54 protein-coding genes are annotated in these 56879 nt (G+C 64.8%); 28 read left to right on the top strand and 26 right to left on the bottom strand.

Features of this window, described 5'->3' with window-relative positions; genetic code table 11:
- The first annotated feature begins 51 nt into the window (after positions 1-51).
- Entirely contained in the window at positions 52-348 is a 297-nt protein-coding gene (locus PD653B2_RS01510) for a hypothetical protein (protein ID WP_207559286.1), read from the top strand.
- A gap of 327 nt (positions 349-675) precedes the next feature.
- On the opposite strand, the gene PD653B2_RS01505 is transcribed toward PD653B2_RS01510, so the two are convergent.
- Positions 676-1332: an NADPH-dependent F420 reductase gene (locus PD653B2_RS01505; protein WP_085870551.1), complete on the bottom strand. Its 657-nt coding sequence runs from the start codon at positions 1330-1332 to the stop codon at positions 676-678.
- A 110-nt stretch (positions 1333-1442) separates the two neighbouring features.
- On the opposite strand from PD653B2_RS01505, the gene PD653B2_RS01500 reads away from it, so the two are divergent.
- Together PD653B2_RS01500 and PD653B2_RS01495 are read left to right on the top strand one after the other, a co-directional pair.
- Entirely contained in the window at positions 1443-1811 is a 369-nt protein-coding gene (locus PD653B2_RS01500; RefSeq protein WP_089503855.1) for a winged helix-turn-helix transcriptional regulator, read from the top strand.
- A 349-nt stretch (positions 1812-2160) separates the two neighbouring features.
- Positions 2161-2544, top strand: coding sequence for a nitroreductase family deazaflavin-dependent oxidoreductase (locus tag PD653B2_RS01495; RefSeq protein WP_085870549.1), 384 nt, complete (start codon positions 2161-2163; stop codon positions 2542-2544).
- A gap of 200 nt (positions 2545-2744) precedes the next feature.
- Here PD653B2_RS01495 and PD653B2_RS01490 read toward each other — a convergent pair whose 3' ends face one another.
- Genes PD653B2_RS01490 through PD653B2_RS01480 form a run of 3 tightly spaced genes read right to left on the bottom strand, consistent with a single transcriptional unit; the run spans position 2745 to position 4491 of the window.
- Positions 2745-3134 carry a PPOX class F420-dependent oxidoreductase gene (locus tag PD653B2_RS01490; protein WP_085870548.1) on the bottom strand — a complete coding sequence of 130 codons (390 nt, stop codon included), beginning with the start codon at positions 3132-3134 and terminating at the stop codon, positions 2745-2747.
- A gap of 5 nt (positions 3135-3139) precedes the next feature.
- Positions 3140-3850, bottom strand: a complete 711-nt coding sequence (locus PD653B2_RS01485; RefSeq protein WP_085870547.1) for a DUF427 domain-containing protein — start codon at positions 3848-3850, stop codon at positions 3140-3142.
- The gene (locus tag PD653B2_RS01480) at positions 3847-4491 is read right to left on the bottom strand and encodes a TetR/AcrR family transcriptional regulator (RefSeq protein WP_085870546.1); all 645 of its coding nucleotides are present in this window, start codon (positions 4489-4491) and stop codon (positions 3847-3849) included. Before PD653B2_RS01480 ends, PD653B2_RS01485 begins: the two co-directional genes overlap by 4 nt.
- A gap of 620 nt (positions 4492-5111) precedes the next feature.
- Here PD653B2_RS01480 and wrbA point away from each other — a divergent pair.
- From wrbA to PD653B2_RS01465, 3 genes are all read left to right on the top strand, one after another.
- A complete protein-coding gene (wrbA, locus tag PD653B2_RS01475) occupies positions 5112-5717 on the top strand; it encodes an NAD(P)H:quinone oxidoreductase (protein ID WP_085870545.1) in 606 nt (201 codons plus the stop codon).
- 68 nt (positions 5718-5785) lie between these two features.
- Positions 5786-7249 carry an MFS transporter gene (locus PD653B2_RS01470; protein WP_085870544.1) on the top strand — a complete coding sequence of 488 codons (1464 nt, stop codon included), beginning with the start codon at positions 5786-5788 and terminating at the stop codon, positions 7247-7249.
- Entirely contained in the window at positions 7246-7872 is a 627-nt protein-coding gene (locus tag PD653B2_RS01465; protein WP_085870543.1) for a LysE family translocator, read from the top strand. The genes PD653B2_RS01470 and PD653B2_RS01465 overlap by 4 nt, the downstream gene beginning before the upstream one ends.
- Positions 7873-7964: 92 nt before the next feature.
- On the opposite strand, the gene PD653B2_RS24700 is transcribed toward PD653B2_RS01465, so the two are convergent.
- Entirely contained in the window at positions 7965-8138 is a 174-nt protein-coding gene (locus PD653B2_RS24700; protein WP_165763294.1) for a hypothetical protein, read from the bottom strand.
- Between the two features lie 459 nt (positions 8139-8597).
- Here PD653B2_RS24700 and PD653B2_RS01455 point away from each other — a divergent pair, with 459 nt between their 5' ends.
- Positions 8598-9761: an MFS transporter gene (locus PD653B2_RS01455; RefSeq protein WP_085870541.1), complete on the top strand. Its 1164-nt coding sequence runs from the start codon at positions 8598-8600 to the stop codon at positions 9759-9761.
- Positions 9762-10513: 752 nt separating this feature from the next.
- On the opposite strand, the gene PD653B2_RS01450 is transcribed toward PD653B2_RS01455, so the two are convergent.
- The 4 genes from PD653B2_RS01450 to PD653B2_RS01435 all read right to left on the bottom strand — a co-directional run bounded on the left by PD653B2_RS01450 (position 10514) and on the right by PD653B2_RS01435 (position 14674).
- Complete coding sequence (locus PD653B2_RS01450) at positions 10514-11074, bottom strand: hypothetical protein (protein WP_085870540.1); 561 nt, start codon at positions 11072-11074, stop codon at positions 10514-10516.
- Positions 11075-11174: 100 nt separating this feature from the next.
- Positions 11175-12299: an ABC transporter permease gene (locus PD653B2_RS01445; RefSeq protein ID WP_133058910.1), complete on the bottom strand. Its 1125-nt coding sequence runs from the start codon at positions 12297-12299 to the stop codon at positions 11175-11177.
- Positions 12300-12429: 130 nt separating this feature from the next.
- Positions 12430-13311, bottom strand: coding sequence for a phosphatase PAP2 family protein (locus PD653B2_RS25995; RefSeq protein WP_085870538.1), 882 nt, complete (start codon positions 13309-13311; stop codon positions 12430-12432).
- Positions 13312-13567: 256 nt separating this feature from the next.
- Entirely contained in the window at positions 13568-14674 is a 1107-nt protein-coding gene (locus PD653B2_RS01435) for an ABC transporter permease (RefSeq protein WP_165763293.1), read from the bottom strand.
- 94 nt (positions 14675-14768) lie between these two features.
- Here PD653B2_RS01435 and PD653B2_RS01430 point away from each other — a divergent pair, with 94 nt between their 5' ends.
- Positions 14769-15350: a TetR/AcrR family transcriptional regulator gene (locus PD653B2_RS01430; RefSeq protein ID WP_165763292.1), complete on the top strand. Its 582-nt coding sequence runs from the start codon at positions 14769-14771 to the stop codon at positions 15348-15350.
- 156 nt (positions 15351-15506) lie between these two features.
- Here the strand turns inward: PD653B2_RS01430 and PD653B2_RS01425 are convergent, their stop codons facing one another.
- From PD653B2_RS01425 to PD653B2_RS01415, 3 genes are all read right to left on the bottom strand, one after another.
- Positions 15507-16148: a GntR family transcriptional regulator gene (locus PD653B2_RS01425; protein WP_085870535.1), complete on the bottom strand. Its 642-nt coding sequence runs from the start codon at positions 16146-16148 to the stop codon at positions 15507-15509.
- Positions 16149-16408: 260 nt separating this feature from the next.
- Positions 16409-16951: a flavin reductase family protein gene (locus PD653B2_RS01420; RefSeq protein WP_085870534.1), complete on the bottom strand. Its 543-nt coding sequence runs from the start codon at positions 16949-16951 to the stop codon at positions 16409-16411.
- 124 nt (positions 16952-17075) lie between these two features.
- Positions 17076-20180 (bottom strand): BTAD domain-containing putative transcriptional regulator, encoded by a 3105-nt coding sequence (locus tag PD653B2_RS01415; protein ID WP_085870533.1) that lies wholly within the window; start codon positions 20178-20180, stop codon positions 17076-17078.
- 313 nt (positions 20181-20493) lie between these two features.
- On the opposite strand from PD653B2_RS01415, the gene PD653B2_RS01410 reads away from it, so the two are divergent.
- The 6 genes from PD653B2_RS01410 (at position 20494) to PD653B2_RS01385 (ending at position 26086) form a co-directional block, all read left to right on the top strand.
- A complete protein-coding gene (locus PD653B2_RS01410) occupies positions 20494-20925 on the top strand; it encodes a PPOX class F420-dependent oxidoreductase (RefSeq protein ID WP_085870532.1) in 432 nt (143 codons plus the stop codon).
- The gene (locus tag PD653B2_RS01405) at positions 20922-21875 is read left to right on the top strand and encodes a sugar phosphate isomerase/epimerase family protein (protein ID WP_085870531.1); all 954 of its coding nucleotides are present in this window, start codon (positions 20922-20924) and stop codon (positions 21873-21875) included. The genes PD653B2_RS01410 and PD653B2_RS01405 overlap by 4 nt, the downstream gene beginning before the upstream one ends.
- A 73-nt stretch (positions 21876-21948) precedes the next feature.
- Complete coding sequence (locus PD653B2_RS01400; RefSeq protein WP_085870530.1) at positions 21949-23469, top strand: 4-hydroxyphenylacetate 3-hydroxylase N-terminal domain-containing protein; 1521 nt, start codon at positions 21949-21951, stop codon at positions 23467-23469.
- Between the two features lie 115 nt (positions 23470-23584).
- Positions 23585-24451: a cupin domain-containing protein gene (locus PD653B2_RS01395; RefSeq protein WP_165763291.1), complete on the top strand. Its 867-nt coding sequence runs from the start codon at positions 23585-23587 to the stop codon at positions 24449-24451.
- A 171-nt stretch (positions 24452-24622) separates the two neighbouring features.
- Complete coding sequence (locus PD653B2_RS01390) at positions 24623-25027, top strand: nuclear transport factor 2 family protein (RefSeq protein ID WP_207559288.1); 405 nt, start codon at positions 24623-24625, stop codon at positions 25025-25027.
- A 225-nt stretch (positions 25028-25252) separates the two neighbouring features.
- Complete coding sequence (locus PD653B2_RS01385; protein WP_242665077.1) at positions 25253-26086, top strand: GTP-binding protein LepA; 834 nt, start codon at positions 25253-25255, stop codon at positions 26084-26086.
- Between the two features lie 375 nt (positions 26087-26461).
- Here the strand turns inward: PD653B2_RS01385 and PD653B2_RS01380 are convergent, their stop codons facing one another.
- The gene (locus PD653B2_RS01380; protein ID WP_278247433.1) at positions 26462-27061 is read right to left on the bottom strand and encodes a cupin domain-containing protein; all 600 of its coding nucleotides are present in this window, start codon (positions 27059-27061) and stop codon (positions 26462-26464) included.
- A 381-nt stretch (positions 27062-27442) separates the two neighbouring features.
- Positions 27443-28090 carry a TetR/AcrR family transcriptional regulator gene (locus PD653B2_RS01375; RefSeq protein ID WP_085870526.1) on the bottom strand — a complete coding sequence of 216 codons (648 nt, stop codon included), beginning with the start codon at positions 28088-28090 and terminating at the stop codon, positions 27443-27445.
- Positions 28091-28255: 165 nt separating this feature from the next.
- Here PD653B2_RS01375 and PD653B2_RS01370 point away from each other — a divergent pair, with 165 nt between their 5' ends.
- The 7 genes from PD653B2_RS01370 to PD653B2_RS01340 all read left to right on the top strand — a co-directional run bounded on the left by PD653B2_RS01370 (position 28256) and on the right by PD653B2_RS01340 (position 37229).
- Positions 28256-29806 carry a Re/Si-specific NAD(P)(+) transhydrogenase subunit alpha gene (locus tag PD653B2_RS01370; protein WP_085870525.1) on the top strand — a complete coding sequence of 517 codons (1551 nt, stop codon included), beginning with the start codon at positions 28256-28258 and terminating at the stop codon, positions 29804-29806.
- Between the two features lie 4 nt (positions 29807-29810).
- On the top strand, positions 29811-31268 hold the full coding sequence (gene pntB, locus PD653B2_RS01365; RefSeq protein WP_085870524.1) for a Re/Si-specific NAD(P)(+) transhydrogenase subunit beta: 1458 nt from the start codon (positions 29811-29813) through the stop codon (positions 31266-31268).
- Positions 31269-32121: 853 nt separating this feature from the next.
- Positions 32122-32925, top strand: coding sequence for an SDR family NAD(P)-dependent oxidoreductase (locus PD653B2_RS01360; RefSeq protein WP_085870523.1), 804 nt, complete (start codon positions 32122-32124; stop codon positions 32923-32925).
- Positions 32926-32935: 10 nt separating this feature from the next.
- Entirely contained in the window at positions 32936-33934 is a 999-nt protein-coding gene (locus PD653B2_RS01355; RefSeq protein ID WP_278247427.1) for a LysR family transcriptional regulator, read from the top strand.
- Positions 33935-34359: 425 nt separating this feature from the next.
- Positions 34360-35709, top strand: coding sequence for a glycine cleavage system protein T (locus PD653B2_RS01350; RefSeq protein WP_085870521.1), 1350 nt, complete (start codon positions 34360-34362; stop codon positions 35707-35709).
- A 19-nt stretch (positions 35710-35728) separates the two neighbouring features.
- Positions 35729-36718 (top strand): MBL fold metallo-hydrolase, encoded by a 990-nt coding sequence (locus PD653B2_RS01345; protein WP_165763290.1) that lies wholly within the window; start codon positions 35729-35731, stop codon positions 36716-36718.
- 10 nt (positions 36719-36728) lie between these two features.
- Positions 36729-37229, top strand: coding sequence for a VOC family protein (locus PD653B2_RS01340; protein ID WP_085870519.1), 501 nt, complete (start codon positions 36729-36731; stop codon positions 37227-37229).
- A 184-nt stretch (positions 37230-37413) separates the two neighbouring features.
- Here the strand turns inward: PD653B2_RS01340 and PD653B2_RS01335 are convergent, their stop codons facing one another.
- Together PD653B2_RS01335 and PD653B2_RS01330 are read right to left on the bottom strand one after the other, a co-directional pair.
- On the bottom strand, positions 37414-37758 hold the full coding sequence (locus PD653B2_RS01335; protein ID WP_133058911.1) for a hypothetical protein: 345 nt from the start codon (positions 37756-37758) through the stop codon (positions 37414-37416).
- A gap of 227 nt (positions 37759-37985) precedes the next feature.
- Positions 37986-39365: a M24 family metallopeptidase gene (locus PD653B2_RS01330; RefSeq protein ID WP_085870517.1), complete on the bottom strand. Its 1380-nt coding sequence runs from the start codon at positions 39363-39365 to the stop codon at positions 37986-37988.
- A 109-nt stretch (positions 39366-39474) separates the two neighbouring features.
- On the opposite strand from PD653B2_RS01330, the gene PD653B2_RS01325 reads away from it, so the two are divergent.
- Complete coding sequence (locus PD653B2_RS01325) at positions 39475-40017, top strand: VOC family protein (protein WP_085870516.1); 543 nt, start codon at positions 39475-39477, stop codon at positions 40015-40017.
- Positions 40018-40073: 56 nt separating this feature from the next.
- Here PD653B2_RS01325 and PD653B2_RS01320 read toward each other — a convergent pair whose 3' ends face one another.
- The 3 genes from PD653B2_RS01320 to PD653B2_RS01310 all read right to left on the bottom strand — a co-directional run bounded on the left by PD653B2_RS01320 (position 40074) and on the right by PD653B2_RS01310 (position 42988).
- Positions 40074-40775: an enoyl-CoA hydratase/isomerase family protein gene (locus PD653B2_RS01320; RefSeq protein WP_085870515.1), complete on the bottom strand. Its 702-nt coding sequence runs from the start codon at positions 40773-40775 to the stop codon at positions 40074-40076.
- Positions 40776-40838: 63 nt separating this feature from the next.
- A complete protein-coding gene (locus tag PD653B2_RS01315; RefSeq protein WP_133058925.1) occupies positions 40839-42206 on the bottom strand; it encodes an FAD-binding oxidoreductase in 1368 nt (455 codons plus the stop codon).
- A gap of 53 nt (positions 42207-42259) precedes the next feature.
- On the bottom strand, positions 42260-42988 hold the full coding sequence (locus PD653B2_RS01310) for an FAD synthetase family protein (RefSeq protein WP_165763289.1): 729 nt from the start codon (positions 42986-42988) through the stop codon (positions 42260-42262).
- A gap of 303 nt (positions 42989-43291) precedes the next feature.
- Between PD653B2_RS01310 and PD653B2_RS01305 the strand changes: the two genes are divergently transcribed.
- The 4 genes from PD653B2_RS01305 (at position 43292) to PD653B2_RS01290 (ending at position 48772) form a co-directional block, all read left to right on the top strand.
- A complete protein-coding gene (locus PD653B2_RS01305) occupies positions 43292-44098 on the top strand; it encodes an SDR family NAD(P)-dependent oxidoreductase (protein ID WP_085870512.1) in 807 nt (268 codons plus the stop codon).
- A gap of 3 nt (positions 44099-44101) precedes the next feature.
- Positions 44102-45010 carry an NAD(P)-dependent oxidoreductase gene (locus tag PD653B2_RS01300; protein ID WP_278247434.1) on the top strand — a complete coding sequence of 303 codons (909 nt, stop codon included), beginning with the start codon at positions 44102-44104 and terminating at the stop codon, positions 45008-45010.
- Between the two features lie 24 nt (positions 45011-45034).
- Complete coding sequence (locus tag PD653B2_RS01295) at positions 45035-45619, top strand: carboxymuconolactone decarboxylase family protein (RefSeq protein WP_165763288.1); 585 nt, start codon at positions 45035-45037, stop codon at positions 45617-45619.
- Positions 45620-45835: 216 nt separating this feature from the next.
- Complete coding sequence (locus PD653B2_RS01290; protein WP_165763287.1) at positions 45836-48772, top strand: BTAD domain-containing putative transcriptional regulator; 2937 nt, start codon at positions 45836-45838, stop codon at positions 48770-48772.
- A 162-nt stretch (positions 48773-48934) separates the two neighbouring features.
- Here PD653B2_RS01290 and PD653B2_RS01285 read toward each other — a convergent pair whose 3' ends face one another.
- Positions 48935-49447 (bottom strand): alpha/beta hydrolase, encoded by a 513-nt coding sequence (locus PD653B2_RS01285; RefSeq protein ID WP_085870508.1) that lies wholly within the window; start codon positions 49445-49447, stop codon positions 48935-48937.
- A 128-nt stretch (positions 49448-49575) separates the two neighbouring features.
- Here PD653B2_RS01285 and PD653B2_RS01280 point away from each other — a divergent pair, with 128 nt between their 5' ends.
- Complete coding sequence (locus tag PD653B2_RS01280) at positions 49576-50628, top strand: LysR family transcriptional regulator (RefSeq protein ID WP_085870507.1); 1053 nt, start codon at positions 49576-49578, stop codon at positions 50626-50628.
- Positions 50629-50850: 222 nt separating this feature from the next.
- Here PD653B2_RS01280 and PD653B2_RS01275 read toward each other — a convergent pair whose 3' ends face one another.
- Both PD653B2_RS01275 and PD653B2_RS01270 read right to left on the bottom strand, forming a co-directional pair.
- The gene (locus PD653B2_RS01275) at positions 50851-51303 is read right to left on the bottom strand and encodes a universal stress protein (protein WP_085870506.1); all 453 of its coding nucleotides are present in this window, start codon (positions 51301-51303) and stop codon (positions 50851-50853) included.
- 286 nt (positions 51304-51589) lie between these two features.
- Positions 51590-52543, bottom strand: coding sequence for a glutathione S-transferase C-terminal domain-containing protein (locus PD653B2_RS01270; protein ID WP_085870505.1), 954 nt, complete (start codon positions 52541-52543; stop codon positions 51590-51592).
- Between the two features lie 609 nt (positions 52544-53152).
- Here PD653B2_RS01270 and PD653B2_RS01265 point away from each other — a divergent pair.
- Positions 53153-54187, top strand: coding sequence for an LLM class flavin-dependent oxidoreductase (locus PD653B2_RS01265; RefSeq protein ID WP_085870504.1), 1035 nt, complete (start codon positions 53153-53155; stop codon positions 54185-54187).
- Positions 54188-54276: 89 nt separating this feature from the next.
- Here the strand turns inward: PD653B2_RS01265 and PD653B2_RS24565 are convergent, their stop codons facing one another.
- The 4 genes from PD653B2_RS24565 to PD653B2_RS25990 all read right to left on the bottom strand — a co-directional run bounded on the left by PD653B2_RS24565 (position 54277) and on the right by PD653B2_RS25990 (position 56859).
- A complete protein-coding gene (locus tag PD653B2_RS24565) occupies positions 54277-54504 on the bottom strand; it encodes a hypothetical protein (protein WP_133058912.1) in 228 nt (75 codons plus the stop codon).
- Positions 54505-54864: 360 nt separating this feature from the next.
- A complete protein-coding gene (locus PD653B2_RS01255; protein WP_085870502.1) occupies positions 54865-55911 on the bottom strand; it encodes an ABC transporter permease in 1047 nt (348 codons plus the stop codon).
- Complete coding sequence (locus PD653B2_RS25285; RefSeq protein ID WP_207559290.1) at positions 55904-56431, bottom strand: MBL fold metallo-hydrolase; 528 nt, start codon at positions 56429-56431, stop codon at positions 55904-55906. The genes PD653B2_RS01255 and PD653B2_RS25285 overlap by 8 nt, the downstream gene beginning before the upstream one ends.
- Complete coding sequence (locus tag PD653B2_RS25990) at positions 56410-56859, bottom strand: MBL fold metallo-hydrolase (protein ID WP_414689149.1); 450 nt, start codon at positions 56857-56859, stop codon at positions 56410-56412. Before PD653B2_RS25990 ends, PD653B2_RS25285 begins: the two co-directional genes overlap by 22 nt.
- Between the last annotated feature and the right edge of the window lie 20 nt (positions 56860-56879).

Here is a 56879-nt window from a genome sequence, read left to right as displayed (position 1 = left end):
GCTCGACTGAAGGCGGCACGGGAGCGTCGGCTGAAGCTGGACCCGGATCAGTTGGCCCGGGAGAAGCGCATCGACGAGGCGTCGGTCGACGTCGAGGTCGCCTGGGAGGAACGTGCCCGGGCCGAGCTGGCCGTCGTGAACGCCGAGGTGGCGGCCGCGGCCGCCACCGAGCGGCTTCTTGCGGAGAAGCTCGCGGTCAAGGACGTCGTGCAGCTGACCGGGTTGGACCAGGCGACGATCCGTCGGCTGCGTCAGCTCGACACCGGTGACGATGCGGGCGCGGGTGAGGAGGACGGCGCGGTCGGCCGCAACACCGCGGCTGCGGGTGCCGCCGCCGAGGTGTCGTGATTTCGCGACCCTGCCGGGTTCCTCACGGCTGCTTCGGAGGCTGCGCCCGGCTGGTCGGCCGGGTATGGAGGCCCGGAGGGCGGCGCGCAGCTCACTAGCGTTCTTCACGATCACCTGGCGCAGCTCACGCGGACGAATGCGGCACTGCGGACGGCGACCGTGGTCTACCTGCGAACCCGCACCACAGGAGCGTCCGGTCAGATGAGTACTCCGTAGTTGGACTCATGCCGAGCTCGCCCTTGGCTGGGGCAGCGGATCCGGCCGGGTTCGGTGCAGCCGATGAGAGAGCGTGATTTCCATGGGGGCGCCCGGTCGTGGGACGTCGACTCAGCGTGCCGCTGTCGCCGCGAGTGGGGGAAGCATTGCGCGTGCGTCGTGGCCGGCGAACCACAGTCCCATGATGAAGGCGGTTGTCGACTCCGCGTAGCGTGCCCGGGTCAGGTTGCCGGCGCGGATCGGGTGACCGCCGGCGTCGGTGACCAGCTGTGATGTTGTGAGAACCGCGGTGTCGTCGTCGCCGCAGACTGGGACGAGCAGGTGCTGCCCGTCGAATTCGCGGGCGGGGGAACTCCAGACCTCGGCGGCGAGCAGGTTGAATGCCTTCACGACGTTGGCCGAGGGGGCTGCCTGTGCAACGGTTTCGGCGACGGCCGGGATCTCCAGTACGAACGAGTCTGGCGGTGCCGCAAACGCCTGGTGGCCGAGCGCGTTTGAGCAGTCGATCAGCACTTTCCCATTGATGGAATCGCCGGCGGCCGCTGTCGCCGCGACCTCTGCTGCTGCAGTTCCTGGCACGGACAGAAGGACGACGTCCGCGTCCGCGAGGCCGTTTTCGATGGCGCCCCCTTCGCCGCCGATCTCGTTGCCAACCCGCTGTCCTTCCGCGGCACGACGCGCACCGACGTAGACCTCATGGCCTGCCGCGACCCATAGCGAGCCCAACGTGTGGGCCATCTTGCCGGCGCCGATGGTTGCGATGCGCATGGTGGATGCTCCCTTGCACGTTGACGATGTCACGATCAACGTACGAGAGTCGTTAGGCACCTTGGCGTGCCTATCGACGGTGATGAGGTAGGTCTGTGACAGCCCAGCCTGTGAACGACGTTGAGTTCGAGGCCTTCGGCAGTTTCACGTCCGATTGCCCCGCTCGTGCCGCGTTCGACCTGTTCGCGTCGCGGTGGCTCTCGGTAATCGTCTGGACCTTGCGGGACGGTCCGATGCGTCCAAAGGAGCTGGAGAAGACGATCGGTGGCATCCGCCACAAGGTGCTCACGGAGAACCTGCGCCGCATGGAGGCCGTTGGATTGGTGGAGCGGCACCGGTATGCCGAAGCGCCGCCCCGTGTGGAGTACGAACTCACCCCCACCGGTCGGGACTTGCTCGTGCCCATTCGGGCCTTGGGGGCATGGGCGTACCGAAACGCCGACGCCATCGGTGCGATGCAGTCCGAAGGCTCCGCTTGAGGGAGAGGACGGCCCCACGACTTCATAGCTTGGTGCCGCAAAGGGGACCTGCCCCGGCCGCGCAGTCGTCAGCGACGTCGGAGCGATACTGGCAACGACAGCTCAAGCGCAGTTTCCAGCCCCACGGTCTTCTAACCCGAGTACTCTCTGCGACCGCACTCGTCGCGCTGGTCAGCCGCGATCCTGGCCGGTCCATTCCGGCTGATTCGTTCTCTTGGCTGCTTGCATCAGCCACGTCGTCCGTCTCGCTGTGAAACGCAGGTAGGTTTGCAACGTCCACGACCCTCAATTGAGGTAGTGAAGTTCAGCCGCAAGAACTCTAGATCTACCTCGAGGGAGGACTCACTCGGTGGTACATCTCGACCTCCATCAGCGCTTCTTGTGGTTGCTGAAGAACACGTTGAACCGGATCACGATCCCGATGGCACGAGCTGGGTTGGGACCGTTTTCGCTGATCCGACATGTCGGGCGCAAGTCTGGGCGCGTCTACGAGACGCCAGTGATACTGGCAAGAGACGTTGACGGCTTCGTCGCCGAGCTCACTTATGGCGACAAGGTCAACTGGTACCGCAACGTCGTTGCCGCCGCTGGGTGCATCGTTGTCTACCGAGGCAAGGAGTATCGGATCAGCCAGATCGAGCCCTGCAGCGCGGAACGTGGGCGGGGAGCCTACCCGGCACCGTTCCGACAGGTGCTGCGACTTCTTGCGCGCGACGAGTTTCGCCTTCTTTGAGTCGATCGTCCAAGTAGCTGAATTGCGGTTTGAGGTTCTCGTCGCGAATCAGCCCACGTCACGATGAGTCGGCCACCGCGATCGGCCGGATGGGTGGGACGGGTGGGTTAGAAGTCGGTCTTGCCGGTGGTGGCTGCCCGCGGCCGAGACGGGGTGGGTGATCTCGTCGTCGCGCGCGCTTCAGGCAGTCCTGGGGGCGTTTAGACAGAGCGGGAGATCGGATGGAAGGAACTCGACTCGATTCCCCAGGTGATGATCTTGCTGGGTCGGATCCGGATCACCTCGTCACCGCCACCGCCGTCGGCGTTGTTGCCGGCGTCGCGGACCGTCTCGGCGTGGCCGCGGACCTCCACGCCGCGCGGGGCGAATTGGGGACCGCCGCCGGTGTCATCGACGACGAACGCCACACGGGAGTCGGACTCGACGTTGCGCCACTTCTGGGTCTTGGAGAGGTTCGAGCCGCCGATGTCGATGGTCTCGGAAGTAGCGCGAAACCCGACGGGGCGAATCTGCGGCCCGGACGAGCCGATGGTGGCCAACCGGCCGAGTTGCTGTGTCGAGAGAAAGCGCTCTTCGGCGTCAGTCCACACTTGGTCTACTCCTGCGCTGGTTGGTCGTCGACCACGAGGTCAACCTTGGTGGGATAGAAGCAGAGGTGTTCGCTGGCCTGTACCGCTTCTGGTAGCGGGTGAGGGAGGCTCCAGGCGGCATCAAGAATGAGGATGTCTTCTACGTGCAACGTCCAGTGCTGCCCGTCGCCCTTGTAGGGACAATGCGACACCGTCTCGCTGATCGAGAGGGCGCCGATGTCAACGTCGACGAAGGGGAGGTAGTACCGAGTCGGGTTGCCTGTTTCGTACAACACCTTCGGTCGGGCCGACGCGGCGACCACGCGACCGCCGGCGCGGACTACGACGCTTCGGGAGGAAGAGCGCACGTCGATGCGGTGGTAGGGGTCGCGGACGTGGCCGTAGACGGGATCGTCTTCTTCGAACCAACGATCCGCGGCCTCGAAGTCCACCGACACGTAGCCGTGAAGGTCGGGGACCGGGGCGGGGTGGACGAACCTGTCGTCGATGAGGTCCGGGCGGGTGACGTCGGGGCCGGGAAGGTACAGGTCGGGGAACCGGTCGGTCTGCCACAACATCACCGCACGCTCGGTGTCGAGGACAGTGACCCCGGCGATGTTGGCGCGCATCCGCCGCGGCCAAGGCTCCCAGTAGCTGATGCGGTCCGGAAGCGGAACGTTGGTCTGACGCCTCCCGGGCTGGAACGGGGCGCGGCCGAGCGGCGAGGTCAGGCTCATCGTGTGCCCTTCGCGGTCTGTAGGGTCTCTGGGAGCGTGAATGTTCTGCGTAGCAGGACGGCGAGATGCGCGGCCAAGCGCTTGCGTGACCAGCGCCGGTCGACGATCAGTGCCTCGATCACGTCGGAGGAGATGAGCGAGTAGAGCATGTCTGCCGCAGTGGCCGGGTTCCACTCGGGAGCCAGCACCTCGTCCCGGTCGAGCCAGTCGGCGAGCCGGCGGGCGTTTCGGAGCTTTTCGCCGGCCACCCGACGTCGGTGCGTGGCGGCGTCCTCGTCGCGTTGGGCGTCACGTTCGATGGCACGGTCAACCGCAAGCAGGCGTGGGTGATACTCGGAGAGATGCACGGCCCATGCGTCCAACGCCGACCTAGCCTCGGGTGCGGACCATACGCGCTCAAGCGACCGGTGGAGCCCTTCGGTCTCGGCCAAGTGGTCGAACAGCGCGGAGATCAGCGCGGTGCGGGAGCCGAAGTGCAGGTAGGCGGTCCGGCGGGTGACGCCAGCCCGGTCGGCTACCGCCGACATGGTCAGCGCCGGTGCTCCCTCGCGCTCGAGCACTTCCCGCGCAGCCGAGAGCAGTGCCCCACGGGTCCGGCGACTTCGGGCGTTCGTCGGGGTGCTGATCGCTGGCGAGGTCATGCAATAACTCTACGCCGCGACTACTTAACGGAAGTAGTCGGTACGGCTACTTTGTGAGGCGCTCCGGTTCAAGAGTGCATTCACGGCGGGTCGGAATGTGGACGCTTCGTAGTGGAAGTGGGAGTCGAGTACCTCGGCGAGCGCATCGAGTGCCGAGATGGGGTTATCTCGACCACCTCGAGGGACTCGGATACGTCGTCCGCACCCGCGACAAGGGCGATCGTCGTCGACAACCTGGTGACACTGAGCGAGCGCGGCCGCGATCTCGCTTCCGACTTGGGTGATGCGAGCCCACGAGGATCTCACCGCAGACTCGACGAGCTACTTCCCGGCGTGCTCTCCAGCATCTTGCCGCCGATCGGCCATATGCCTGCACGACGACCAGTGCCGCGGACTTGCCCTGCGCGAAGACTTCCGGATTGGCTCCGCGGGCCTACCGCCGCCCGGTGAGCGTGCCGCTCGATGGCGCCCGCAAACGTTTGTGGTCTGGTTCCACGGGAGGCGCCGCACCTCTTGCCTGTTTGTCACAGTGCGTATAGTTCTAAGTATCCACACTGGATACTTACGAGTTGAACTTCGCGGTCGGATCAGACCTTGCGGAGGAACGGAAGGAGACTCAGATGGTCAACATCGCAGTCATCTACTACTCCTCGACTGGCAACGTGCACGCGTTGGCCCAGGCGGTGGCCGAGGGCGCCGGTGCTGCCGGCGCCGACGTGAGGTTGCGTCGTGTGGCGGAACTGGCTCCGCCGGAGGCGATTGACTCCAACCCGGCATGGCGCGCTCACGCCGACGCCACCGCCGACGTTCCCGAGGCGACGCTCGAAGATCTGGCGTGGGCCGATGCCTACGCGTTCGGAACGCCGACGCGCTACGGGAACGTCAGTGGTCAGCTCAAGCAGTTCCTGGACACCACGGCTTCCTTGTGGGCGTCCGGTGAGCTCGCCGACAAGGCGGTCACCGGTTTCACTAGCGCGATCAACACCCACGGTGGCAACGAGTCGACGCTCTTGGCGCTGTACAACACGATGTATCACTGGGGTGCCGTGGTGGTTCCCACCGGTTACACCGATCCCGCATTCTCCGAGGCCGGTGGGAACCCCTACGGGACTGCTCACCCTTCGGGGGCGGGGGCGCCCGGCGAGACTGTGCTCACCGCCGCACGTCAGCAAGGGGACCGGTTGGCGCGCATCGCACGGCGGCTGCGTGGTGAGGTCGACCGTTGATTGCGCAATCTGCGGAACGAGGTGGCATCCGCGAAGGTCCTCGTGGTGGGCACGCGGGCGCCCTCCTCGTGCTGCTCTGCGTGGCGGAGTTCATGCTCACCGTGGACCTGTCGATCGTGAACGTCGCGCTACCTGCGATTGACGCAGACCTAGGGTTCTCTGCGAGTTCCTTGCAGTGGGTGGTGAACGGATACGCGGTGACCTTCGCCGGGTTCTTGCTGCTCGGCGGCCGAGCGGCCGACCTATTCGGCGGACGCCGGGTCTTCCTAGCCGCGCTTGCGCTGTTCACGACTGCCAGTTTGGCCTGTGGGCTCAGTGTCAGCGCGGGAGCCCTGGTCGCGGCGCGGGTGGTGCAGGGGCTCGCGGCCGGAGTCTTGGCTCCTGCCACGCTGAGCATCCTGACCACGACCTATCAGGAGACTGAGCAGCGCAACCGAGCGCTGTCGGTCTGGACCGGTGTCGCGATCGGCGGCGGAGCGGTGGGTGGCCTGCTCGGTGGCATCTTGACCGAGACGTTGTCGTGGCGGGCGATCTTCTTCGTCAACGTGCCCGCCGGTCTCGCACTGCTGGTCGCCGCGACTGGGGTCCTGCCCCGCGGACGCGCCGACAAGCATCACGCTCGCATAGACCTGGCCGGCGCCCTGACCGTGACCGGAGGTCTGAGTGCCTTGGTCTGGGCGCTGGTCCGCTCCGAGGAAGCCGGGTGGACATCCGCCGAGGTATGGGTCGGTTTGGTCGTCGCGGTGGTCTTGCTCTCGACGTTCATAGTCATCGAGACCCGGGCCGCGAAGGCCCCCTTGGTGCCCTTCTCGGTGTTCAGGAACGGGTCACTATCCGCCGGGAACCTGCTCAGCTTCTTGAGCTTCGTTCCCACCATGGCGACCTGGTTCTTCCTCTCTCTCTACCTTCAGGGTCTGCGTGGCTACACCCCCATTCAGGCTGGTCTGGTGTTCTTGCCAGTCTCCCTGGCTGTGATTGCCGGTTCGCAAGTGAGTTTCCGAGCGATCTCTCGCGTCGACGCACGTCTCTTGTTCTTCATCGGTGGGCTCGTAGCCTGCATCGGGCTGGGCGGGCTTGCGTTGCTTTCACCTGATACCAGCTTGACGTGGGTGGTCGTATCTGCCTCGATCGCCATGACTGGCGGCGGCCTCATGTTCGCCCCCATCACGGTGGCAGCGACCGTCGATCTCGGCGCCGAGTCGGGCGGGTTGGCCAGTGGCCTGCTCAATACCAGCCGGCAGATCGGCGGCGCACTCGGACTGGCTCTGCTCGGCACAATCGCCGGGCACAGCGCGAGCCGCGCAGCCAGCGGCGGCGCCGATCGAGCCGAGGCGCTGAGCACCGGTTACGCAACCGCATTCACCCTAGGCGCCTTCGTCTTCGCCCTTACTGCCCTTATCGGTGCGATAGCCCTGCCCGCACGCCTCGACGGCGACGGTGGACGAGCGGCCAACACGGCACGCCCGACCTCATCTGGAGGCGGCAACATCAAAGGTCCCGAAGGCGCACGCCGGTCGAGCGGGACCACATGATCCCCCCAGAGAACGTGCTTCCCCTGGTTGGCGTCATCCTGCTCGGCGCGCTGACGCCAGGACCCGACTTCGTCGTGCTGACCCGACGAGCCTTGGCCTCTGGCCGTCGAGCGGGCTTGATCTGCGCGACCGGGATGGGATCAGGCATCTTCGTCTGGGTGGTAGCAGTCGGGGGTGGGCTGGCGGCGCTCCTAGCGGCCTCGGCGATCGCCTTCACAGTCGTCAAGCTTGCGGGGGCGGCGTACCTGCTCTTCCTGGGAGTTCGAGCGTGGCTGTCATCCCTCGGCCGCGGCGCGGGGACCCTGACGGCGGATAGCGCCAGCGGCGTGCAGGCTGGTGCGCGTTCCTTCCGCGAGGGGGCGTTGTGCAACCTGTTGAATCCGAAGGTCGCTGTCTTCTATCTTGCTCTGCTGCCGCAGTTCGTCGCTGTTGGTGGTGGTCCGCTTCCGACGCTGGAGTTGGCGCTACTAGCCACGACCACGGTGACGTCCTGGTACTTGCTGGTCGCGCTGATCGTTGCATCGGTGCGACGCGTTCTCCAGTCCCCACGCGTGCGCAGAGTCCTCGACGCCACCGTCGGCACCGTCCTGATCGGGCTGGGACTGCGGATCGCCACAACTTAGACCGTACGACGGTATGGCTTGCTGGTTAGTCGGTGCAACTGTCTGCGAGGCTTTGAGTCGAAGGTTGGTCGACATCATCTACCTGTATCCGTTCACAGGTCGGCCGGGCCAAGATCTTCCGGAGGGCTGGGACTCGATACCCGGTGCAAGCTTCGGCCCAGTCCGAGGCCGGCCAGGTCGACCGTTTGCCCATCGCTCGTCGAAAGGCACAGTTCCGGCATCAGCATGCCCGGTAGGTGGTCCGCCGCCCCGTCGTCGATGGGCACGGGAAGCCCCTCCGGAAGAGCAGGATCGGTCACGATGATCTCCAACCTGACAAGGGGCTTGGCACTTCGTCGTTCGGTGCCGCGAGTGAGGCTCGGAATACCTACTCCTGGCACTCTCAGTTCGACTACACCTCGGCCCACCGCGTGTAAAACCCGAACGGGTCCAACCGGCCCGCCGGTCGCCTCCCTGGGCACATTGCCGACAGACCCTGACCGGCGATGAGGGCCGGCGCGGCGCGGGTGTATGGATTGTCGAGCCAGACCCCCGAGCGGCCTCGGAGTGCCACACCGCCTTGGTCTGCAGACGGACCGCGATCCGCGAGTGGCCTCAGAGAGAGCGGCTGGTGCCGCAGCACGCCGGGCCGAGTGACTTGGTCATCGCACTTGCCTCTGGTGGTACCGGGCTCCACCTGCATCTTGGCGACACCGAGCGCTGATATTGCCGATCGAAGGGAGTGAATGACCGCGGTCCGCTCGCCAGACGGGCTGATTGCCGTGCGCGCCGCGATCGGCGTCGCGGCGGCGATGACCGCGCCCGGTTCGATGGCAATGGCGTTCCGGTTGTTCGACGACGACGCGCTCCGGATCCGCACCACCGCCGTGATCTCAACCGTCGGACTCGTCGGGCTCGCGGTCGGTCCGACCGTCGGCGGGCTCATGCTGGCCATCTGGCCCTGGCAGGCACTCCTGGCGGTCAACGTGCCCGTGGCGGTGCTGGCCGGGATCTGCATCCGCTTGGGCATTCCGGCCGACGACACAACCGAGCTGCATAGGGAACCCCTCGATCTGCTCGGTGCACTTCTAGGCACGGCCACGATCACCCTTGTCCTTTGGACGGCCACCCTCGTCGTCGAGGACGGCTGGAGCTCCCCGACCCCCTACGGGACCGGCGTGACGGCAGTCGCCTGCGCGGCCGCATTCGTCCTGCGCGAACGACGAGCGCCCCACCCGATGCTCGACCTCGAGCTGCTGAAACGCCCCCTCGTAACCGCTGGGGTCACCTACCAGGCCGCCATCGGCCTCGCCGTCGCCGGCCTCGCCTACAGCGTCACTCTCCAACTCCAACTCGTATGGGGCTGGCCACCGGCGCTCGCCGCGATCGGGAACCTCCCGCAGGTGGTCACCATGATCGTGGCTGGACCGTTCGTCGAGAAGATCGTCAAGAAGGTCGGCATGAACAAGGCTGGGCCACTCGGTGCAGCAGCCGTCATCACCGGACTGCTCGTCTACGCGCTCCTCGGGCGATACGGCTACCCCTGGATCGCCGCCACCCTGGTTCTTAGCGCCGCAGGCATGCGTCTGGTCATGATTACCGCCGCCGTCAATGTCATGCGTGGCCTCCCACCCGACCAAACTTCCCTGGGCGCATCACTCAACGACACCAGCCAGGAGGTCGCCAGCAGCATTGGACTGGCCGTCGTCGGGACCATCGTCGCCGCCGCTCTTACCGGCACTCTCGCCGACATTGGCCACAGCTCGGCTGATGCCCAGGCGTTCGAGAACGCGGTCACGACCGCAACCCTAGTCCTCACTGCTACCTGCGCCCTTCTGGTTGCCTGGGCCGGGCGCCGCACCCGCCACGCAGCACCGGCAGCACCCCACCGAGACACCCAGAGTCCGTAGCCGGACCAGATGGGGCCACCTCTCAACGGGACGTGTGCGACGGGTCAATCGCCAATGGCTGCTGTGAGAACACCCGCGCCGCGGCAGTGTTCGGTCACCGAGGTACTTGGCTCTTTGCGTGACCGTCGGGTGGACCCCGTAGTGGATGGGGCCGTCGGGTGCCGGACTGTCTGGGTGAGCATTTTCTGCGACACCCGTCGAGCAGTCGTCGTTCGTTGAAGCGGACTGCGCGAGGGGCGCGGTGAAGTGCTCCGAGGATGTAGAGGATCTACTTGTTCGCCATCGGTTCGACGACCGAGCGAGCCGGGCGACCGCGGCCGTAGTCGCGACCCGTTCGGCCTCGGAGTGCCACACCGCCTTGGTCTGCAGACGGACCGCGATCCGCGAGTGGCCTCAGAGAGAGCGGCTGGTGCCGCAGCACGCCGGGCCGAGTGACTTGGTCATCGCACTTGCCTCTGGTGGTACCGGGCTCCACCTGCATCTTGGCGACACCGAGCGCTGATATTGCCGATCGAAGGGAGTGAATGACCGTCCTCGGTGCCGCTCGACCCGGCGATGAGATTGCGAACGCTGGCATAAGGGAGCTCGCGCTACTTGGTGCAAGGAGTTCGACGGCTGCCGTGCGGCTGAACCCGTTGCGACGACGGGGCTCTCGTTCCGGGTGTCTCAGCCGCAGCGTCGTGGGCGCCTGAGGTCGGCATCGAAGGAGTGGCTCAGCAGATGACACGCCCGGCCATCCTCACGCCCGTCTGTCAGGACCGCGTCACACGCTCCTGGAGGCCCGCGGCGAGACCGGCGATCGTGATCAGGTCGATGAGCTCGCCTGCAGTGGCGACGAGTCTCTTGTGCCGGACGGGACCTAGTCGCAGCCGAAGTTGCACGCGCGTGGAGTCACCGTCGATGAGGGTCAGCTTGATTGACCAGCTGATGTTCGTGCGGCCGCGCTTGGATGTGTATCCCAGCACATGGGGCGGTGAGATCTCTGAGACGGTGAAGGTTTCGTGCCGGCCGCCGTAGTCGGGGATGACGTCCCCGGCCGTGAGGTTCAGCCACCGGGAGTCGAGGTGGCGGATTGCACGATGCGAGCGCGGGAGGAAGCGCTCCACACGTTGGGGGAGGTACCAGCCTGCCCGCCGTTTGCCAAGTTGCGTCAGCCAGGGCCAGACGAGCTCGGGGGGCGCAGTGATCGTGAACGCGCGGTCCATGACTGAGTCGGGATGTCGGACGACGTCGTCGCCCGGCATCGGCGCCGCGACCTCGTCCGTGCTGGCCTTGACTCGGGCGAAAACGAGTGCCCGGATGCGAGCTTTCATGGCGTCTCCTCGCGGCGCCCTTCTTAGGGATGACCGGACCCAGTGTGCACATTGTTCGGATTCTTCACACAGTCGTGTCGTATCAGTTGGAGCGAATCTTCTATCGCGGGCTGTCTGCGGACGGCATCGCCAGGTGTTGGGGAGCTGGCGTCGACATCTCGTCGTGCTCTGCAACGCGCTCAACTGCACGGCGCCTGGCCGCGAAGCCGACAAACGCGTGGTGGCCGCTGACGATCGCTAGGCAACCAAACAGGGTCCATGCCAAGAGGATTGCGACGTGTGCCGTTGCGTCGTGTCCGTCAAAGTAGGTCACACTCCTGATGAGATTCGCGGCGGCTCCTGGCGGAAGCCACTGACCAACGGTGTCGGCGAGACCGGGAAGAAGTTGTGGCGCCGTTGCCGAAGCCGAGAACGGGTTGCCGACGAAGACCATGAGAGCTGCGCCCAGCGCGAGACCCGGCGCACCGACCAGCGTGATGAGCCCGGCTGTGGTGCTGCTAATGGCGAGGATCGCGAGTGAAAGCGACATCCACGTTTCGAGTCCGTGGTGGGGTAGGACGCCGAGCCACGTCTGTGCGACGAGGTAGACGGCAAATCCTGAGAGTGCCGCAACGAGGGCAAGGGCCGAGATCAGGCGCCATGCGGGCCCGAACTCGAGGGCCAGCGCGATCGCCGCCGCGATGATGATGCTGCAGATCGTGAGTGGGAGCAGCACAGAAGTCAGGACGGTACCGCGGGGATCGTTGCTGTCGGCGGGCACGACGTCTACCGAGCGCAGGTCCGTGCCGTTCAGCGAGACGGAGCTGTGGGGGCCGGTGGAGATCGAGGTGTGTCCCGCCCCAACCTCAGCCTGGAGCCGCTCGCCCAGATTCTCGAGGAGACTGGCGACCGTCACGCTCGCGGCTGAGGCGGTGTAGACGGTTACTTGGGGTTCGGAGACGTCAACAGCTCCGTAGATGTCACGATCTTTGATCGCCTGAGTGGCAGAACCAGCGTCCCCGTAGATCTTGAGATCGAAGCCGTCGGGATCCTCGGCTTCGAGGGCGCTGACGGCGTGCTCTGTGGCGCCGTTGGCGCCCACGATCCCGACGGGCAGTTGGCGTGGCTCGGTCCTGGCGGCGGGCCAGGCGAAGGCCACGACAGCGAGTCCCACCAAGACGGGCAGCGCTATTGCCATGATCGAAAGCTGTCGCCAAGCAGGTCGTAATGACAGCGTGGAGAGCACGAAATCCCCCTTAACAGAATGACCGTTCCGATTTGCGAAGTACCCGTTCCCAGGCGGCGTCATGCGAACCTCAGCTGACCCTTGGAAGATCTGCGCCGGGTTGGTCAGCCGGGTTGGTCAGCCGTGTTGGTCAGCCGTGTTGGTCAGCCGTGTCGACCTGTCGATCGACCCCGTGCGCTGCTGGCTTGTCGTCCGGACGACGTGGATCACCCGACACGCCGCGGCGCGGTGATCGCGAGGGTGGAGGGTCTCGACGTGCTCGGTACAGCGACCCGCGTGCCCGGGCAGTGCGAGTCTGGTTCGGCAGTGGCGGCACGGTCGAGAACGCATGGCGATGTGACGCTTCTGGGTCGCTGGTTAGCGAGGCGAGTGAGACCGGCGCAGACTTGGGCTGCCAACTCACGACTCGCCATGCAACCACCACGAGCGCAGCGCCGACGATTGCATCCGCTGTCCAGTGATTGGCGGTCCCCAGGACCACAATGGCGGTGGTCATGGGATAGAGCCATGCGAGATGTCTCCACCGTGACGGCGTGTTCGTGACGATCGCGATGGCGACCCATACGGCCCATCCAACGTGCATCGACGGCATCGCTGCTAGTTGATTGGTTGCTTCCCCCAGACCCCGCGGTGCCGATGCGTCGCCTGCCCACCAGCCCGCCCAGGAGGTCCTATCCAAGGTGTCGACATAGGTGGGCAGGTAGCGCGGCGGCGCCAGTGGCAACGTCAGGTAGCAGAGGAGCGCGGATGCCGTCGCGATCCCGAGTGTTGAGCGCATAGGTCGATACACACCCGGTCGACGGCGCCACAACCAGAAGAGGACGGTGGGGGTGACGAGATAGTGAGCTGCCGAGTACCAGTAGGCCGAAGCGACCTCCAGAATCTCACTGCTGGTCACGAACCGATTGAGCTCGTGCTCGATGTCGACATGCCAACTGTGCTCGTGAGCTCTCAGCGCCAGGGCCCGCTGGACCGCGTGGGACCGGTCATCCCCGGCAAGGACCCGTGCCATGGTGTAGCCGAGGTAGAGGACACCGACGCGGATCAGCTCTCGAACGGCGCGAGGCGGTGTCGCTGAGCGGCGTGATAAGTCACATGCCACCGCTCCAGCTCCTTTCGGTTCGGGTCCGCAGCCACCCCGTTTGCAGGGATTGCGCGCGCAGCATCATCGGGGTGTGCTCGAGATTGCCGGCCGTGGCGACCCCGTCGCTGGCGGTCCGCGGACGTTCCCCGGTGTCCTCTGAGCCGTGGGATGCGAGGGGTGCGGACTAGAGGGCCGCTGCAAGCTGACTGGCAGACGGTTGGGACGGTTGGTAGGAGTCGGCCTGCTCCTCCGCGGCGTGGCGGGCGGTTCTCCTCTTGGCGGCAAAGCCGATGAAGGTGTGGTGGCCACTCACAATGGCGAGGCATCCGAACAACGTCCAAGCAAGAAGGATCGCCACGTGCGCCTGTGCGTCGTGGCCGTCGAAGTAGGTGGCGCTGCGGATCAGGTTTGCTCCAGCCCCAGGGGGCAGCCACTGACCCACTCGATCTGCGAAGTCAGGAAGAAGCTCCGGCGCGGAGGTAGCGCCCGCGAACGGATTGCCGATGAACACCATGACGAGGGCGCCGAGCCCGAGTCCCGGCGAGCCGATCAGTGCAATGAGGCCGGCTGTTGTTGCACTCATTGCGAGGATCAACAAGGAAAGCGAGGCCCAAGTCTCGAGCCCATTGCCGGGGAGCGCGCCAAGCCAGGTCTGGGCGACGAGGTAGGCCGCCAGACCGGCGACGGCAGCCACAGTCGTGACCGCCCCAATCATGCGCCATGCCGGTCCAAACTCGAGCGCGAGTGCGATCGCGGCAGCGATGATGACACTGCAGATGGTCAGGGGGAGGAGGGCTGATGTCAGTACAGAGCCTCGCGGATCGCTGCCGTCGGTGGCGACGACGTCGACCGTCTGCGCGGTTGCGGGCGACGCCGCCGCAGAGGTCGATTGTCCCGATGCTTGCGCGAGGTGACTTTGGAGTTCATCGCCAAGACTTGCCAACAGGCTCGAGACGCTCGGGCTCGCTGCCGAAGCTGTGTAGACCGTGACCTGAGGGCCTGAGATGTCGATCGCACCGTAAACCTCGCGGTCCTCAATTGCTTCGCGAGCCGAGCTGGTGGTGCCGTAGATCCTGAGATCAAAGGCCCCCGGCTCGTTCGCTTCGATCGTGCTGACGGCGTGTTCCGTCGCGCCGCTGGCGCCGATCATCCCGATGGGGAGCTGGCGAGGCTCCGTGCGGGCAGCTGGCCATGCGAAGACCAGGACCGCGAGCCCCACGAGCGCGGGCAACGCGATCGCCATCGTCAGCAGTTGGCGCCAGGCAGGCCGTGAAGACAACGTGGTGAGCACCGATACTCCTCAAAGAAAGCGAACGTTTCGTTTACCGTCTCACACCCCGTGGCTGTCTTGCAAGACGAATGTTCGTTTTGCTACTGTTCGCCCCGTGCCCCGCGTGACCGCCGCCTATCGTGACGCCCGCCGGGCGCAACTGCTGGCTGCTGGGCGTGCCTGCTTCGTACGTCACGGTTTCCATGCAACTTCGATGAGCGATCTCTTCGCAGAGGCGGGCGTGTCGGCGGGCTTGTTCTACAGCTACTTCACCAGCAAGGAAGATCTGATCGTCGCGGTGGCCGAGGACAACATGGCCGAGGTGGTCGCTCGCTTTGAGGCCTTGGCTCGTGAGCACCCCACTGGCTCGGCTGGCGACATGCTTGCCGACGCTCTCGGGCTGATCTGGCACCAACATGAGCAGGCTGGCCTCGCGTCAGTCGCAGTGCAAGTGTGGGCCGAGGCCCTTACCAACGATCGTCTTCGCGATCAGCTCGCCGCGCTCTTCAACTCACTCGTCGACAATCTCGAGACTGCCCTTCGCGCTCAGCAACATGGGGAGGTGAGCGCGAAGGGGATCGCTGGCGCCCTAGTGTCCGTGATCCCCGGCTTCCTGCTTCAGCTAGCGATACGCAACCATGACGAGTTGGGCGACATCCCTGACGCGGTGCGCACCTTGGTAGCTGGTCTCGGGTGATCAGCCTGCCGAGAGTTGCGCGGGCTGCCAAGTACTAGGTGGTTCTCACCAGCGAGGTCCCACGGGGCTGGCCGTCGACGAGTCCGGGCGCACTCCGCTTCCGCGGGCTGCCGGCCGAACGAACCCTCCGAGCAAGGTTGATTGAGCGCAGCTGCGTCAGCTGAAGATTGTCGGCTGGCGGCCGAGCTCGAGCCTCGTGCGTCGAATGTGCCCTTCGAGGTATCGCTGGGCGTCGGTCGCGTCGCGGCGCACAACGGCGTCGAGGATCAGCCGATGCTCCGCGTGGACGGCCCACATCCGGTCTCGACCTCTCACCGAGAGCTCGGCGCGGCGGTAGTGCTGGGTGGAGTTCCACAGCCTCGCGATGTTCTGGTTGAGCGGCCCGATGGCGCAGCCGCTGTAGCTGAGCATGTGGAACTCGCGGTCGAGGGCGAAGATCTTCTCCGGGTCGTCATTCTCCTCGATCCGCTGTTGCACGTCTTCGAGACGCTCGTGGTCGGCGCGGTGGAGCTGCGGCAGGCTCTCGACCAGGGCCAGCGGCTCCAGACGTTCGCGCATCCGGTAGATCACATCGACCTCGTGCTGGGTCAGCCGCGGTACTCGCGCACCCTTGTGAGGCTCGTGTTCGGTGAGCCCCTCGGACTCCAAAATCCGCAGCGCCTCGCGTACCGGGAGGCGGCTTGCGCCCAATCGTGCCGCGACGTCCTCCTGGCGGATGCGGTCGCCCGGTTGGAGGGCGCCACCGAGGATGGCCTCGCGCAGGTACGCGGCTACGCGACTGCTGCTCACCTCGGTCATGCGCCAGCGCCCTTCTGTGGATACCTGCCGCCTGGTACCGCATGGAGTCGACCCGTTCGAGGTCAGGGCCGAGGAGGGGAGTCCCGCGGGGAACGCTGCGCGCTCGACGACCGCCACAATCAGATGTGCCATCCGGTGAGCGATCAGTGGCGGCGGGGCGGGAGCACTCGGGTCGTGGTGCCTCCGGGGAAGTGGGCACTGCGACTGGGTAGGGGCGCTGGTGCTCGATCGCGGATCGCCAGGCTCGTGAAGGCAGATCCTTACGCCATGGCGGCGATCTGCATCTCAAAGCCGAGGCGCGCGTGAGTGGCTTCGTCGCAGAGGCTGCCGAACGCGCTTCCGTAGTACAGCAGGGGGCTGATGTCGGGGTCGTAGGCGCACGCGATGACGTCGCCGATCATGATGGTGTGGTCACCGCCGGGGATTGCCTCCGCGGTCTCGCACACGAAGTGGGCCACCGTGTTCGCGAGGACCGGGACGTCGTGGTCAGCCAGCAGCTCGAGTCCGGCAAACTTGTTGACGCCGCGGCTGGCGAACCGTCGTGCCAGGTGCTCCTGGTCACGCGAGAGCACATTGACGGCGAATCGGCCGGTCTCGGTGATCGCGGACTTGGTGGCCAGGGTGTTGCCGATGCAGACGATCAGCTGCAGGGGATCGAGTGAGAGCGACGTGACCGCGCTTGCGGTCATGCCAACGGGCCCGTCGGGGGTGTTTGTGGTGATCACCGTGACGCCTGTACAGAACCGAGCGATCGCGCACCGATAGGTCTGGGTCAGGTCGTCGGTGGCTACGGGAGTGTGCATGGTTCGCCTCCAAGGTGCGTGTGTGAGGTGACTCACAGGTATTGCTGCATTCTGCGACGCGAGTCGTTATGGGGCGCGAAATCGGTTCACGGTCGGCTGTGCACCGGGTCCGGGGGATGCGTTATCACCGTCGGCTTTGGGTGACGATTCGATGGACCTCAGCTGAGGGAGGCACGCCGAGTTCGCGCATCGTGGCGACGTACCGCTGGTAGAGACGAAGTACGGCGTCGTCGCTTCCCGACGCGAACGCCAACGAGATCATGAGTTGCCAAGCTTGTTCGCGGTAGGGGTCGATCCTCAATGCCTCTTCGAGGAGATCCCGGGCTTCGCCATACCGGCAGATTCGGTACGCCGTTCGGGCGGCGTCGATGCGCCCTGAGTTCATGCGTTCTTCGATGTCGCTTCGGCGCGCCTGAATCCACTCGCCGTTGAGGTTGGCGAGGAACGGCCCTCGTGATGCCATGTCCAACGCGCGAGTCACGGTCTGCAGCCTGGTCTCGCCATCCTGTCGAGTCGCTTGCGCCAGCAGGTCGAGGGCCATCTGCCCGGTTCCGGTCATGAGGTCCGGGCCGGCTACCGCATACACGTCGCCGTCTTGTTTCGGAGCGAGGTGTTCTGGCAGGACTTCGCGTAGTCGGTACAACGCTTGCCGCAGGTAACTTCGGCCCGCCGCGTCGTTGCGGCCGGCAAACAGAGTCCCCAACAACTCCTGCCGCGTTGCCGACCGCTCAGGGGTCGCCATGAGGTAGCTGAGCAGTTCGATCGCTTTCGTGAGCCGGGGTTGCGCGGGTTCGCCGTCAACCGTGACGAGGGCGTTCCCGAACTCCTCGATCACGAGCTGCGGCTCACGCGTACTGACCCGTAGCGTCCGCCAGTTGGCCAGGGCGTCAACGAGCTCGTGCCACTCTGAACCGCGTCCCGGCGCGCTGTCTGCCGCACGAACGGCTACGGCCGGCATGTCGGTCAAGGCGGTCATGAGCAGGTGGTGAGACCCCTGCTCGTGTGCGGTCGCCAAGGCGAGCTCGGCCATCGCATCGGAGTCCTCCTCGTGGCCCAATCGCCAGTGAGCCTCCGCCAGGTAGACAGCTGCGGTCGTGAGTTCAAGGCGCCGGTCGCCGCGCTGCATGCTCTCGACTGCGGCGAGTAGTTCGCGATGAGCAGCCTCGTCTCGACCTTGCATGAGGTGAGAGAGTCCGCTCCAGACCTGTCGCCACTCGCGGATGAACGCCCAGTCGTCGACATGGTTGGCTTGGGCCTCCGCCAACGCCCGATCGGCGGCTTCAGGGTCCTTGTCCAGGCGCAGATTGAGTTTCGCTTCGGCCAGGTAGCTGATATTGGCGAACACCAGCGAACGCGTCGGAGTAAGGAGTGCGCGCCCACGCTCAAGCGACGCTCGGGCATCTGCTCCGCGCCCTAGGTCCATCATCAAGTCGACGGCGTCTGAGGCATGTAGCCAGAGCGGTCTCGACGAGTCGCGACGCAATTCGTACATCGCGACGGCCTCTTCAAGCCTCCCGGCGGCACGCAGCCCCGCGACCACCCACGGTCCTCCGATGATCGTGCACCAGGGGTCGAAGAGACCTGGCTCATCGAGTCCGTGGAGGCGACCGCGCATGTAGGCGAGGCGGATGAGCAGTCCATCAATCGGGCCAGATGGGGCGGGAGACATTTCGGGGAACGGTGGTGTCTCACCGCTCGCGAGACTCACCAGCGTGGCCGCGATGTCCTTCGCGCGCCCCTGCGGCATGCTCTCCACGAGCCTTCGGGCCTCCGCGATCCGACCGACGTGCCACAGACACCACGAGGCCAGGACGTAGGCCTCTTCGAAGTCTGGCGTGTCCGGCCCGGGCAACCATTCAAGGCCGTGACGATCCAGGAACTCGACGCCTCGTCCGACGTCATCGAGCGCGAATGCGACACGGAGTACGACGGCGCCGATCTCCGGAGTGGGTGGTCGGCTGGAGGCTCGTAGAGCGTCGAGCCAGCGCGCGGCCGGGTCGAAGTCCATGCGCGCCACGAGTGCGGGTAGCGCGATGGCGGCGTGGTGCCAGGCCCCTTCGATGTCCCCCAGACGGAGTAGCTCATCCACGGCCGCTTCACGCTCACCCTGCGCGAGCAGCAGTTTCGCATGCTGATGGCGCAGGGTGGTGAGGACTTCTTCGTCCTCTCGCTCCAACATTGACACGAGGTACTCACGGAAAATCGGGTGCGGCGTGACCCGGTCGCCATCAGCTGCCCATGACATGGGCAAGTGCCGGGTCCGAAGAGATGCCATGACCTGAGCAGCGTTGCCTTGGCCGAGTGCGCGAGCCCCGTCGACCGTGACCTCGTCCAACAGGCTGGTCCGCATGAGGAAGGACTGTTCGTCTGCAGTGAGCGCATTGAACATGTTCTGGGTCAGGTAGCTTCGAATGGTTTCGGCGTCGGCCGCCGAGTTCGACTCGACGCTCCAACTGTTGAAGACGATTCCAGTGACCCACCCGCCGGTGGCGGCCACCGCCAGTTGGGCGTCGACTCCCTGCTGGCCCAATGCCTCGAGTGCTTCCTTGGCTTCCGGCACTCGGAAGGCGAGGTCTCGTTCCCCGACCTCGCCGGTCCGGGTGATATCACTGGCTTGTCGCTGGTCAAGCGGCACTGCGGCGCGCGAGATCAAGACGAGGTTGACGCCGGAGGGGAGATAGCGCGCCATGGCAGCCAAGACGGTCTGGCAGCCGTCGTCGTCGACCACGCGTTCGACGTTGTCGCAGACCAGGACCAGCTCGCTGCCCTGGAGGCTCTCGGCGAGCAGTCCCGCGGCCTCGCCAATCTGGATGCTGCTCGCCAATGCGTCTGTTGCGACTCCTGATGCCGACGGCACGCCGTTCTCAACGGCTGCTTCGAGATAGACAAGGAGCCGGCCAGCTGCTTGCTCGGTGCCATCGAGGGAGAGCCACGCCACGGGCCTGTGCAGTCCGGAGAGCGCATGCGCCACCGCGGTCGTCTTTCCGGCTCCGGGGCTTGCGCTCACGACGACGACAGGGTGTCGATCGAGCTGGTCGCGGATCTGGGTCGTCACACGCTGGCGCGCAACAGTATGGATGTCGGGTTCAGGGACGACCAGCTTGCGCCGGATGATGCTGCGAACGCCAGCCGCGGATGATTCAGAACTCGTACCGAGCTCAGCGCCGATTCGAGGGCTGACATCCGATGGGCGGACGCTCCCCGAGCGTGTAGACCTCGGCTTGGTCATGCCGCCATCCTCCAGCGGTCCCTCGACCGCCCCGATTGGGACTAGATCCATCGAGTGTAGGACTCAAGTGGCGGCGTTCTGCCTGTCAGTTTCTCTCCGGGTAACACCCTGTTGCCTAGAACAATCCCAGGACCTGTTCGCAGCCTGCGGTTCCTCGCAGAGCCGGGCAACCACGCCCAGGAACATCCAGGAACCGTCCAGGAACAAGGGTCCCGAAGTTCATCGAAGGGGTCGTTATGGGACCAGAGCTGAGGATCATCGAGCGCGCCGAGCCGCGGTCGTCGCGATCAGCTCTCACAGGTGGGGAGAAGGAATGAACGAGGCAGAGCACAAAGCCGCCCTGATCGCCCAGCTGGAGGGCAGCCACCGTGGCGTCGTGGCCGCCATCAGACGTGACGGTCGACCGCAGCTTTCGAACGTGGTCTACGCCTTTGACCCGACAACGAGGCTGGTTCGCTTCTCGACCACTGCAGGGCGAGCCAAGGCGCATAACCTGCGTCGGGATCCGCGCGCCAGCTTCTACGTGTGCGACAACGACTTCTGGAAGTACGTGGTAGCTGACGCCACCTGTGAACTCGTCGGACCGGCTGAGGCTGTCGATGACGAGGTGGTTGACGAGCTCGTTGACATCTACCGTGCGATCGGCGGCGAGCACCCGAATTGGGACGAGTATCGCGAGGAGATGGTCCGAGACCGTCGGCTGGTCGTTCGCCTGAACGTTGATCGGGTTTACGGAAAGTCATGACCTCCATGTCGTCCGTCCCCGCTGCGCCCGAATATTCGCTGAGTTCACTCAACTGGGTGGACTTCGGTTCGGATGCGCCGGCTGATCGTCGATCTCGCGCCACGCGTCCATTGACTGAAGTGCTGAAGGCCGCCGCGGCGTCTGGATTCGGACATGTGGGAGTGGACCTGGAGTCAGTCACCTTCGGCACGACCCCGGAGGCTTTCACCGCCGATCTGGTCTCGGGTCTTGCCGAGGAGTTCCGGATCTGGGAGCTGGAGTGCAGCGACGTCGGGATCCTCATGCTCGGCTCGCCTCGAACGCAGGATGATGCACAACGGCTCGTCGAGCTGGCTGACGCTTTGGGTGGTTCCTTCTGTCTCTCGACGTTCGCGGGCGCGGTCACTGACGAGTCCGTGGCGCAGTTGCGGCGTTGCGCTGCGATGTTCCAGGAGGTGGGGACCCGCATCGCCCTCGAGTTCATCCCCTTCGGCCCTCTTGACAGCTGCGCCACGGCCACGTCGATCTGCGCCGAGGTTGGGTGGGAGCGCTGCGGGCTGCTCTTGGACAGCTACCACGTATGCCACGCGGGCGAGGTGGAGATCCAACTCCGAGGACTCTCGGGAGAACAAGTAGCTTTCGTGCAACTTGCGGATGGCCTCGTCGAAGAGGGCGTCAGCCCCGCCTCGCTTGCCAGACGGCGCCGGCTTCCGGCCGGCTACGGCCAGCTTGACGTGAACGGGTTCGTGCGGCGCGTGAGCTCGTTGGGCTGGTCCGGTCCCATCAGCCCGGAGGTTCTCTCAGACGACTTCCGGGCGACTGCACCTGCCCTCGGCGCCGCTCTGCTCCATGCCAGCGCACGGCTGGCATGGGAGCTGCCAGAGGTCACGGACGATCTGACGATCGGCGCCCCAACCCACCATCGCGATGATCACCGTGCAGTTCACTCACGGCCGTCGTGGGCCAATTAGTTCAACCCGGGTCTCGACCTTCAGGCCCTGCAGCAACCGAAGAACCAGCAACCAACATGAGAGGTGGTCCAGAATGATCCGGACCGGGGAACAGTACTTGGAGTCGCTCCGCGACGGTCGCGTGGTCTATGTCGGCGGTGAGTTGATCGATGACGTCACCACCCATCCGAAGACCCGAGCCTACGCGGCGCGCACGGCCGAGTTCTACGACATGCACCACGATCCTGAGCTTCAGGATCTGATGACCTTCGTCGATGACCAGGGCGAGCGCCGGGCGATGATCTGGTATCGCCAGGTGGACCACGAGGGACTGGTGCGGAAGCGGACCTACCTCGAGGCCATCATCAGGAAGTTCGACGGCGGCAGCACGCCGCGGACTCCGGCCGCCAACAACACCTGCCTGATCACCTACGTCGACGACCCGCAGCCGTGGAGTGACCAGTCCATCGGCACCGGCGGTCGAGACCTGACCGCCGGGATTCGCGAGTTCTACCAGCTGGTCCAAGACAACGACTACAACTGCGTGCCGGCATTCATCGATCCGCAGGTCGACCGCTCGAAGGACCGGACTCAGGTCGACTCGCCGGCTCTGCGCGTCGTCTCCACGAACGACGACGGCATCATTGTTCGCGGCGTCAAGGCCGTGGCGACCGGTGTACCCTTCGCCGACTTCATTCACCTCGGCGTCTTCGTCCGCCCCGGCATGCCCGGGGAAGAGGTCATCTACGGCGCTGTCCCCGTCGCCACGCCAGGGGTGACCGTGATCAGCCGTGAGGCGACGGTCAAGGACGACCCGGTCAACCACCCCCTCGCCTCGCACGGCGACGAACTCGACTGCTCCATCATCTTCGAGGACGTCCTGATCCCGTGGAAGTACGTCTTCCACATCGGCAATCCCGAACACGCCGCGCTGTACCCGCAGCGGGTGTTCGACTGGATCCACTACGAGGCGCTCGTTCGACAGTACGTTCGAGCGGAACTCATGCTGGGCCTGGCCTTGCTCATGACTGCGCACATCGGCACCTACCAGCTTCCGCCGGTACAGGTACGGCTCGCCAAGCTCGTCGAGTTCCACCAGGTGCTCCGGGCGTTTGTCATTGCGTCAGAGATCGAGGGCTTCCACTCGCCGTCCGGGCTTTTCAAGCCCGACCCTCTGCTGTTCAACATGGGCCGTGCCCACTACCTGGAGAACGTCAAGAACATCGTGGGCGAAGTCATCGACCTGGCCGGTCGCGCCTCCCTGCTCTTCCCGTCCGAGGAGCAGTGGAACGAGCCCGCCCTCCATGACTGGCTCGAGCAACTCCACACCGGCGCTACCGGGCGGCCGCACGATCGTGTCCAGATCTCGCGTGCGATCCGTGATCTCTTCCTCACTGACTGGGGTGACCGCCTCAGCACGTTCGAGCAGTTCAACGGATCACCGCTCCTGTCCATCCGGACCCTGACGATGAAGCGGGCCGACATCTCGCCGACGGGTTCGATCGCCGACCTCGCGCGGGAGGTCTGCGGGCTGAGCGCTGAAAGCGACGCGAAGAGCGCTTATGAGTCGCAGGCCGAGTACGCGCGCCGTCTGGACTCCGCCGCAGCGCGTTAGTGGGTGGTCACCGGTCTCGTCTCGGCTCGTCCGGTCGGCTCACGCGCGACTAGCGACAGGCAGTACGCACGCATCCCTTACACAATCATCAGACATCGGTTGGGAGAAACATCGCATGGTCTATCACATTTCCCGTGCAGCGGAGAGGGTCTTTCATGAGGTCAAGGAGTTCCCTGGGCTCAGCGAGGCCGTCATGGTTGGTGAGGAGCACGGCTCGCACCACATGGAGGTTTCGCTGCGGAAGCTGGCCCCTGGTGCGACGATGCCTTGGTATCGGAGCCCGTTCGAGGAGTCGTTCGTTGTCCGAGGGGGCTATGGCACGGTCTCGATCGTCGGCCTCGAGTACGACATCGCCGTCGACGACTACGCGGTCGCGCCGCCGGCGCTGCCGCACACGCTCACCGCGGGGGACGACGGTCTGGAGCTCTTCTGGGTGAAGTCGCCGAGACCGCCGGGCTACGAGGGCGCGCGGAACTTCATCAGCGGCCCCCCGATTATCGGGGAGAAGCTTGGACGTCCGTCGGAGATTGACCCTCGCCACCGGTGGGCCGGCCACTTCGATGACGCCGACATGGCTCCGGTCGGCGACCTGAACATGCCCGGCTATCACGGTCCTTGCATCAAGAACATCTCCATCCGGATGATGGTCGATCAGCTGCTCGGCGCCAACCAGCACACCGTCTTCATGGCGAAGATCGCCAAGGGCATGGGCCTGGGACGCGCGGCGTCGGTGCACTACCACCCGTTCGAGGAGATCTACTTCTACACCCAGGGCGGGATGCACGGCTGGCTCGACGGCAATCACGAACGCATGACGACCGGCGATCTCGTCTGGGTCGGTACGGGTGCCACACACGGGTTCCTCAACGATGAGAACGAAGTCGACGCCCGCTGGATCGAGGTCCAGTCGCCCGTTCCCCCGGTATCCGACGCCTTCTACTTCCCTGACAACTGGCGTGCCTTGCCCGAGCACAACGAGTAGGCCCGCGGGCACGCCCGCCTGGGTGGTGCTTTGGTCCCCGCAGTGGGGGCAAACACCACCCAGGTACTCGGGCGCGGCCCGCGCCGACCCCAGGTGTGTGTCGAGGCAGCCGCAAGAACATCGCGACGAACGAGTAGCTCTGACCTGGAACCGACTGGAGTGATTAGGCACGTGACTGCAAGCATTTCGACGGCCTTCTTTTCCGCATACAACGCCCACGACGCAGCCGCGGCGGCCGCCCTCTATTCGGCCGACGGCACCCACGAAGATGTAGCCGTGGGGCACGTGAATCGGGGTCGACAAGCGATTCAGGAAGGACTGGCACACTTCCTGTCTTGCTTCCCTGACGCGCATTGGGACGTCCTGGGTAGCATCGACGCCGCGTCCGCCAGTGTCGGCTGGTACGTGCTGACTGGAACGCTGCAGGAGGACTTCGGACCGATCGCAGCACGGGGTCAAGCCCTACAGATCCGAGGCGTCCAGGTGATGTGCCATGAAGGCGGCGTCATCCAGAGCACCAGTGACTACTGGGATCTCGCTACATTCCAACGCCAGATGGCCGATTCGGATCGCTAGCCTTCTTCAGCGAGGCGACCTCCGGCGATGGACGTGGCGTCAAGCAGGGGCGTTGCTCAGGATCGATCCTTGGGAGTTTTCCCATGCTCTCGGTCGCCGGGATGAAAGGCGGCTGCCACGCAGCAAGCATTGAACGCGTCCACTCCGACATGACATCAACTCTTCATGAACCTGCATTCTGCAAGAGCGCGGACGTCCCTGCAGGACCGCAGACTTGCCGAGCACGTGGATCGACTTGGTCTCGAGCATCCGCCGATCGACCTGGCCTCGGTCGACTACACCGTGCGTCGACCACGGCTCTTCAACGACCGCTACGGGCACGTGCTCGACTACATGGCCCGGGTCGAACTCGAGGTCGACCGCAACGTCCTGGAGCTGACGACGCTGCTCCCCGAACCGCCCGAGATCGACAGACGCTTCTACGCCGAGGTCTGGCAGCCGCAGGAGATCCGGCACGGTCTGATCCTCGACGCCCTGCAGGTGGAGCTCGGCCGCCCGCCGGCCGAGACCGACCTAAGCTCGGTCGGGGTCAAGGTGAGGATCCTCGGAGCACTCGCGCACCTACCTGCGTTCCAGGACGTCTGCCGGATGCTCTACTACCTGACCGGCATGGCGACCGAGCGCTCGGCGGTGCTCGCCTACAACCTGCTCCACCGGGGTGTCCTCGACCTGGGCGAGCGGGCGATCGCGCGGACCGTGATCGCCCCGATCCGGCGGCAGGAGCCGGGCCACTACGCCTTCTACCAGTTCTCCGCCCGAGCCCTGTGGGACCAGCTCGCCGGCTGGCAGCGGTGGATGGTGCGCCGGATGAGGACGATGTCTTTCGCCCCCGTCGGCGCCAACAACCCCGCCCAAGCGGCCGACTTCGGCGACGTGATGCGCGCACTCAGCATCGGCGCCGAGCCGGACGACTTCGCCACTCAGATCTCCCGGGTCGAGGCCGAGTTGCTCTGGGCGCACCGCCGCGGGCTCCGGGTGCCGGCGTACGTCGCGCGTGCGCTTCGCGAGGCGGTCGAGAGCGCTGAAGCGCGCTGGGCGGCGCGCCCGCCCGACGACTAGTTGTCCTCTGTGGCCACGCACAGGCGCGCGCGCATGCGAAAACCTGCTGGCAAAGGCGGCCTGCGGAGCGCCGCTCGAGGCATCGCGAAGGCGGTGGGTATTGGCCAAGCTTCACCGAAAGAACATGACAAGCCACCGAGTGACTTGATCGGGTTGACGATCAAGACGCCAGTCGCCGGGCGTTGACATCCACGCCTTCGCCGGGTGTTTCCATGAGGCCTTCGCGCGCTGCTCGCCGGGCACAAACAATCCTCCGCGCCTCGCTACACGCAAGGACGCTCCTATTGGCCGGCGACAACTCGTCGTTCCGGTCACGCTCGGGACACGTTCACATATGAATTGAAGTCGTGCTCGCTCTTCCGTCGAATCGCGCAATCAGAAGGGGTTCTCGCGGGTTTCTGAAGGATCGAGACCCACCACATGCCATATGCCCTTTGAGGATTGTGAACTGTCGTTTCGATATAGGTGTGGCGTCGTTGAATCGAAACTTACGGAGTCGCCCGGATGGAGAACGAAAGTGTCGAACCCGACCTGTGCGGTCAACTCTCCCTCGAGCAGGTAACCGTACTCGTGACCACTGTGCCTCATCAGGCCCCCATTTCCCGACGAGCTGCTACCTGGGGGATAGGTGACCAGCAACGCGGCGACCAGCGGATCGCCGTCTGGGGTGAGCCGCTCCCAGCGCACACCGCTGGCCATGTCCAAGACGGCTCGTTCTTCGGCCCTTAGGACGGTGTGCTTTACCTGGCCACTGTTCGGCTCTCCATTGGGAGCCGAGCCGCCGAGCAGTTCGTCGAGCGAGATCGACAGTGCGGAAACAAGCCCGTAGAGCGTGGCGACCGAGGGTTCGCTTCGACCATTCTCGATCTGGGAGAGCATGCTAGGTGAAATTCCCACCCTTCGGCTGAGCTCGCGAACGCTCAGGCCAGCGCCGGTGCGCGCGCTGCGGAGTTGCGACCGAGCACTTTCTTCCACTTCGGGTGCCTTCCTCACTCTGATCCGTCGCGGTGCTGAGCCTACCGTGGGCCCGCGCCTGGAGCTTGAGCGTCAAGCCTCAGCTCAGACATCTAGTAACTTGAAAAGGGTCCCATCGGAGAGCAGTGCCGGCGGCCCCTGGGGCGAACATCGCGTGCGTGTGGTCTCAGTACCTCAGCGGCCCTGGGCGCTCGCCCCCGGCGGCGACCGGTTGCGCGCGACCTCTCATCGTGCTGACGCCTGAGCGTCGATGCCATGCCGAGGACCACCTGGCTGACCCGCGAGTCCTCCTCGCCGGCCGTAGGGCAGCCAACGGGTCCCCCGAGGACATGAAGGGAAGGGCGATGTCCACAACGCTGCCAGGCTGGTTGAGGCCCTCCTTCACTTGGTCTCCGGTACTTGGTCGTCTCCGACAGAGACTCGGTTTGAGAGTCGGTGCTGGGTGTCCGGCCCGCCGCTTGCAGCCGGCATGATGATCTGGTCGATCACCCGGGCGATCGTATGGGGATCCGGGACGTCGCCCGTCACGAACATGCGGTGCAGAACGATCCCCGCTAGGGCGGATTCGAAGAGATCGAGGTCGACGGCGGCGTGGACCTCGCCGCGCTCTTGGGCGCGTTCCCAAAGCTGCCGAGAGGTGGCGACCTTGGGGCCAACGAAGTCGCGACGGAACGCCTCGGCGAAGTCAGGGTCACGGGCGAGGGCAGTGAGCACCCCCGCGAACGTAGACACCGTCGTGGTGTCAGCGAGGCCCCCGACGCCGCAGGACAGGGCTTGCAGGTCATCGCGGAGCGCGCCAGTGTCGGGCAAGTCGGCGGCGTGCCTCATGTGTTCCACCGCATCGATGACCAAGCCTTCTTTACTGCTCCAGCGCCTGTAGAGCGTGGCCTTGGACGCCTTCGCCTTCGTGGCGACGGCATCCATGGTTAGCCGGTCGTAGCCGGACTCGGCGAGCACCTCGAGGGTGGCGTCGCGGATCTCTTGCTCGCGGTCGCCTTCGACGTGGCGGCGTTCAGTGCTGCGGCTCATCGGGCCAGTCCTAGTGCGGATCGCTTACACATCCGTCCGTGGTTCTGCAGTGTGAAGGACTGCTGGACGTCCTGATGAAACTAGCACAACTCTCGCAGGAATAACGGCCTCACTCGGCATAATCGTATAGTGGCACTGAACATCGACTGGGATGGAGTGACTCGAATGCTCATTGGGGTACCGCGAGAGACGAAGCCTCGAGAGACCCGTGTGGCAGCGACTCCCGCTACGGTCCGGCAGTTGATCGGCCTGGGCTACGACGTCGTCGTCGAGGACGGTGCGGGCGAGCTTGCAGGTTTCTCCGATGAGGCATTCGTGGATGCTGGGGCCGACGTTGCCTCCAGCGCGAAGGTCTTGATGGCAGACGTCATCCTCCGCGTGAACGGTCCGACGGTTGACGAGATCCCGCTGTTGGCCGACGGCACCACACTCATCGCCCTCATGGCGCCCGCGCAGAATCCCGACCTCGTCGAAGCGCTGGCGGCTAGGCCACTAACGGCCCTGGCGATGGACGCAGTGCCACGGATCTCGCGTGCGCAGTCGCTCGACGTACTCTCCTCGATGGCCAACATCGCCGGCTATCGAGCCGTAATTGAGGCGGCTCACGAGTTTGGCAGGTTCTTCACCGGCCAAGTCACGGCGGCCGGGAAGGTTCCGCCAGCGAAGGTGCTCGTTGCTGGGGTCGGTGTCGCCGGTCTGGCCGCGATCGGTGCTGCCTCGTCGCTCGGAGCGATCGTGCGAGCTACCGACCCTCGCCCCGAGGTTGCCGACCAAGTCAAGTCGCTTGGCGGGGAGTACCTCGCGGTTGATGTCGAGGTCGAACACTCCGGCACGGGCTATGCGTCATCGACTTCGCAAGACTACGACCGTCGAGCGGCGGAGATCTATTCAGAGCAGGCGCGCGACGTCGACATCATCATCACCACTGCTCTGATTCCCGGGCGGCCGGCCCCCAAGCTAGTCACGGCGGCGGACATCGCGGAGATGAAGGCCGGCTCAGTGGTGATTGATATGGCCACAGCGCAGGGCGGCAACGTTGAGGGCTCAGTGCGCGACCAGAAGATCGTGACGTCGAACGGTGTAACGATCATCGGGTACACGGATCTTCCTGGCCGACTTCCCACTCAAGCCTCGCAGATGTATGGCACCAACCTGGTCAACCTGATGAAGCTTCTGACGCCAAAGAAGGACGGCACACTCGTCCTGGATCTCGATGACGTGGTGCAGCGAAGCATGACGGTCGTCAAGGATGGAGAAAGGCTGTGGCCACCCCCGCCTGTCCAGGTTTCGGCCTCGCCGGTGACGCGCCCCCAGACCGTGGCTCCCGGCCAAGGGAAGCGAAAGCGAGACAAGCGCTCGTCGGCACGGCGCCGGTTTGGCCTCGTCGGAGTCGGACTCGCACTGTTCCTCGTTCTGGTCGCGACCGCCCCTGAACCGATCCCGCAGCACTTCACGGTTCTCACGTTGGCAACCGTCGTTGGCTTCTACGTCATCGGAAACGTTCACCATGCACTGCACACGCCGCTCATGTCGGTGACGAACGCGATCTCCGGAATCATCGTCGTCGGCTCATTCCTACAGCTCGCGATCGACGATCCGACCATCCGGGCGTTGGCGTTCGCGGCGACCCTGCTTGCCTCCATCAACATCTTCGGTGGGTTCGCGGTGACCCGCCGGATGCTGCGGATGTTCCAGCGCGAGTCCGTGAAGGGTTGACACGATGAGTACCTCCTCCATCGCTACCGCGGCGTACCTGATTGCCGCCGTCCTCTTCATCCTGGCGCTAGCTGGCCTCTCCCGGCATGAGACCGCGCGCCGAGGGGCGTTCTTCGCCATCATCGGCATGGGAATCGCTCTGCTCGCAACGTTCGGGCTCTTCCTCGACGCGGCCACGGGCGAGAACCCCACCGGCGGAGGGGAGGGCAGCATCGCCCTGCTGCTCATCGCAGTGGCGATCGGCGCCTCGCTCGGCTTGTGGCGCGCCCGAATCGTCGAAATGACGGGCATGCCCCAACTGATCGCGCTTCTCCACTCATTCGTGGGACTCGCTGCCGTGCTCGTGGGCTGGAACGGCTACCTTGAGGTCGAGCGAGGCATCGGACACGCCACCTTTGGCGAGGGAGACAGCCTCCTACGGATCCACCACGCGGAAGTCTGCATCGGCGTCTTCATCGGCGCTGTGACGTTCACCGGCTCGGTCGTCGCGTTCCTCAAACTGTCAGCCAGGATCCGCTCTGCCCCGCTCATGATCCCGGGAAAGAACGTCCTCAATCTCGCTGCGCTCGTCGCGTTTTCCGCCCTGACGGCCTGGTTCGTCGTCGACCCCCAGATGTGGCTGCTCGCGGCTGTCACGGCACTGGCGCTCCTGCTGGGCTGGCACCTGGTCGCCAGCATCGGCGGAGGCGATATGCCAGTCGTGGTGTCGATGCTGAACAGCTACTCCGGGTGGGCCGCTGCTGCTTCAGGCTTCCTGCTGAACAACGACCTCTTGATCATCACGGGCGCACTGGTCGGGTCCTCCGGCGCCTACTTGTCCTACATCATGTGTAAAGCCATGAATCGGTCGTTTCTCTCCGTCATAGCAGGCGGGTTCGGAATCGTAGCTACCTCCGGTACCGCGGCCGAACACGGGGACTACCACGAGATCGATGCCAATGGCGTCGCCGACCTGATTCAGGGCGCGTCGACGGTCGTTATCACTCCGGGTTACGGCATGGCCGTCGCCCGCGCACAGTATCCGATCGCTGAGCTCACCCGACGCCTCCGCGACCAAGGAGTCAACGTTCGATTCGGGATCCATCCCGTTGCCGGGCGCCTGCCGGGGCACATGAATGTCCTGCTCGCCGAGGCAAAGGTGCCGTACGACATCGTCCTCGAGATGGACGAGATCAACGACGAACTTGCCGACACGGACGTGGTATTGGTCCTCGGGGCAAACGACACCGTCAACCCAGCGGCAGCCGAGGATCCCGGGTCTCCCATCGCCGGCATGCCCGTCCTTCGAGTCTGGGATGCAAAGCGTGTGATCGTGTTCAAGCGGTCTATGGCGCCTGGCTACGCCGGCGTTGACAATCCGCTCTTCTACCGGGACAACGCCTCAATGCTTTTCGGTGACGCAAAGGATGCAGTTGAGAATATCCTGTCGGCCATCCAGGTCGATTCAAAGGTGGCGGGGTGAATGCAGCCCGCTTGGTCTAGTCCTCAACCGTGCTATATGAAAAGCGATGCCCGCTGTGGAGGGGTACAACAAGGGGCTGGAGATTCGGGCGACAATCCGATGAAGGCGATCTTTCGAGTTGGCGTAACAGATGAAGACAGTCGCGAAAGCGACGTCTCGATGTCGCGCGAGGCAGGCTGGTACGTCACTGCGGCCCAACGCATGTACTCCCGTGACCAAGAGGTGCAACGGCCGCTGACGCCACCGCACTTGAAGCGGTTGGGCGTCTCGATCACCGCGTGCGGACTGCCAACGCATACGTGGACGACCTTCTGGCTCGAGGACCCGACAGGGACCTCGGGGTTGTGTGGCGAGTGCGTGAACACCGTGCGCTCTATCACCGAGCGCGAGCGTTCCGAGGCCGCGGCCGAGGCCGAGCGCCGTGAGCAGGCAGCTCGGCGCGCCGCCCAGCGCTTCGCCGAAGCCCGACGGAAGCAGGCGCTAGCTCGTCGCGGTTCGCGACCAGCACCGATGGACGCGACAGGCATGGTGCTCCCGCCTAGGTCTGTTCGAAGCGGACGCCGTCGAGCCTGAGCAAGGGATGCACCCGCGTCAGCCGTTGGTTCAAGTTGCCAGCGTCTGCTGCCCTTGAAGCCAGTGCGAGACGTAAGGCGCTCCAACCGAGGCCACGACCTCCGGAGCTCTGCGCCATGTGGCGGCTACCTAGGTTGCGAACGAACCGACGCGCCGCTTCCGTTAAGGAGTCCGTTAACGCTCCTTGCCAGTGCCATCCACGACTCGCAGGGTGAGGCTCGAACTATGCGTGTGCGATCGCTGGTTGACCCCGGCTTGGACCGTGAATGGAGCTTGGACGATGACGCTAAGCATTCGACTTGACGAACGAACCGCCCTCATCACCGGTGGCGGTAGCGGCCTGGGACTGGCGATCGCCGAGGTGCTGCATGCACAAGGAGCCGCAGTCGCCATTCTGGGGCGGACCGAAGGCAAGCTGAAAGCCGCCGCCGACCAGATCGGATCCGACTCCGACCGTGTCCTGACACTGACCGCCGACGTCACCGACGATGCCGCCGTTGCCGAGGCGCTGACGAAGGCGGACGAGTGGCGAGGTGGCCTGGACATCCTGGTGAACAGCGCGGCTCCACTCCTGGTCAACAGCGCCCTGAGTGAGGTGGACGAACGCGTGATGACCGACGCCTTCGACGGCAAGGCCGCCGGTTACCTCCGCGTGTCTCGGGCAGCACTGCCCTACCTGCGCGAGAGCAACAACGGTCGCATCATCAACATCGCTGGCATGGCGGCGCACGTGCTGGTCCCGGGCATCGGGGTCGCGGCAGCCGTCAACGCAGCCGTCGTAGCTCTCACCAGCTACTTCGCCGCCGAGGCAGCCGAGCACGGCGTGCTAGTGAACGGCATCTCCCCAGGCATGACGCTGACACAGGTATGGAAAGACCGCCACGCGGCGATGGCCGAACAGAACAACAGCACACCGGACTCAGTGCGCGACGGCATGGTCGAGCGCCTCGGGATCCGACTGGGTCGCTGGGCACAGCCCGAGGAGATCGCCGCCGCTGCGCTGTTCCTGGCATCCGATCTATCGTCGTACGTGACCGGACAGGTCCTCCAGATCGACGGCGGGCTGGGAAAGTCAGTCATCTAGTGTGACGGCGTTGGATCCGCGTCAGCTCGAATGCTTCGTGGCCGTCGCAGAAGAACTCAACCTCAGCCGGGCCGCTGCGCGGCTCCACATCGCACAACCACCGCTCACACGGCGCATACGGCGACTTGAAGACGACATCGGCACAGAGTTGTTCCGGCGCACCGCTGGCGGTATGCAGTTGACCGAGTCAGGCGCCATCCTGCTTGAGCGCGCCTATCGCATGATCGCGCTCTCTGAACGCGCCATTGAACGTGTGCGTCAAGGAAGCACCGGCGAACTCGGCACGCTGGACATTGGCTACTACGACTCAGCCATCCTCGACGCCATTCCCGCGCTGCTGCGGCCGTTCTCGGCTCAGCACCCACACGTCCAGATCCGACTGGAACGCACATTCAAACGAGAACAGGTCGACTACCTACGCGACAAGATCCTCCACCTCGCCTTCGGCCGTCACTTCTCGGACGAGTCCGGGATCAGCACGCGAGTAGTCGCCGAAGAGCGACTGTTGCTGGCGGTCAACGACCACGACACCGAAAGGTGGCCGGGTCCGGTTCAGATCGAACAGCTCCGCGGAAGCCCCCTCATCGTCTTTCCCCCAGGGCGGCCCGAGTTCGCCGACGAGGTCGTCCACATGTGCTTGCGAGCAGGTTTCTCCCCCACAGTCGCCATCGAGGCTCACGATGTCGTATCCGCCATGGCATATGTCGCCATAGGGCGGGGGCCGCAGTGGTGCCCGAGTCTGCAACGAAGACCAGAACCGCAGACGTCGACTTCCTGGCCATCGAGGATGCCCCGACGACCCCGCTCTTGTGCGCCTTCCTCAGCTCCGACCGCAGCCCTGCCACGGACTTGTTCCTGTCGTTCCTCAACGAGGAACGCACGCGGTCGGACATGCCGACCGGACGGCCATACCCGCAATGATCGGCCGCGCCGGCTGAACCTGCGGTTCCGGTATGGCATGGGGCCGGAACAAGTATTGGACGCCGTGTCCGGCGCTGCCCCACATTGAAGGTGCAGACCCGCAAAGATCTCCACCGGGGTTCCGGTCCCCGGGCAAGGCCGGGGCAGGCAGTCCGATCAACCTTCCTTGAGGGGCCCGCAACCGAATCGCTCCTCAACACAACAGGCGGTGACCACCATGACGCAGCCCGGCTTCGCCGGTGGATGTGGCTCGCTCGCCCAACTGACCGCATTGTCGTGCCTCCAAGCCATCCACCGCAGGGCCAGCGACGTCGACGTGCTGATGAAGCCTTCCAGTTCGCCATCACCATCACGTGCGCTCCTACGTTCGGGCTCGCCCGCACCCGTGAGCTCCGCGCGTCCGCGGTCCAAGCCGCCTACCTCGTCGTCCCGTACGTCGCTGCCTCCAACCGCGATACGGCAGGGCCCCGAAGGCGCCGACGATCACCCACAAGAGAAGGCCGAGGGCCGCTGATGAATCTCGAAGAAAAGATCCAGACCTACTCTGGGAACGTCGCGCACATGCTGCGCAACGCGCCACAGGGCCCATACATCTTCCCGATGCAGTCGGAGTACTCGAATTGGCGGGACGAACAGCTGGCGTGGAAAGAGACCGCCGTACTGTATGACCAGTCGCTGCACATGACGGATATCCACTTCAAAGGCCCCGACGCGCTTCGCCTGATGTCGGATATCGGTGTCAACGGATTCACGACTTTCGGACGCAATAGAGCCAAGCAGCTCGTCACATGCAACCACGACGGCTACTTCATCGGCGACGCTATCCTCTTCGGCTTCGAGGACGAGGCATTCAGCTTGGTCGGCCGCCCGGTGGCGCCGAACTGGGCAGCCTTTCAGGCCGAGACACGCGACTACAAGGTCGACGTGACCCGCGATGAGCGCTCCGTGGCGAACCAAGGCCGCCGGCTGTCCTTTCGATTCCAGCTGAATGGCCCGGCTACCCACAAGATCGTGGAGAAGGCCGTGGGTGGTCCGCTGCCGTCGATCAAGTTCTTCGCAATGGGCGAGATCGAGATTGCCAACGTCCCCGTGCGCGCCCTGAACCACACGATGGCCGGCGTTCCAGGCCAGGAGTTCACCGGCCTCGAGCTGGTCGGACCGTCCGAGGGCGCAGAGCAGGTTCGAGAAGCGCTCATCAAGGCCGGCGAGGAGTTCGGACTCCGCCTCGGCGGCGCGCGCTCGTACCCATCGACCGCCATCGAATCGGGCTGGATCGCTGCCCCGGTACCGGCGATCTACACCGGAGAGTCGATGAAGGCTTTCCGCGAGTGGCTTCCGGGCAATGGGTTCGAGGCGAACGCCTCGATCGGAGGCAGCTTCTACTCTGACAACATCGAGGATTACTACGTCACGCCCTGGGACCTCGGTTACGGACACGTGATCCGGTTCGACCACGACTTCATCGGCCGCGAGGCACTCGAGCGGATGGTCGACGAGCCACACCGCCGCAAGGTCTTCCTGCGTTGGAATGACCGCGACGTGGCCGACCTGATCGCCGACAGCCTCTTCGGCGCCGGACCTCGCACGAAGTACCTGGAGATGCCGGTGTCGAACTACGGCACGAACTCCTATGACGAGGTCCTCGTCGACGGACGCCTGATCGGCTTCTCCGCCAGCTCGGGCTACACGGTCAACGTCGGAGGTTGGTCGTCGCACGCCATGGTTTCCGAAGATGAGGTGATCGACGGCCGCGAGGTCACGGTGCTTGTCGGCGAGCGGGACGGCGGGTCGGCGAAGCCCACAGTCGAGCGGCATGTCCAGCGCACGATCCGGGCGACCCTCCGCACAAGGCCCCTGGTGTGAGGCAGGCAAAGGGGTCGAGGTGAACGAGAAGCCAGCAGGTGAGGCCATCCCGACCAACCCGACCATCCCAGATGTAGCGATAGGCCCGTCTGTGCCGGCGTCCGGCTATCTGGTCGAGGAGATCACCGGAGGCGTCTACTGGATCACAGACGGCGGCTACCAGTGCGCGTTCGTGGTGTGCGCTGACGGCGTTGTCGCCATCGACGCCCCGCCGTGTCTGGGCGGCCTGGTGACATCCGCCATCCGGGACGTTACGGCGAAACCGATCACACACGTCATCTACTCGCACTTCCACGGCGACCACATCGGAGCAGTCGACCAGTTCCCCGACGACGCGGTCCGGATCGCGCAGCAGCAGACTCACGAGAAGCTTGCCGAGTTCGCCGATCCGGCTCGACGTCCTCCCGACATCACATTCGAGGACTCAATGCGCCTCGAGGTCGGCGGACAGGTTCTCGAGATGCACTACCGCGGCGACAACCACGCTGCCGGGAACAGCTTCATCTTTCTGCCCCAGCGGAAGGTGCTGATGCTGGTGGACGTGATCTATCCAGGCTGGGTGCCCTTCACGAACATCGCGCAATCCAAGAACATCCCCGGATTCATGGCCCACCACGACTACGCCCTCGAGTTCGACTTCGAGACCATGATCACCGGTCACCTAACGCGACTCGGCACACGTGAGGACGTGCTCGTCCAGCGGGAGTACATGCACGACATCCGTGAAGCCGCACAGCATGCTCTGGAGATCACCGCGGAGAAGCGTGATCTCGCTCGCAACCAGGTCGGAACCGAACACATCTACCTCTACTTCAGGACGATCTACGAGGCCGCGGCCGCCGAGGCTGCGAAGCCGGTGATCGAGAAGTGGGTCGGCCGGCTCGGCGGAGTGGAAATGCTCGGCGTGAACCACACGCTCACGATGTACCACAGCCTGCGCCTGGACGAGAACGCCCAGCCCCCGGTCGTGTTCTTCCCGCCCGCCGATTCCTGTAACCACAACACCTGAGGAGCTCGTCGTGCCCATTTCGGGACTCACTCGCCTCGATCACGTCGGCATCACAGTCCCAGACCTAGAGCAGGCTCGAGACTTCTTCGGGAACGTCCTCGGGTTCGAGTATCTGTATCGTCTCGGCCCCTTACGCGGCGAAGGCAGCTGGATGCGCGATCATCTCAACGTGCCGGACTCAGCGATCGCTCCCCGCATCTACTTCTTTCGGGTCGGCGAGCAGGCAATCCTGGAGGTTTTCGAGTACGAGGCGCCCGACCAGCGTCGCCACGTTCCCCTCAACAGCGATGTCGGTGGCCACCACATCGCCTTCTACGTCGACGACATCGACACGGCCGCGGCCGAGCTCCGAGCACAGGGAGTGAACGTCCTCGCTGGACCGACGGCGAGCAAGGGACCGCACGAGGGCCAGCGATGGCTGTACTTCGTCTCGCCATGGGGGCTCAACTGTGAACTGGTGTCGTCCCCGAAAGGCAAGGCTTACTTCCGAGACCCCGACGCATTCGAATAGTCGATGAGGGATTAGACGTGGGCTAGACGGGGTTGGAGCCAGACTCTTCCGCCTGGGTCCCAGGATCCGGGCGTGACGCTGAGTCGATCGCGGATCACCTCGATGGTGATCGAGAGTCCGACCCGTCCACGACGTCGCCCAGTGCGGCGTCTTCCACAGTCGTGGCTCTCGAGCGCCCGATCCGCTACCGGCCGAGGGGCGAGGCGACCTTGAACGCCTCCCAAAGGCCCCAACCGCTCGTCCCCACCATGATCCCGCCCTGAACCATCGGCCCCGGGGCACGGGCGGCCGACACCTGACCCACCGCCACTCGGTCTGTCACCCCGCCACCCCAGCCGCCAACCCCGGCACCGAGCACGGCGACGAAAACCGCGACGGAGTCCGGCGCGCCAAGCTCGACAGGGCCGGCACCGTGACCCCGTGTATCGCCGACCTCCTGCGCCACATCGGCATCGGTATCGGCATCTCCAGAACGTACGCCGGCACCGAGGTCATCCTCGTCCAGGACCTCGACGTCGGCGTCATCCAAGTCGCCACCGGTGAACTCCTCCGCGAACTCACCGTGGACCCCTGCAAGGGACTCCCAGCCCACTGGCCGACCACCAGGCCCGTCCCCGAAATGGACAAGCCCGGACCTACATTCCGTAGGTCCGGGCCGATCCCATGTTCTGAGATGTCGCAGGGTAGCTCCGCCTGCACTTGACCCGCCGCCGACGACAAATCGCAGGTGCCGAGAGGACTCGTGGGAGGTCGCTCTTACCTGTGCGGGCCGCGGCCGATCTCGGTGTTCAGGTGCGACTGGGGATCCCGCTCGGTGGGAAGCGGACCGGACACTGAGAAGTAGCGTTGTCCCGCGACCAGCAGTTCCTCGGCAGGGAACTTGGTGATGACCTCGCATCCGTCCGCCGTCACGACGAGCTCTTCCTCGATGCGCGCGGCGCCCCATCCATCGCTACTGGGCCAGTAGGTCTCGAGCGCGAACACCATCCCCTCCTCGAGCACCTCCGGGTGCTCAAGAGAGACCAGCCGGGAGAACACTGGCTTCTCCCAGATCGACAGACCAACGCCGTGGCCATACTGAAGCGCGAAGGCTGCCTCCTCGTCGGAGAACCCGAACTCCTGCGCCGTGGGCCATACCGAGACGATGTCCGCTGTCGTGGCACCTGGCCGGACGAGGCTGATCGCGTGATCCATGTACTCCCGGCACCGGACGTAGGCGTCGCGCTGCCCGGTTGAGGCGCTTCCGACAGCGAAGGTCCGGTAGTAGCAGGTGCGATAGCCGTTGAAACTGTGGAGGATGTCGAAGAACGCCGGGTCACCCGGTCGAACGATTCGATCCGAGTAGACGTGTGGGTGCGGTGCACACCGTTCGCCGGAGATCGCGTTGACGCCCTCGACGAACTCAGATCCAAGGTCGTACAGAGTCTTGGCCACCAGGCCGACACACTCGTTCTCTCGGACGCCCGGGCGCAGGAACTCGTAGAGCCTGTCGTAGGCAGCATCAACCATGGAGCACGCATGGGTGAGCAGCGTGATCTCATCCTTGGTCTTGATGCGTCGGGCCTCCAAGAAGAGCTGTTGCCCGTCGACTACCTCGATACCCGCCTGCTGGAGCGCGAAGAGCACCGGGAGTTCGATGACGTCGACCCCCAGCGGCTCCCCCATCAGGCCGTACTGCTCGAGCTCGTGCTTGATCTTGGCTGCAACCGAGGCTCCCATCTCTGCATCGGGGTGAATCGCCCCGCGCAAGGTGGAGATGCCGGCTCGAGCTCCGCTTGGGTTGCGCGGATCAGCACCGTGATGTGGACCATGCGGATCGGCGTCGGGTGCGGCGTGGGAGTAGTCGAGCCACGGGTTGTACAGCTGGTGGTGCTTCGCTGCTGAGCCAAAGTCCCAGACGATCGGCTCGCCTCCCCGGACCAGGAGAGAGAATCGGATCATCTTGTCGATGGCCCACGTGCCGATGTGCGTGGACGTCATGTAGCGAATGTTGGTGAAGTCGAAGGCGAGGATCGCACCGAGTTCCGACTTCTCGAGCTCCGCCCGGAGCCTGGCGAGACGTTGGTCCCGTAGACGGGTCATGTCGACTCGGGTCTCCCAGTCCACGGCGTTCGGTCCGTAGGTAGCGATAGCCATGGGTGGATCCTCTCGAGGCGACAGTGGTATGTGTAGTATTACTGAACGCCCTACGGGGTCGTCAAGTTTCTTCGAGCAGCAGTACTGAACAGGATGCCTTGGAGGGGTCATGACTGAGCACAAGGGGTTGCCAGGCCTGCGAGGTGGCGACCACGTCGGAATCACCGTGCCTGACCTCGAGGAGGCGACGCGATTCTTCGTGGACGTCCTTGGCGCTGAGCGGTTCTATGACCTCGGTCCGATTGCCTCTGATGATGACTGGATGACAACTCACCTGGGCGTCGCATCGACCGCCAGGGTGGAGCGTCTCCGGTTCCTTCGACTCGGCGCCGGCCTCAACATCGAGCTCTTCGAGTACACGGCGCCGGAGCAGCGGCGCGAGCCGCCCCTCAACAGCGATGTTGGAGGCCATCATCTTGCGCTCTACGTCGACGACTTCCAGGCAGCACTCGAGTACTTGCGCGATGCAGGCGTAGACGTCATGGGCGAGCCCACGTATCGCACGAGCGGACCCAGCGCGGGCCAAACCTGGATCTACTTCCGCACACCCTGGGGTCTGCAGATGGAACTTGTCAGCTATCCCGACGGCAAGGCCTACGAGAAGGACTACGACTCTCGGCTCTGGGATCCACGCGACCCGCAGTTAGGTTGACGAGCGCCAGGCGATGCCCTGGGGCCGCCGTCAAGACGTTGGTGTCAAGACGTTGGTTAGGTGAAGCTCGACACGAAAGCGTCCGCACACTCGTCGAGCGCTTCGGGCAACGACATTGCCGATGCGCGGTAGAACAACGGGCGACCGATGAGGGCCGCCTGGCCCCCATTCGTGGCCAGCCGCGCGTACTCGACGACCCGGGCGCGCAGATTCTCAGGCGTCATCACCTCGTCCACGATGTTCAGCTCAAACGCGCGTTGCGCGGTGAACGGTACGCCAGTCAGGCAATTGGTGATCATCGCTTTGGGTGGGACACGGCGAAGGCCAGGCACCTTGGCTAGTGCCGGCCATGTGCCCAAGCTCGCTTCGATCGTGCCGAGGCGGACCCCTTCGGCTGCGACGACGATGTCGGCGCTGCAGACCAGCGCGAATCCTCCTGCAAGCGCATCGCCGTTCACGGCGGCCAGGATGGGCTTGCTGGCTGAGGCGAAGTGGGTAAACAGCTCGACGGCGGCACGTGCAAAGTCGGGCACGGTCCCGGACTTCACGAGCTCTGGGATGTTCACTCCGCTACAGAAGGTGTCGCCAGCGCCCGTCAGAGCTACCGCACGGACGGTCTCGTCGCCGTCCAGCGATCTCAACGTGTCTACGAGCCGCTGGGTCATCGGAAAGTCCAAGAGGTTCCGCGGAGGGGCATCGAGTACCACCCACGCGAGATCCTCCTCGACTTCGATGCGAATCGAGTTGTCGAGTGTCATCGTTCCTCCATCCAGTCGATCCTCGAAGAGACAGCCCGAACCGTGGGCACCGCCCTGCACCGGCTAGACGAGCGCATGGCCGAATCGGAACACGTTGTCGGGATCGGTCGTAGTCTTGATTCTCAGAAGCCTGTCGCGATCAGTAGGAAGCCATGCGGCTCTGACGTCCTCGGGCCGGGTCGCCGCACCCAGGAAGTTCACAAGCGTCGTGGGTGCCGTCCATGGCTTCAGTGCTCTCAGGGCCGCCTCTCCCGATTCCTGGATCGCCTCCTGCGCTCCCGGGGGACAGATGCCGATCATGAACAGCGAGTAGGGGGCGTCTCGTCCGGCGACGGCGTTCGGGAACTCGGGTTGGTCGGCCAGCGCTCCACCGAGCTGTCGAAGCTCCAGCTTCAGCAGCCGGCAGTCCGACTCCGGACCCGCAGTCTCCAACAGCGCGTCGACAGCATCCTCGCCGAAATCGGTGAGTTGCGCGCTTCTCTCCCACACCGGCAGGGGTGTTGTCGGATCCTGGTGGATCACATCGGCGTCAGCAAACCCCATGACTCCTCGCCGCTCGAGCACGATCTCTCCGGTCGTCATCATGGGCCGCAGAAGCGCTTCCCCATGCTCGGCCTTGCCGTTGAAGGTGTAGCGCAGGTGGACGAGGCGTTTGCCTCGCAGCGGACCGGGCAGCGTCTCAAGATCCGGGAGCCTGAGGAGGGCGACCGAGGAGCTGGAGTTCGTCGGCAATGACGGCGCCCACGTCGCATAGGTTCGCAGAACTGAAGGTGTGGACTCCGCCGTGAAGTAGACCGTCGCGCCGAAGAGAGTCGTCACCGGCACTAGGCCGAGTTCCATTTCGGTCACGACCCCGAAGTTTCCCTTGCCTCCGCGGACCGCCCAGTAGAGGTCTGGATCGGCGTCCGCGTCGACCACACGGATCTCACCGTCGGCAGTCACGATTGTGAAGCGCACTATCCGGTCGGCCGCGAAGCCGAACTCTCGAGACAGCAGGCCCACACCGCCGCCAAGAGCATAGCCAGCGGCGCCGACCAAAGAGCTTGAGCCAGAGAGAGGCGCCAATCCGTTCCGTTGCGCGGTGTCGATAACCTTCCGCCAGCGCACGCCAGCGCCCACCCGGATGGTCTGAGTCTCCGCGAGGAGTTCGACGCTATCCATGCGTCGCGTCGATATCACGACCGCGGCGTCAGCAGGCTTGTACAGGCCATGTCCTGTCGCCTGTACCGCCACCGGCAGGCCCTGTCCGGTCGCCCATCGAATCGCCGAGCAGACGTCGTCCTCGCCGACGGCGCCGATGACGGCGGCGGGGTGCTGGACAATCGCGGTGTTGAAGGCAGCGATCTCCTCTGCCGCCGCCGGGTCAGCAGGACCGAATACCGGTCCCTGAGTTTGCCCCTCCAGACCGCGAAGCGTGCTGATGTTGGACATGGCCACCTCCGACGGACGAACGTTTCGCTGGTGTTGACAACTGGTAGTGCGCGCTAGTCGACCGAGCTCAGAAATCCGACGTCGACTCGATCGGCCGTCGTCGGCACCGCGGTGCGGAACTGCCGACCACCAGGGCCGACGACGATGGCCCCCGTCTGGCCATCCACGACACCCAGATAGGTCCCCGCGGGGGGCATGGCGAGTCCGTTTGGCACCTCGAATACACCATCGACCAGGCGGGTCGCAGTGTGCTCGAGGGGGTGGCCCATCAGGCGCGCGGCCGCATCGACATCTCCATGTGAGATGAGACTGCGGATCCTTGACGACGACACCACCGCGCCGTCGACGGTCGTCAGATCAGCCACGACGGTCGGCAGCCCACCGACGGTTCGCAAGGTCTCGGGGTTACCCGCGGCATGGGCCCCGAACCGGAAGTTCCGCCCGACGGAAACAGCCTCGGGCTTCAGAACGCCGAGGACGGCATCGGCCACGAAGTCTTCGGCGGCCTGTCCGGCCCAGGTGTGATCGAAGGGGATGAGGACGACCTCCTCGACCCCAATCGCGCCCAAAGCAGCCACCCGCTCCTCCAGACTCATCAAGAGCTCGGGCACGGCCGCTGGAGCCAGGACCGCAAGAGGGTGCCGATCGAAGGTCAAGACGGTGCTACATCCCTCGATTACCGCGCGGTGGCCTAGATGCACGCCGTCGAAGAAGCCGATGGCAACGCGTGATCGGGCATGCCGTGCGTTGGCATCCGTGATGAAGGTGACGGCCGGCCTCATCTTTGCGCTGCCCTGGACATCACACCTGGCTCCGAGCATTCGCGCCGATCTCCTTGGCCGAGGTTTGGTGCTGCCGAAAGATACCGGTCGCGTCGTTAGATGCCCGTTAACCAACATGGGAGCCGGTTAGAACCGCCGTTAGCACGTCTTGCTCTTTGGCAGGCAACCGAGTCGGGTAAGCGGAGCGGCTACCCGCCGCTGATGGCGCTGCCGAGAGCCACTCGCGCGTATCTCGCACGGCTTGGTGACCTCGGCGCTATCTGGGACCGCCAACGGACCGCAAACAAGGACGGAGCATCAAGTATGACAACCGACACGAAGCTGAATGGGCGCACTGCCCTTGTCTCCGGCGGCAGCAAGGGCCTCGGCTTTGCCGTGGCCGAGGCTCTCGCTCGTCACGGCGCCGACGTAGCGATCCTGGCCCGCGACGAAGCCGGTCTGAAGAATGCGGAGTCTCAGCTCGCTTCTGTCGGCGAGGGAAGCGTGCTGACCGTGAGCGCGGACGTCACCGACGACAACGCTGTCGCCGAGGCCCTTCGCCAGGTCACGGACTGGCGAGGCAGGCTCGACATCGTTGTCAACGCTGCCCATCGTGGCCTTCAGAGCGCTCCCCTCAGCGACACCGATCCCGCCGTCATCGACGATGTCCTGGAGGGAAAGCTGGTCGGCTACGCGCGCATGATCAAGGCCGCTCTCCCGCTGATCGAGACCGGTGGAACCGGGCGGATCATCAACATCGCTGGCGTCACCGCCACCTCGCTCGTCCCGGGAACCGGTACCGCGGCCATCGCGAACGCCGGCGTCATCGCACTCACCTCCTACTTCGCAGCCGAGGCGGCCCCGAAGGGCATCCTCGTCAATGGCATCTCCCCGGGCATGACTCTGACCCAGGGCTGGCTGGACCGTCACGAGGGCATGGCCAAGGCTCAGGGCAAGACCGCCGACGAGGTCCGGGCGGGCATGGTGGCTGGCCTCGGCATCGGGCTTGGCCGATGGGCAAAGCCCGAGGAGGTCGCGTCAGCCGCGGTGTTCCTCGCCAGCGACATGGCCAGCTACGTCAGTGGACAGGTCCTGCGCGTCGACGGCGGCCTGGGGAAGAACGTCTTCTGATGGCTGCGACTTCGCCGACAAGAGAAGGAAGAGGATGCGGCCATGAGTGATGTCGGTTACGTAGGCCTTGGCAGGATGGGCGCCTCCATGGCGCGCAGGCTGCTCGAGCAGGGCCACAGTGTCACGGTGTGGAACCGGAGCGATGAGCCGGCAGTCGAGCTCAGCAATCTTGGTGCGACCCGCGTAGGTTCCGTTGCTGAAGTCTTCCAGGCTGGCGGACCTGTCTTCTCGATGCTCGCCGATGACGCCGCCGTTGACAACGCGTTCGACGACGAAACGCTGGCAGCCGCGGGTGCGGGCGCCATCCACGTGAACATGGCGACCATCTCCCTGGGCGCCGCGGCTCGTCAAGCCGAGCGCCACGCCGCCGCCGGGGTCAGGTATGTGGCCTCACCGGTGATGGGCCGACCCGAGTTCGCCGCGGCGGGCAAGCTCAACCTCCTCGTGGCCGGCGAATCCGACACAATCGATGCGCTTGGTCCGTTCCTGGAGGTACTGGGCGCGCGGACGTGGCGGTTCGGCGAGGAGCCGGCCCAGGCGAACCTCGTGAAGATCGCGATGAACTACCTGATCATCCACGCCCTCGTCGCCATGTCAGAGGGAATCTCGCTCGCCGAGCGCCACGGGATCGAGGCGCAGAAGTTGGTGGAGTTGTTCTCGGAGACGGTCCTTCCCGGGCCGGTCTACAGCGGGTACGGATCTGCAATCGCCGGCAAGAAGTACCTGCCGCCGGGATTTGCCACCGTTCTCGGACTCAAGGACCTGGGCTTGGCGGGAGATGCAGCCGCTGCTGTCGATCTCGAGTTCCCCACCTACGACGCAATCTCGAGCGTCTTCAAGACTGCGCTGGACAACGGCTACGGCGACCACGACTGGGCGTCGATCGCTGAAGTCGTTCGCAGCCAACCGTGACCCCCGACTATAAGGAGAAGAACCGTGGCGCTTGTAGGATTCCCGTCCCGGGACGACATCGATCCAAGCGACCTCCCGGCGCTTGAGGCAGGCGAAAAGGCCTTCGGGCAGACCCTTCACACCTGGAGCGCAATCCTCAACTGCCCCGGCCTGTTCGGTGTCTATCTGCCGTTCGTTCGGACGGTGAGCGGGCCGGGCTCGGTCGACCAACGAGTCAAGGATCTGACGGCCGTGCGAGTCAGTGTTCTCAACCATTGCCGGTACACCACAAGCCATCGTTGCTTCGCTGCCAAGAACGGCGGCGTCACCGACGAGGAGCTCGTCGCTGTCGCCGACGGAGACTTCTCCGGGTTCACCGAGGTCGAGCGCGTTGGCCTCGAGCTTGCTGAGGCCATGACGATCGACCTTCCGCAGACCCCCCGGTCGGTCAGCGAACAGGGCGTGAACGAGGAGTTGCTGGCGAGGGCGCGAGCATCGTTTGATGATCGGCAGCTGACCGAACTCCTCATGGCCATTTCGCTTTGGAACGCACTGACTCGGTTCCACCGGGTGCTGGAGTTCGACTTCGACCTTCCCGCTCCGCCAGACGAAGTGCTCCGCTCCATCTGAGATAGATCGATGGGTCATGGTGGCGACCTCTCCGAGGTCTGACTGCGAGCGCCGTCGCGCAGGCATCCTGTCCGGCCGACCCTCGCCGTTCGACTGGTGCGGATGGTGAGTAGTCAGTTCAGCGGAGTGGTCGTGGCCATGACGTCCCGGATGATCGCTGGCAGGAGTCGGATTCCCCCAGTTCTACCGCATACTGCTCGTCGCAGGGTCACGGCGTTGATCTTGGAGCACCTTTCGTCACATTCGATCGTTGCCATCGATGCCATGGCGGGCACAGGCAAGTCGACTGCCGCCGCACACGCGATCCTTGGGTCCGGCCGACAGATCGCATGGCTCACGGCACATCCATCCGACAACGACCCTTGGTGCCTGTTGTCGTACCTTGAAGCGTCCCTCGCCACCACGGTGCCCGCTCTCGCGGGCACCGTGAGCAGGGCCCGGGCCGACGGACTCGACTCCCGAGAAGTCGGCGGCCTACTCGCCGAGGCAATCGCAGACCATCGGATCGTCGCCGTCCTCGATGATCTCGATCGCGTGACCGACCCCGGGGCTTTGAGCGTCCTGGGTGCTTTCGTTCGCTTTCTGCCGACCGACGCTCGAGCGATCCTGATCAGCCGACGACACGCCGTCACTGACTTGAACGAGCGACTTCGACTGACGGACGTCGCGGAGATTGGCGCCTCGGCGTTGGCGTTCACAACCGGGGAGGCCTCAGAGGTCATCCACGAGCTCGCTGGAAGGGCAGCGTCCAACGAGGCGGCGGCGATCGTGCAAGCTACCGGGGGCTGGGTGGCCGCAGTGCTACTCGAAGTCGGCTTACAAGTCCCATACGCGGCAGCTGGCCCGGGCCACGGCTCACTGCTCCACCGCTACATCGAGTCCGAGATCATGAGCGAGCTTGCGGCCCCAGAGCGAGACCTACTCATCTCTACATCCTTGCTGGCCGATGTCACCATCAAGTCGGCGTCCGCCCTCTGCCCCGAGGAAGCATCCGACTGGTTCTTGTCGTTGCGCCGGCGGCATCTGCCGGTGACGTGGTCCCCAGATGGGATGACGATGACGGCAGCACCGAGATTCAGGGACTTCCTCCTCGACGCGCTTCGCTTCGACCCGAAGGACCGGGTTGTCCGTGAACGGTTCGCGAATCATCTACTCAAGGAGGGCAGGCGGGAGGAAGCGGTCCAGGCATTTGTCTCGTCCCGCTCCTTGGAGAGTGCCGCGCGGAGCGTTCTGGAGGGGATCGGCGGAGTTATCCACGATCTGAACTTCGATCTCGCTGACCGTTGGATCGACCTGCTACACGCCGTCAACGAGCCCAGTTCGAGCCTCGCCGTAGCCGAGTTCATGGTGACCATGGCGCGCGAGCAATATGCTGCGGCAGCCGAGCTGGCCGATGGCCTCGGTCTCCTCGAACAGAACCACTCGCGAGACGCGACCCTGGCAGACAGCGCCACGCTCATTGGCATGGTTGCCTGGGCCTACTGGCAGACGGGTCGCATCGACGACGCCGACCGCCTTCTCGACGCACAGACGCCAAGCCGGCTCACCGACATCGCCAAAGCATTGGTCGGCCTCAGCCGACCCGACGCGCGTCACCTCCCCGAGATCCTCCTTGCGGGCTCCAGTCCCATTGAAGGAATGCTCATGCGCGTCCACTACTACCGCGGATGTCTGCGTCAGCTGATGACCGCAACCCCGGCTTCACGTTGGGGTCAGGCGATGGGCGCCTCGGTTCGCGCCGGAGCGCTGCGAGCGACAGGACAAACCCAACAGGCTCTGGAGCTCTACGAAGCGATCCAGGTTGAGGAGCCGGGCATGGTCTGGCTTCGGGTCATCGTGGGCGCGGAAATCATGCTCGACCTGAATCGCCCCGATGAAGCGTGGCAGTTCTTGCTCGATGGTCGGAAAGAGATCGCAGGGCGCGGCTCACAGCCCTACGCGCTCCTCAGCCAGGTGCTTGAGGCAAAGATGCACCTGCGCCTCGACCGAAACCCCACCGTGGCGTTGCAGACAGTCTCGTTGCTCGAAGAGCAAGGACAGCCCTATCAGTTCGTCCGCGAGCTCGCCGGAGTCTGGAGAGGACTAGCGCTGCTGCTTGACGGGCGCGCCGACGAGGCCCGGACGACCCTGAGATCGACAGTTCAGTCCATGTTGCGAGGAGACCGATACCTCGAGCTCCCGACTGCGGCCACCTATCTGTCCGAGGCGGAGTGGCAGTGTGGAAACCCCAACGGCGCAGATCGTGCCCTGAACATCGCCGCCCGTGCCTCCGACCGTCACGGATCCGACCACATGATGATGCAAGCCATCGAGGACTTCCCTGACGTTATCTCCAGACGGCTTGAGACGGAATCGGCCCAGTCGCGCTGGCACGAGGTTGCTCGCTACTACAGCCGACGCCCTGGATCACGCATCGTTGCGCCGAGAACAGCCCGGGTCACGCTGAGGGATCTAGGCAACGCCGACCTCTTCGTCGACGGCGAACGACGACGACCCCGCATCGTCAAGAGTCTCGAATTGCTCGCATTCTTGAACTCACAATCGGTGTCTGGTTCGAGCCGGGAAGGCATCCTAAATGCGCTCTTCGACGGCCGTGCGGATCAGCAAGCACGAACGTATCTTCGGCAGGCCCTCTACCAACTGCGAGACACACTGCCTGACGGACTGGCTCCCGTCAGCCGGGGTCGCGACATCTTCCTTCCGTCACCAGCCGACATCGTGACCGACGCCGGCCAAGTCGAAGCACTCCTCGACCAAGCTGGGCGGCTGCACGGTGAGCCCCAGCTCCGCACACTGCTTGCGGCGCTCGGGTTGGCAGCCAGCGGCCCATACTTCGCGGATTCCTCCTCACCTTGGGCCGAGAGACGCCGAGAAGAGCTCGACGACCGCGTTGCGACGGCCCGTCTGCGGGCAGCCAGCCTGACCTTCGACCTCGGCCGGCTCGCGGAGGCTGAAGAACTCATCGAGGCTGTGCTCGCACAAGACCCGTACCGCGACGAGGGATGGCGTCTTGCGATGTCGCTCGCACACGCCTACGGCGACGCCCATCAACTCAACCAGCGGTTCGCGCAGTATGCGCAAGTCGCAAGGGATCTGGGCGTACCGCCCACCAACGACATGCTGGAGCTCTACGCGAGACTTCGGTCCGGATGACTCAGTGCGCATTCTCGCCGTGGCCGCAACCGCTCACCGCGTGGGTCCGTGGAGGCCCGGCTGGTCCTCGACGATGCACTCGCCCCGCTTCCATGCTCCGTACCGCACCGAGTTGCCAGGTAAGGGGTCGAAGGCAGCACGCTGCCGTCGGGGGCACCGGCTTCATGCCGTGCCCGCAGACTCCTGCCCAAACGCCTCACGCAGCCGCGTACCAATGAAGGCGCGAGCCTGGGCGGCATCCTCGATGAGGCCACCGAGGTAGACGAACGGGTGTACCTGTCCATCGAATCGGCGCAACACAACCGGAACGCCAGCAGACGCCAGCGCCGCCGCGTAATCCTCTCCGTCGTCGCGCAGCGGGTCGAACTCGGCAGTGATGATCGTCGCCGGGGCCAGACCCGACAGACTCGGCGCGGCCAAGGGCGCGATCCGTGGATCGGTCCTATCCACACCCGGGGCATAGATCTCGTAGAAGTACGCCATGTCGTGCGAAGTCATGAAGTATCCCTCGGCGTAGGTGGAGAAGGTCCCGGTGTCCGGCACGTAACCGCGGGTGACCGGGTAGATCAGCACCTGGTGACACAGACCGGACTGGTCGCGCAGCTGTTGGGCCACGACGGCAGCCAGGTTTCCACCCGCACTGCTGCCCGCCACCGCGATGCGCTGCGGATCCACGCCCGCGAATCACTACACATCGTACGCTCATGCTCACTGCGAGACGGAAGCAGTAGTGAATACCGACGGGTGACTCCGCCGTGGGCTGTTGCCAGTGCCGAGGCGCAGCGGCTCCCGGTCGGGTCGCGATGTCTAACCATGGCGACTGCGGCCACGCTGGAGCGGAATGGCCGACTTCTGCTGAATGGGGGCCTGACGACTTTGACCGCCGTGCCTCGTCCGCCCTGTCTATCGGTCTCGGTCGGCGTCTTGGTGCGCAGAAGGCGCTCGTCCGGAGGAGTCGTAGGGTGACTGTCTTGGACGCGCGTCAACTCGAGTGCTTCGTTGCGGTCGCGGAGGAGCTCAATCTGAGACGAGCGGCGGAACGCCTGCATATGTCGCAACCGCCCCTAACGAGGCGAATCAGGCGACTGGAGTCCGATCTGCAAATGGAGCTGTTTCGCCGCACTGCCGGCGGCATGCAACTGACCGAGCCCGGAAAGGTTCTGCTGGAGCGCGCATATCGCATGATCGCCCTCTCTCACAGAGCCGTCGAACGCGCACAACAGGCTAGGTCCGGGGAACTCGGCCGACTGGATATCGCCTACTACGACTCCGCCATCCTCGACGGCGTCACGGCACTTCTGAGGGATTTCACTGCGCAGCATCCCGACGTTAAGATCAGACTTGAGCAGATATTCAAACGGACGCAAATTGACTACATCCGGAACAAGATCCTGCATCTCGCCTTCGGACGCAACTATCCTATGGAGTCGGCGATCGAAACGCGGATCGTCGATCACGAGGAATGCTACTTGACGGTCCCAGTCGGCCAGGCCATGAATTGGCCCGATCAGGTCGATGTGGACTCGCTAGCCAACCAACCTCTCATCCTCTTTCCTCAGGACCGATCCGAGTTCGCTGACCACATCGTCCACATGTGTCTTAGCGCAGGGTTTCCTCCCACCGTTGCCGTCGAGGCGTTCGACGTCGTCTCGGCGTTGGCCTACGTAGCCATCGGGATGGGTGTAGCCGTGGTTCCGCGGTCGGCGACCAAGACACGCTCTGGCGACATTGCGTTCATTCCCCTCATCGGTGCGCCCACTATCGCGCTGTCGTGCGCGTACTTGAGCGAGGGCAGAACGCCCGCGACCGACCTCTTCCTGCAGTTTCTGGACGTGAGGAACTCTGGTTCAGTTTAGTGGGCTCATCGCCTGGCGACGGACTGCGGCAGCTGCCCGCACATCCTCGCTTGCAGACTCGCCATCCGGTCGGCTGCTGCGGGGCGCAGAAGTCGGATCTGCAGGCTTGACTTCCCCGCTTCGACGCGCCGTTTCGTACGGCCTGCGCCGACGTCAACTGCCAGCAGTCCGAGGGCCATCTGCCCGGCTACAGGTGCCGGCATGCGGTACAGACGCCAGGAGTCAAGGAACTACGGTTACGGGCCACCGTGCTGTCTTCACAAGGCGTGCTGCCAACGATCCGACCAGCGGGTTTCCATGCTGACGCGAGGCGCCCACCACGATTGCGTCTACCCGCAACTCGGTCGCCACCGTCATCAGTTGTTCGTAAGGATCACCGAACCGACGCTCAAACTGAATCGCGATACCAATCTGAGCGGCGCGGTCATGCACCAGTCGTCCGAGTTCTTCGGCGTATTCATCAGCCTCCGCCGGAAGGGCAATACCGGCGCTCGCCGCCATGGCGGAGGTGAATCGGGAATGCGTGGCGACATACAGGGCCACGAGTCGCGAAGATTGACGACGGGCTAGTCCGGCTGCGTAGGAACCAGCGTTGAGAGAGCTTGGCGAACCGTCCACGCCCACGAGAATCTGGCGTGGGCCGTCACTTCCCAATTCGAACACAGCCTTCAGCATCGCACTTGTGAGCGGCGTAGGTCGGACCAGGCCCACCCGCAGAACCTGGCCCGTGCCGACGGCTCGGTGGTGTCGCGCCGATGAAGCTTCCTCCCATAGCGTTGCGGAGCATGCGCTGCGCCTCCATCCACAATCTCGCATCCCTCTGGGGCAACCGCAGCACCACCATCAGCTAGGTCCTGAGGGCCCGCGGACTGGTCCGGGATGGTGCTCCCGCGAGCCAGCGTTCGCGTCTCTGGTCTGCGGAGCTCGCTGCGACCTTCACCGAAAGGACACCGTCGATGCCTCAGTCGTGGCCGGGAGAGCGGTCGTGCGGCTCGAGCCAGACGGCGGGGTCCGGCCCCTTCGGCACGATCTGCGTCGGGTTAATGTTGCGATGGACGACGTAGTAGTGCGTCTTGATCTGGTCGAAGTCGGTGTTGCCGCCGAAGGCCGGGACCGCGTAGAGGTCGCGCGCGTAGCCCCAGAGGTTCGGCATCTCGGTGAGCTTCTGCCGGTTGCACTTGAAGTGCCCGTGGTAGACCGCGTCGAAGCGGGCGAGCGTGGTCCACAGCCGCACGTCGGCCTCGGTGATGGCGTCGCCCATCAGGTAGCGGCGGGTGGCGAGCCGCTCCTCGAGCCAGTCGAGCGCCACCCAGATCCGGTCGTAGGCCGCGTCGTACGCCTCCTGGGAGCCGGCGAACCCGCAGCGGTAGACGCCGTTGTTGACCTCGGTGTAGATCCGCTGCATGACCTCCTCCATCTCGTCGCGGAGGTCCGCGGGCCACAGGTCGGGTGCGTCGGCGCGGTGGAAGTCCCGCCACTCGAAGAAGAAGTCGTGGGTGATCCACGGGAAGTCGTTGGTGACGACGCGGCCGGTCGACACCTCGACGATCGCCGGCACCGTGATGCCCCGCGGGTAGTCGGGGAAGCGCGCGAGGTAGGCCTCCTGCAGGCGCTCGATGCCGAGCACCGGGTCGACGCCGCCGGGGTCGAGGTCGAAGGTCCAGCTGCGCTCGTCGTGGGTGGGCCCGCACAGACCCAGCGAGATCACGTCCTCCAGCCCGAGCAGCTCGCGCACGATGATCGACCGCGTCGACCACTGGCACGCCTTGGCCGCGACCAGGCGGTAGCGCCCGGTCGCGACCGGCCACAGTTCCCCGTCGACCGGGCCGTGCTCCGGCCGCCGGGCGTCCTTCGTGATCCGGTCGGGGATGTAGGACGCGTCGCGTCTGAACTCTCTTGAGTTCGAGTCGGACATGTCACTCCCTGGGTCGGACCTGCTACCGATGTTCGTTGTCTCGTGTCTCGCCGGACCACTCGACAGACTTGTGCGGCCGAGCCTCGTTCTGTTGCCGGGTGGTGTTGCGGAGAAGGACGGGTTGCGTGAGTGAGAATCAAGAGCGTGGTGTGCACACATCGCGCCATGTCGGTGTAGTCCAGTTCGACCGCGCGGTGCGCACTCGCATCCACTGCTCACGTCTGCCCAACTCGCCATCGCACACACCGGCTCGCCTGGTCGTCAGGGACAACAGCATCTGCGAGTCAGATCGCCCGTCGGGGAAGGTCGTGGAGCCGCCCGCTGCCTCGGGTGTGTTGCTGACTCGTCACACTGTGCTTCCGACCCTGCCGGCCACCTTCGTGTGGGGGCACAGTATGCGGTGGCCGGTTAGGTGAGGAGAAACCGGAGAACGTCCGTAGTTGCGGTTGGGTTAATCGCACTTGGTTGTTGGGCGGGGACGAACAATCGTCGACGCGGGCCGTCCTGTCGGACGTCACGCGGATGACTCGTTCGGTGGGACGAGCGACGAACATCGGCGGCCCTCGCATACATATTCGTGGATGACTCAGACAGGCGGTTTGACCCGGGATGGCCGAGATCGAATTCGGGCTGACCACGTTCGGAAGCATCACCCGTGGAGCTGACGGCCGTGCGCAGCATCATGCGCAAGTCATCCGAGAAGTCGTCGAGGCTGGTGTGCTCGCAGACAGCGTTGGAGTTGACTTCTTCGGGATCGGCGAGCATCACCGCACGGATTTCGCTGTCTCTAGCCCTGAAATGGTGCTTGCTGGCATCGCGTCGCTCACTGAACGGATCCGTCTGGGCTCTGCGGTCACAGTGCTCTCCTCCGATGATCCGGTGCGCGTGTTCGAACGCTTTTCCAGCTTGGACGCGATCTCCAAGGGGCGAGCTGAGATCGTGGCGGGTCGCGGATCCTTCACCGAGTCTTTCCCGCTCTTTGGTTTCGACCTGAGCCAATACGAACTGCTCTTCGAGGAGCGACTGGCGCTGTTGGCAGCCTTGCTTCGGGAGAAGCCCGTCACGTGGCAGGGCAGCACTCGTGCCTCGCTCGTCGACCAGGAGGTCTACCCCGGATCGGAGCGCGGCATGACGGCCTGGGTTGGAGTCGGCGGAACACCTGAGTCAGTCGTTCGGACCGCCCGCTACGGATTCGGGCTTCTCCTGGCCGTGATCGGGGGCCCGGCTGACCGCTTCGCTCCATACCTTGATCTCTTTGAGCGCGCGCAGGATGAATTCGGGATCACGCGTAGGCCGACGGCGGTGCACTCGCCCGGGTTGGTTGCTGGCAGCGATGCGGATGCCCGCCGGACTGTCTACGACGATTGGGCGGCGGCGCGGACCCGCATGGGTCGCGAGCGTGGGTGGCCGGCCCCTACGCCGGCGGACTTCGAACGCGAGGTCGTCGGCGGCGCTCTGTACGTCGGGTCTCCTGAGACGGTGGCGAAGAAGATTGCCGCGACGGTGAAGGCGCTCGGGATCGACCGCTTCAACCTCAAGTTCGACCACGGCGGTCTCGAGCATCCGCACCTACTGCGATCGATCGAGCTTTACGGCTCGGCAGTGATCCCGCTCGTAAAGGACATGCTGGCTGACGGATCGTGACGAGGGGGGCGGTACAGACCTGCAAGTTGTGGTTCCGAGTCCAGGCGATCTCCAAGAGCTCCAGCGCAACGGCGATAGCCGAGAAGCGGCTAGTGAGAAGCCAAGGCCACCCCGACGGCGCGGACAACTTGAGCTCGCGGGACGTCGCTTCGTTCGGCAAGCAGATGGGTCAGCAAGGCGATGATCTGAAGCAACCCCGCGGTTAGTTCTTCGAATCCTCCGTCCAGGTCCTGTCCAGCTTCGGCAGTGAGTGTGGCGAAAAGTTCGGCGTCATCGGTTGATCCTGTGCTGTCGATCAGTGCGGTGTAGACGCGCATCGCCGCGTCAAGGCTTTCTCGAGATGGCAAGGCGCTCTCAATTCATGGTTTGGGTGGTCGGGCGGTATCGAGGCTGACCGAACCCGGATGCGACGAACGGGGGAGCCGACGGGGAGTCGGCATCCGGCGGGTCGTGACTGGTCCGCAGGTAGCGGGTCGTACCGTCCACAATCTGAGCTGCGGACGGCACGACTCGCATCAGCAAGTCTGAACGGATCGCACCACTGTATCTGCGCTGGCGGTTTAGGGCGACGCTCCCTGATGTGGCGCGACCGACTGAGGACCGGCGAGTTGGGCCGTGCGGCAACTGGCCGCTGCCGAGCCGGCCGACTCCTCGTGGGTGGACAGAGGAAGAGGAAGCTACTGTCCCGGCGCGACCTGCACCTCGCCCAGCCGGGGTCGACGAGCGAGAAGACGCCGGGTAAGAGCGATGAGTCGATCGGGCTTGGACAGGGCAACGGCCAGCAACAGGGCAAGTCCGTTGAAGAGATCGGGAATCCATACGGGAGCACCAGCAAGCTGGAGCCCTTTCACGCCCACTGCCAGCACGTAGACAGACACCACCGTGCCCCAGACATTGAAGCGCCCTGCCTTGAACTGAGTTGCGCCGAGAAACACCGCAGAGAAGGCGGGGAGCAGGAAGGAGGGTCCGACGGTCGGGTCACCCGTACCAAGGCGAGCCGCGAGGAGAATTCCAACAATGGCTGAGGTGACCGCGCAAGTCACCAAAGTGATCGTCATGATCAGTCCGGTGCGTACGCCGGCAAGACGCGCGGCCTCTTCTCCGCCGCCCGTCGCGTAGATCCTGCGCCCCAACGGCGTGAACTCGAGCACGTACCAGATCACGAATGCCACTGCCATCATGACCAGGAAGGGGTAGCTGAGCCCGGCCAGGCGTCCGGTGCTGAAGTCCGACAATGCCGTCGGCATGCCCAGGATCTGGGTGCCCCCCGAGATAGCGAAGGCCAGTGCGGCGCCTACCGAGCTGAGGGCCAGGGTCGCAATGAATGAGTCAATACCCACCACGGTGACCAGGAATGAACTCACCAGTCCGATGGCGATCCCCAGTGCGAGCGTGAGGACGATGGTTGTTGGAATCGACGCGCCGTGGTTGACGAGCATCCAGGCAACGAACATGCAGGTGAGACCGATTTCCGCGCCGACGGCAAGGTTGAAGACGCCCGCGGCCGTGGGAACCGTCAGCCCTACTGCGGCCAGCGCGGTCAGCGCCTGCGTGTCCAGGATTGAGCGCCACGTGCCCGTGTCGAGAAATGTCTCCGGCACGACCAGCGAGAAGATTAGGATGAGGCCGATGAGGATATAGACGGCGCTGAGGCGTCGGAATGCCAGTTGTCTCCGAAGCCACGCCAGCCTCCTGGCGTCGTTGGAAGTGGCCGGGTTAGACATACTGCCTCATCTCAGTTGTGAGAACCGTTTGTCCAGGTCGCGGCCCACGATCAGGCGACCGGGGAAGTTCTCGCCCAGCCCGGGCAAAGCGCTCCTCGGGCCAGTTGCCGGGCACCAGGTGGTTGAGCACCAAGGTCTCCACTCCAGCCCTCTTGGCGACCTGGCCGACCTGCTGGGTCGTGGTGTGGGCACCTGTCGGGTGCTCGAGCAGGGCGTCCTGCTGCGGGGTGCGGGGGAACGGGAACAGGCTCTCGGCCCACTCTGCAGCGATGACCTCGTGAACTAGCACGTCAGCACCCTGGGCCATCGTGATCAGGTTGTCGCTGGGCGAAGTGTCGCCAGAGAAGACGACCGAGCCGTCGTCGGTGTCGAACCGGTAGGCGAAGGCCGGGAACATGGCGCCGTGCTGAACGAGGGTAGCCGAAACCCTGACGGTGTCATCCGCGTAGAAGGTGACCGGCTGCATCGTCGGGCTCGGGTTGCCGTTGGGGTCGCTCGTCAGGCTGGTCGGCAGCGGCACGTCGTGACCCGATGAACAGGTTGGTAGGGATCGGCATCCGGGTGTCGAAGACCCGGTCGTTGATGTCGGTGGCGTAGGTGTTGACCAAACTGCTGGATCATGTCTGCGGTGCCAGGTGTCGGGTTTTCCGGGGAGGTCACGGGTGGTGCCGGTGCCGGACCGAACAGCGTTGGGAGCTCACCTCGCGGCCCGGGGCCCCATACCTGTACGGGCTGTGCCACCTTCCCCAATCCGTTGGATGCGATGCCTGCGATCAGGATGTTGGCCAGATCGACTGTGTGATCGGAGTGGAGATGGGTGAGGAACACGCCTTGAAGCGCGTCCAGTGGGCCTGCGGCGAAGTCTTCCCAGTTCCCCAGCCGAGCCTTCCTGATTTGATGCCCTACCCCGTGCCCGGCGTCGATGATGTAGAACCGATCTCCGACCACCAAGGCACTTCCTGTACCGC

Source organism: Nocardioides sp. PD653-B2 (assembly GCF_002117935.1).
In the GTDB taxonomy this organism is placed as follows: domain Bacteria; phylum Actinomycetota; class Actinomycetes; order Propionibacteriales; family Nocardioidaceae; genus Nocardioides.
Note: the sequence above shows the minus strand (reverse complement) of the source record. Positions and strands in the feature narration are given on the sequence as shown.

Bases quoted from the DNA above. Each gene is read 5' to 3' on its own strand.
- PD653B2_RS01505 (WP_085870551.1), bottom strand. From the start codon at position 1,332: ATGCGCATCGCAACCATCGGCGCCGGCAAGATGGCCCACACGTTGGGC.
- PD653B2_RS01485 (WP_085870547.1), bottom strand. From the start codon at position 3,850: ATGAGCCTGACCTCGCCGCTCGGCCGCGCCCCGTTCCAGCCCGGGAGG.
- PD653B2_RS01480 (WP_085870546.1), bottom strand. From the start codon at position 4,491: ATGACCTCGCCAGCGATCAGCACCCCGACGAACGCCCGAAGTCGCCGG.
- wrbA (WP_085870545.1), top strand. From the start codon at position 5,112: ATGGTCAACATCGCAGTCATCTACTACTCCTCGACTGGCAACGTGCAC.
- PD653B2_RS01465 (WP_085870543.1), top strand. From the start codon at position 7,246: ATGATCCCCCCAGAGAACGTGCTTCCCCTGGTTGGCGTCATCCTGCTC.
- PD653B2_RS01455 (WP_085870541.1), top strand. From the start codon at position 8,598: ATGACCGCGGTCCGCTCGCCAGACGGGCTGATTGCCGTGCGCGCCGCG.
- PD653B2_RS01450 (WP_085870540.1), bottom strand. From the start codon at position 11,074: ATGAAAGCTCGCATCCGGGCACTCGTTTTCGCCCGAGTCAAGGCCAGC.
- PD653B2_RS25995 (WP_085870538.1), bottom strand. From the start codon at position 13,311: ATGGCACGGGTCCTTGCCGGGGATGACCGGTCCCACGCGGTCCAGCGG.
- PD653B2_RS01425 (WP_085870535.1), bottom strand. From the start codon at position 16,148: ATGACCGAGGTGAGCAGCAGTCGCGTAGCCGCGTACCTGCGCGAGGCC.
- PD653B2_RS01420 (WP_085870534.1), bottom strand. From the start codon at position 16,951: ATGCACACTCCCGTAGCCACCGACGACCTGACCCAGACCTATCGGTGC.
- PD653B2_RS01415 (WP_085870533.1), bottom strand. From the start codon at position 20,180: ATGACCAAGCCGAGGTCTACACGCTCGGGGAGCGTCCGCCCATCGGAT.
- PD653B2_RS01410 (WP_085870532.1), top strand. From the start codon at position 20,494: ATGAACGAGGCAGAGCACAAAGCCGCCCTGATCGCCCAGCTGGAGGGC.
- PD653B2_RS01405 (WP_085870531.1), top strand. From the start codon at position 20,922: ATGACCTCCATGTCGTCCGTCCCCGCTGCGCCCGAATATTCGCTGAGT.
- PD653B2_RS01400 (WP_085870530.1), top strand. From the start codon at position 21,949: ATGATCCGGACCGGGGAACAGTACTTGGAGTCGCTCCGCGACGGTCGC.
- PD653B2_RS01395 (WP_165763291.1), top strand. From the start codon at position 23,585: ATGGTCTATCACATTTCCCGTGCAGCGGAGAGGGTCTTTCATGAGGTC.
- PD653B2_RS01375 (WP_085870526.1), bottom strand. From the start codon at position 28,090: ATGAGCCGCAGCACTGAACGCCGCCACGTCGAAGGCGACCGCGAGCAA.
- PD653B2_RS01370 (WP_085870525.1), top strand. From the start codon at position 28,256: ATGCTCATTGGGGTACCGCGAGAGACGAAGCCTCGAGAGACCCGTGTG.
- pntB (WP_085870524.1), top strand. From the start codon at position 29,811: ATGAGTACCTCCTCCATCGCTACCGCGGCGTACCTGATTGCCGCCGTC.
- PD653B2_RS01360 (WP_085870523.1), top strand. From the start codon at position 32,122: ATGACGCTAAGCATTCGACTTGACGAACGAACCGCCCTCATCACCGGT.
- PD653B2_RS01350 (WP_085870521.1), top strand. From the start codon at position 34,360: ATGAATCTCGAAGAAAAGATCCAGACCTACTCTGGGAACGTCGCGCAC.
- PD653B2_RS01330 (WP_085870517.1), bottom strand. From the start codon at position 39,365: ATGGCTATCGCTACCTACGGACCGAACGCCGTGGACTGGGAGACCCGA.
- PD653B2_RS01325 (WP_085870516.1), top strand. From the start codon at position 39,475: ATGACTGAGCACAAGGGGTTGCCAGGCCTGCGAGGTGGCGACCACGTC.
- PD653B2_RS01320 (WP_085870515.1), bottom strand. From the start codon at position 40,775: ATGACACTCGACAACTCGATTCGCATCGAAGTCGAGGAGGATCTCGCG.
- PD653B2_RS01315 (WP_133058925.1), bottom strand. From the start codon at position 42,206: ATGTCCAACATCAGCACGCTTCGCGGTCTGGAGGGGCAAACTCAGGGA.
- PD653B2_RS01310 (WP_165763289.1), bottom strand. From the start codon at position 42,988: ATGAGGCCGGCCGTCACCTTCATCACGGATGCCAACGCACGGCATGCC.
- PD653B2_RS01305 (WP_085870512.1), top strand. From the start codon at position 43,292: ATGACAACCGACACGAAGCTGAATGGGCGCACTGCCCTTGTCTCCGGC.
- PD653B2_RS01280 (WP_085870507.1), top strand. From the start codon at position 49,576: ATGTCTAACCATGGCGACTGCGGCCACGCTGGAGCGGAATGGCCGACT.
- PD653B2_RS01275 (WP_085870506.1), bottom strand. From the start codon at position 51,303: ATGCTGAAGGCTGTGTTCGAATTGGGAAGTGACGGCCCACGCCAGATT.
- PD653B2_RS01270 (WP_085870505.1), bottom strand. From the start codon at position 52,543: ATGTCCGACTCGAACTCAAGAGAGTTCAGACGCGACGCGTCCTACATC.
- PD653B2_RS01265 (WP_085870504.1), top strand. From the start codon at position 53,153: ATGGCCGAGATCGAATTCGGGCTGACCACGTTCGGAAGCATCACCCGT.
- PD653B2_RS24565 (WP_133058912.1), bottom strand. From the start codon at position 54,504: ATGCGCGTCTACACCGCACTGATCGACAGCACAGGATCAACCGATGAC.
- PD653B2_RS01255 (WP_085870502.1), bottom strand. From the start codon at position 55,911: ATGTCTAACCCGGCCACTTCCAACGACGCCAGGAGGCTGGCGTGGCTT.